Source organism: Opitutia bacterium ISCC 52 (assembly GCA_014529675.2).
In the GTDB taxonomy this organism is placed as follows: domain Bacteria; phylum Verrucomicrobiota; class Verrucomicrobiia; order Opitutales; family UBA2995; genus UBA2995.
Genome location: CP076040.1, coordinates 2,191,515 through 2,249,185, shown reverse-complemented (window position 1 = coordinate 2,249,185; position 57,671 = coordinate 2,191,515). Strand labels below are relative to the sequence as shown.

The 57,671-nt window shown below is 48.8% G+C and carries 44 protein-coding genes and 2 pseudogenes (1 of these 46 only partly in view); 31 read left to right on the top strand and 15 right to left on the bottom strand.

Annotation, left to right across the window (positions count from 1 at the left end; all coding sequences use genetic code 11):
• Window positions 1-282: 282 nt before the first annotated feature.
• Window positions 283-1,365 (top strand): LOG family protein, encoded by a 1,083-nt coding sequence (locus tag GA003_09530; protein ID QXD30167.1) that lies wholly within the window; start codon window positions 283-285, stop codon window positions 1,363-1,365.
• A 60-nt stretch (window positions 1,366-1,425) separates the two neighbouring features.
• On the opposite strand, the gene GA003_09525 is transcribed toward GA003_09530, so the two are convergent.
• From GA003_09525 to GA003_09515, 3 genes and pseudogenes are all read right to left on the bottom strand, one after another.
• Entirely contained in the window at window positions 1,426-2,358 is a 933-nt protein-coding gene (locus GA003_09525) for a hypothetical protein (protein QXD30166.1), read from the bottom strand.
• A gap of 138 nt (window positions 2,359-2,496) precedes the next feature.
• Window positions 2,497-3,432: an amidohydrolase gene (locus GA003_09520; protein ID QXD30165.1), complete on the bottom strand. Its 936-nt coding sequence runs from the start codon at window positions 3,430-3,432 to the stop codon at window positions 2,497-2,499.
• Window positions 3,429-4,665, bottom strand: a pseudogene (locus GA003_09515) (alpha-hydroxy-acid oxidizing protein). Before GA003_09515 ends, GA003_09520 begins: the two are co-directional and overlap by 4 nt.
• A gap of 108 nt (window positions 4,666-4,773) precedes the next feature.
• On the opposite strand from GA003_09515, the gene GA003_09510 reads away from it, so the two are divergent.
• The 6 genes from GA003_09510 to GA003_09485 all read left to right on the top strand — a co-directional run bounded on the left by GA003_09510 (window position 4,774) and on the right by GA003_09485 (window position 10,545).
• Window positions 4,774-5,808: a DUF1080 domain-containing protein gene (locus GA003_09510; GenBank protein ID QXD30164.1), complete on the top strand. Its 1,035-nt coding sequence runs from the start codon at window positions 4,774-4,776 to the stop codon at window positions 5,806-5,808.
• A 47-nt stretch (window positions 5,809-5,855) separates the two neighbouring features.
• On the top strand, window positions 5,856-6,686 hold the full coding sequence (locus GA003_09505; GenBank protein QXD30163.1) for an alpha/beta hydrolase: 831 nt from the start codon (window positions 5,856-5,858) through the stop codon (window positions 6,684-6,686).
• Window positions 6,687-6,959: 273 nt separating this feature from the next.
• On the top strand, window positions 6,960-8,021 hold the full coding sequence (locus GA003_09500; protein QXD30162.1) for a hypothetical protein: 1,062 nt from the start codon (window positions 6,960-6,962) through the stop codon (window positions 8,019-8,021).
• Window positions 8,022-8,058: 37 nt separating this feature from the next.
• Window positions 8,059-9,324 carry a sulfatase-like hydrolase/transferase gene (locus tag GA003_09495; GenBank protein QXD30161.1) on the top strand — a complete coding sequence of 422 codons (1,266 nt, stop codon included), beginning with the start codon at window positions 8,059-8,061 and terminating at the stop codon, window positions 9,322-9,324.
• A 115-nt stretch (window positions 9,325-9,439) separates the two neighbouring features.
• A complete protein-coding gene (locus tag GA003_09490) occupies window positions 9,440-9,913 on the top strand; it encodes a hypothetical protein (protein QXD30160.1) in 474 nt (157 codons plus the stop codon).
• Window positions 9,880-10,545 (top strand): DUF1549 domain-containing protein, encoded by a 666-nt coding sequence (locus GA003_09485; GenBank protein ID QXD30159.1) that lies wholly within the window; start codon window positions 9,880-9,882, stop codon window positions 10,543-10,545. Before GA003_09490 ends, GA003_09485 begins: the two co-directional genes overlap by 34 nt.
• On the opposite strand, the gene GA003_09480 is transcribed toward GA003_09485, so the two are convergent.
• Window positions 10,471-10,860, bottom strand: coding sequence for a RidA family protein (locus GA003_09480; protein ID QXD30158.1), 390 nt, complete (start codon window positions 10,858-10,860; stop codon window positions 10,471-10,473). The genes GA003_09485 and GA003_09480 overlap by 75 nt on opposite strands.
• A gap of 126 nt (window positions 10,861-10,986) precedes the next feature.
• Here GA003_09480 and GA003_09475 point away from each other — a divergent pair, with 126 nt between their 5' ends.
• On the top strand, window positions 10,987-11,787 hold the full coding sequence (locus tag GA003_09475) for a creatininase family protein (protein QXD30157.1): 801 nt from the start codon (window positions 10,987-10,989) through the stop codon (window positions 11,785-11,787).
• Window positions 11,788-11,790: 3 nt separating this feature from the next.
• On the opposite strand, the gene GA003_09470 is transcribed toward GA003_09475, so the two are convergent.
• The 6 genes from GA003_09470 to GA003_09445 form a co-directional block, all read right to left on the bottom strand.
• A complete protein-coding gene (locus tag GA003_09470) occupies window positions 11,791-12,774 on the bottom strand; it encodes an ABC transporter substrate-binding protein (protein ID QXD30156.1) in 984 nt (327 codons plus the stop codon).
• Window positions 12,775-12,845: 71 nt separating this feature from the next.
• Window positions 12,846-15,404, bottom strand: coding sequence for a hypothetical protein (locus tag GA003_09465; protein QXD30155.1), 2,559 nt, complete (start codon window positions 15,402-15,404; stop codon window positions 12,846-12,848).
• Between the two features lie 224 nt (window positions 15,405-15,628).
• The gene (locus GA003_09460; GenBank protein QXD30154.1) at window positions 15,629-17,395 is read right to left on the bottom strand and encodes an ABC transporter substrate-binding protein; all 1,767 of its coding nucleotides are present in this window, start codon (window positions 17,393-17,395) and stop codon (window positions 15,629-15,631) included.
• Window positions 17,392-18,231, bottom strand: coding sequence for an ABC transporter permease subunit (locus GA003_09455; protein QXD30153.1), 840 nt, complete (start codon window positions 18,229-18,231; stop codon window positions 17,392-17,394). Before GA003_09455 ends, GA003_09460 begins: the two co-directional genes overlap by 4 nt.
• Window positions 18,228-19,001, bottom strand: coding sequence for an ABC transporter ATP-binding protein (locus GA003_09450; GenBank protein ID QXD30152.1), 774 nt, complete (start codon window positions 18,999-19,001; stop codon window positions 18,228-18,230). The genes GA003_09455 and GA003_09450 overlap by 4 nt, the downstream gene beginning before the upstream one ends.
• 6 nt (window positions 19,002-19,007) lie before the next feature.
• Window positions 19,008-20,414: an FAD-binding oxidoreductase gene (locus GA003_09445; GenBank protein ID QXD30151.1), complete on the bottom strand. Its 1,407-nt coding sequence runs from the start codon at window positions 20,412-20,414 to the stop codon at window positions 19,008-19,010.
• A 268-nt stretch (window positions 20,415-20,682) separates the two neighbouring features.
• Here GA003_09445 and GA003_09440 point away from each other — a divergent pair, with 268 nt between their 5' ends.
• The 3 genes from GA003_09440 to GA003_09430 all read left to right on the top strand — a co-directional run bounded on the left by GA003_09440 (window position 20,683) and on the right by GA003_09430 (window position 23,773).
• Window positions 20,683-21,963 carry a cytosine deaminase gene (locus GA003_09440; GenBank protein ID QXD30150.1) on the top strand — a complete coding sequence of 427 codons (1,281 nt, stop codon included), beginning with the start codon at window positions 20,683-20,685 and terminating at the stop codon, window positions 21,961-21,963.
• Between the two features lie 80 nt (window positions 21,964-22,043).
• Complete coding sequence (locus tag GA003_09435; GenBank protein QXD30149.1) at window positions 22,044-22,544, top strand: DUF2165 domain-containing protein; 501 nt, start codon at window positions 22,044-22,046, stop codon at window positions 22,542-22,544.
• Window positions 22,545-22,552: 8 nt separating this feature from the next.
• Window positions 22,553-23,773: an amidohydrolase family protein gene (locus GA003_09430; protein QXD30148.1), complete on the top strand. Its 1,221-nt coding sequence runs from the start codon at window positions 22,553-22,555 to the stop codon at window positions 23,771-23,773.
• A 14-nt stretch (window positions 23,774-23,787) separates the two neighbouring features.
• Here GA003_09430 and GA003_09425 read toward each other — a convergent pair whose 3' ends face one another.
• Window positions 23,788-24,606 (bottom strand): cytochrome c, encoded by an 819-nt coding sequence (locus tag GA003_09425; GenBank protein ID QXD30147.1) that lies wholly within the window; start codon window positions 24,604-24,606, stop codon window positions 23,788-23,790.
• Between the two features lie 74 nt (window positions 24,607-24,680).
• On the opposite strand from GA003_09425, the gene GA003_09420 reads away from it, so the two are divergent.
• The 3 genes from GA003_09420 to GA003_09410 all read left to right on the top strand — a co-directional run bounded on the left by GA003_09420 (window position 24,681) and on the right by GA003_09410 (window position 27,192).
• Window positions 24,681-25,277, top strand: coding sequence for a creatininase family protein (locus GA003_09420; protein QXD30146.1), 597 nt, complete (start codon window positions 24,681-24,683; stop codon window positions 25,275-25,277).
• Window positions 25,278-25,315: 38 nt separating this feature from the next.
• Entirely contained in the window at window positions 25,316-26,056 is a 741-nt protein-coding gene (locus GA003_09415) for a creatininase family protein (GenBank protein ID QXD30145.1), read from the top strand.
• A 71-nt stretch (window positions 26,057-26,127) separates the two neighbouring features.
• Window positions 26,128-27,192 carry a 3-deoxy-7-phosphoheptulonate synthase gene (locus tag GA003_09410; protein ID QXD30144.1) on the top strand — a complete coding sequence of 355 codons (1,065 nt, stop codon included), beginning with the start codon at window positions 26,128-26,130 and terminating at the stop codon, window positions 27,190-27,192.
• 16 nt (window positions 27,193-27,208) lie between these two features.
• Here the strand turns inward: GA003_09410 and GA003_09405 are convergent, their stop codons facing one another.
• Window positions 27,209-28,873 carry a S8 family serine peptidase gene (locus GA003_09405; GenBank protein QXD30143.1) on the bottom strand — a complete coding sequence of 555 codons (1,665 nt, stop codon included), beginning with the start codon at window positions 28,871-28,873 and terminating at the stop codon, window positions 27,209-27,211.
• Window positions 28,874-29,174: 301 nt separating this feature from the next.
• On the opposite strand from GA003_09405, the gene GA003_09400 reads away from it, so the two are divergent.
• The 5 genes from GA003_09400 to GA003_09380 all read left to right on the top strand — a co-directional run bounded on the left by GA003_09400 (window position 29,175) and on the right by GA003_09380 (window position 36,869).
• Window positions 29,175-29,954, top strand: a complete 780-nt coding sequence (locus tag GA003_09400; protein ID QXD30142.1) for an AraC family transcriptional regulator — start codon at window positions 29,175-29,177, stop codon at window positions 29,952-29,954.
• Between the two features lie 108 nt (window positions 29,955-30,062).
• On the top strand, window positions 30,063-33,188 hold the full coding sequence (locus GA003_09395; GenBank protein ID QXD30396.1) for a DUF1553 domain-containing protein: 3,126 nt from the start codon (window positions 30,063-30,065) through the stop codon (window positions 33,186-33,188).
• Window positions 33,189-33,196: 8 nt separating this feature from the next.
• Complete coding sequence (locus tag GA003_09390) at window positions 33,197-34,648, top strand: DUF1501 domain-containing protein (protein QXD30141.1); 1,452 nt, start codon at window positions 33,197-33,199, stop codon at window positions 34,646-34,648.
• 52 nt (window positions 34,649-34,700) lie between these two features.
• Window positions 34,701-35,327, top strand: a complete 627-nt coding sequence (locus tag GA003_09385; protein ID QXD30140.1) for an acyl carrier protein phosphodiesterase — start codon at window positions 34,701-34,703, stop codon at window positions 35,325-35,327.
• 9 nt (window positions 35,328-35,336) lie between these two features.
• Window positions 35,337-36,869: an acyl--CoA ligase gene (locus tag GA003_09380; protein QXD30139.1), complete on the top strand. Its 1,533-nt coding sequence runs from the start codon at window positions 35,337-35,339 to the stop codon at window positions 36,867-36,869.
• 119 nt (window positions 36,870-36,988) lie between these two features.
• Here GA003_09380 and GA003_09375 read toward each other — a convergent pair whose 3' ends face one another.
• Complete coding sequence (locus GA003_09375; GenBank protein ID QXD30138.1) at window positions 36,989-37,369, bottom strand: DoxX family protein; 381 nt, start codon at window positions 37,367-37,369, stop codon at window positions 36,989-36,991.
• Between the two features lie 73 nt (window positions 37,370-37,442).
• Here GA003_09375 and msrB point away from each other — a divergent pair, with 73 nt between their 5' ends.
• The 4 genes from msrB to GA003_09355 all read left to right on the top strand — a co-directional run bounded on the left by msrB (window position 37,443) and on the right by GA003_09355 (window position 43,022).
• Window positions 37,443-38,066, top strand: a complete 624-nt coding sequence (msrB, locus tag GA003_09370; protein ID QXD30137.1) for a peptide-methionine (R)-S-oxide reductase MsrB — start codon at window positions 37,443-37,445, stop codon at window positions 38,064-38,066.
• 352 nt (window positions 38,067-38,418) lie between these two features.
• Window positions 38,419-39,933, top strand: a complete 1,515-nt coding sequence (locus tag GA003_09365; protein ID QXD30136.1) for a sulfatase-like hydrolase/transferase — start codon at window positions 38,419-38,421, stop codon at window positions 39,931-39,933.
• A 185-nt stretch (window positions 39,934-40,118) separates the two neighbouring features.
• Entirely contained in the window at window positions 40,119-41,750 is a 1,632-nt protein-coding gene (locus GA003_09360; GenBank protein QXD30135.1) for a PQQ-binding-like beta-propeller repeat protein, read from the top strand.
• A 252-nt stretch (window positions 41,751-42,002) separates the two neighbouring features.
• The gene (locus GA003_09355) at window positions 42,003-43,022 is read left to right on the top strand and encodes a hypothetical protein (GenBank protein ID QXD30134.1); all 1,020 of its coding nucleotides are present in this window, start codon (window positions 42,003-42,005) and stop codon (window positions 43,020-43,022) included.
• A gap of 115 nt (window positions 43,023-43,137) precedes the next feature.
• Here the strand turns inward: GA003_09355 and GA003_09350 are convergent, their stop codons facing one another.
• Both GA003_09350 and GA003_09345 read right to left on the bottom strand, forming a co-directional pair.
• On the bottom strand, window positions 43,138-44,649 hold the full coding sequence (locus GA003_09350) for a PmoA family protein (GenBank protein ID QXD30133.1): 1,512 nt from the start codon (window positions 44,647-44,649) through the stop codon (window positions 43,138-43,140).
• Window positions 44,650-44,667: 18 nt separating this feature from the next.
• Window positions 44,668-45,483 carry a sugar phosphate isomerase/epimerase gene (locus GA003_09345; protein ID QXD30132.1) on the bottom strand — a complete coding sequence of 272 codons (816 nt, stop codon included), beginning with the start codon at window positions 45,481-45,483 and terminating at the stop codon, window positions 44,668-44,670.
• A gap of 287 nt (window positions 45,484-45,770) precedes the next feature.
• Between GA003_09345 and GA003_09340 the strand changes: the two genes are divergently transcribed.
• The 8 genes and pseudogenes from GA003_09340 to GA003_09305 form a co-directional block, all read left to right on the top strand.
• A complete protein-coding gene (locus GA003_09340; GenBank protein ID QXD30131.1) occupies window positions 45,771-49,106 on the top strand; it encodes a hypothetical protein in 3,336 nt (1,111 codons plus the stop codon).
• A 399-nt stretch (window positions 49,107-49,505) separates the two neighbouring features.
• Window positions 49,506-49,730: pseudogene (locus GA003_09335) on the top strand (DUF3303 domain-containing protein).
• 11 nt (window positions 49,731-49,741) lie between these two features.
• Entirely contained in the window at window positions 49,742-50,644 is a 903-nt protein-coding gene (locus GA003_09330; GenBank protein QXD30130.1) for a dihydrodipicolinate synthase family protein, read from the top strand.
• Window positions 50,641-51,807 carry an exo-alpha-sialidase gene (locus tag GA003_09325; GenBank protein QXD30129.1) on the top strand — a complete coding sequence of 389 codons (1,167 nt, stop codon included), beginning with the start codon at window positions 50,641-50,643 and terminating at the stop codon, window positions 51,805-51,807. Before GA003_09330 ends, GA003_09325 begins: the two co-directional genes overlap by 4 nt.
• A gap of 125 nt (window positions 51,808-51,932) precedes the next feature.
• Window positions 51,933-53,819 carry a VCBS repeat-containing protein gene (locus GA003_09320; GenBank protein ID QXD30395.1) on the top strand — a complete coding sequence of 629 codons (1,887 nt, stop codon included), beginning with the start codon at window positions 51,933-51,935 and terminating at the stop codon, window positions 53,817-53,819.
• The gene (locus GA003_09315; protein ID QXD30128.1) at window positions 53,816-55,294 is read left to right on the top strand and encodes a sulfatase; all 1,479 of its coding nucleotides are present in this window, start codon (window positions 53,816-53,818) and stop codon (window positions 55,292-55,294) included. Before GA003_09320 ends, GA003_09315 begins: the two co-directional genes overlap by 4 nt.
• A gap of 17 nt (window positions 55,295-55,311) precedes the next feature.
• A complete protein-coding gene (locus tag GA003_09310) occupies window positions 55,312-56,760 on the top strand; it encodes a sulfatase (GenBank protein QXD30127.1) in 1,449 nt (482 codons plus the stop codon).
• Window positions 56,753-57,671, top strand: the 5' portion of a protein-coding gene (locus tag GA003_09305) for an arylsulfatase (protein QXD30126.1). It continues 479 nt past the right edge of the window; the window shows 919 of its 1,398 coding nt (coding positions 1-919); it begins with the start codon at window positions 56,753-56,755; the stop codon falls past the right edge of the window. Before GA003_09310 ends, GA003_09305 begins: the two co-directional genes overlap by 8 nt.

Here is a 57,671-nt window from a genome sequence, read left to right as displayed (position 1 = left end):
AGGTATCAGCGCGATTGAGATATGTTGGGAATGAAATCATTTATTAATAGACGATCAGAAATCCACCTTGGCTCACTTTTTGCTCTTCCTCATGCCAAACACTATAACTTAAGTTCGCCGGATTGCCAGCAGGTTGCCGATTTTGATTCACAAAATGAAGCTATATGGCTCTTTACTTTCTTGAAACTGAGCTGAGTTGCTTGTGAGTGGGTTTCAACCTTGCTCATGACATCTCAACGCTGAGAATATGATCCTTTCAATTTCTTAAGAACCATTCACTAAATGCCATTTGTTAGACTTTCAGGAACTGTCAGCGGTGCCGATGATCCGAATCGGGAGACTCGGGCTCGCATGCTGTATCAGCTATTTGCGAATGGTTGGGATATCTATAATTCCAATGGCGATCAGCGGATCTCGCTATCCAATATCGAGAAGAAGGTGGAGGAATCGGATGCATTTGTCTTTATGCCGGGTGCCTCGATTGAGGATTTGTTCAAAGCCCTTTCCATTTTTGTTGGCTACCAGACGATGGATGAGAATCTGTTGGGGAAGCCGGCGGTCATTTTGAATTCAGATGGTTCTTGGGATGGCCTTTATAAGTTGCTTGATGATCTTCAGTCGTTTGGAGCTATTCATCAAAACGTCCGCGAATTTTTATTGGAATCAAACGATCCAGAAGAAGTGCTGGATGATCTTGAAAAAGTAAGGCGCGATGGGGTTCCTGACGCGGGTCGTGAGAAAATCACCGAGAACAAAAGTGACTCATTTGAAACCCCTGAGCCTGAAGGTCATAGGGGCAATGTGTGTGTCTTTTGTTCTGCCAGCTTGAAAGATCAAGAGTATTTGGATGCTGGGTACAAGATGGGGCAATTGCTTGCCGAGAGCAATCTGGGCTGTGTTTCTGGAGCCGGCACAACCGGAATTATGGGAGCAGTCGTCAAAGGCTCAGTCGAAGCAGGTGGTTGGACTGGGGGTTCTAATGTTCCTCACATCATTGAGTTGGAAGGTTTGCCTGAGGGACTTTCCAGTTTCTGGCTTCGTCCGGATATCTATACGCGGATGGAAGCGATGATTGAGCGTTCCGATGCTTTCGTTATTTTGCCTGGAGGCGCTGGCTCAGTGCAAGAAATGCTGGCTTTGCTGATCTTCAAGCAAATGGACGATAAATTGCTTCGGGGAAAACCTATTATCATATATAACCGACCTGTTAATGGCGCTCAGAGTGGATTCTGGGATGAGTTGATCCAGCTTCTTCACCCTTGGGCTGGCGATGGGTTATTCAAGGTCATTAATGACCTAGATGAGATTGTTCGGCATTTAACTGCCCAGTTAGGCGAAAGAAAGAATCCCGCTACAGAGGTTTGATTCTTCTATTTGGCTAAGGAAATGTTGTGTTTGTAAAACGGAGACGATCATCGAAAGTCTCTACCTGAGTTTTTCGAATTCCTGATAGCCTTCCCAGGCAATACGTTGAAGGTCGGCGCGGTCTCTGTCTGAGAAGACTTTGGTGATGGGTAATCCATCGCGGTCCTTCGTTCTATCGCCTTCGAGGAAACGGATATCAGTGACCTGAGATACGGGTAGCCCTTGAGGCGTTTTATCAAAGATGGCTGCGTAAAGTGTGCAGGCGCTGGTATAGGAAAGCGTCTGGTTCAGGTGCGGATCATTGATAAAACGTAAAGGTAAGCCGGGACGTTGACTTTGTATGCGATGAGCTATCAAAGCCATAGGAGCTGCATCGGCTCCTATTTTATTAGCCAGCCTGGCTATCGATTGAGTTTTCTTTAGAATGGGTGCCTTGTCTGGGGTAGCGGTTATTGCTTCCGCATTCTGTGTTGTAGGTGTAGTTACATAAAGGATGACTCTCGCTCCCTGCTCATTGGCAAGCTTCGCATATCTAGGTGCGTATTGCATGTAGGGTGAGTCATCTCCTTTCAGATCATCACGGTAGGATTGTAGCACAATGATATCCCATTTCTCCCGACTCGGAGGAAAGTTCTTTAATAGTGCTGTCTGTCGTTTAAGGCCTGCCGGTGCATAACGGTCCTTAGGATCGTTAACTGCTTTCTGGAGTTGGTCTACCGTTGATTGAATTTCCTCCTTGGTCACCTTGTGCTGATTAACAATATGTTGCGTGCCCAATCGCCAATGATCTCGTAACGTGCGACCTCCATAAATCACTGATGTAGTCTTGAAGTTCAGACCCGGATTTCCCGCTTCGGCCATCTCCTTTACGACGTCTGCCAGGTTGTGCCGTGCAGTGTAGCTGTTGCCGATGAAGAGCACGTTGAGTTGCTCGGCCTTGGATTGAAAAGGAAGGAGAAGGAACAGACTGAGAAGGTAGAGTGACTTTTTCATAGAGTATTTTTTAACCGCTTACAACTTCGCCAAGTAGGCTTCGATGGACAAGCAAGTACGCTTAATAAAGCAGCGTTGTAATTTTAAGCGTTAAATTAGCGTGATTGAGCGGTTTAAGCGAAGCGCAAATGTATTTCTTCAATTGAGTGGTCCAAACCAAAGCCCATACGCCGTCTCCCCCAGGATTGCTTTCTTCGACGTTTCATCGAGCCCAAGCTCATGGGTAAAGATCTTCAGGTGCTGGGCATAGCTGACCGCAGGTTGGAAGAGCGCTGTTGGAAAGTGACTTCCCCAGACGCAACGCTGCGGGGTAAATGCATCAATCAAGGTTTTGCAGGTATCGTGCATATCGCTGCAGGGGTAGGGCTCTTTCGTTCCAAGAGGGATCAAAGTCAGCTTGGCATACACGTTTGGCAACCTGGCTAAATCAAGGCACGCTCTCAAGGTGACGTCGTAAGTGTCTCCCAGTCTGAGTCCCAAACAATGATCCAGCACGACGGGCAGTTTTAGGTGACGTTTTGCCAAGGCTTTTATCTCTTCGTGCTTATCGTGCTTGGTTTGGGGGTTGATGACGATGCCCAGTCGTTCCGCAGTGGACCACAGCTTCTTCACACCGGGATCATCGAAGCTACCGCTTTTTGCCGGCACACTCCGCATGCCACGTACCTGGTATTGAGAAACATAATACTCCAGCATTTCAGGACTATAGGGATTGTCTGGGTCAAGGGTCACGATACCGGCAATAAAGTCCGAATTGTCGCGAGTCGTGTCCGCGGTAAATCGATTGTCCCATTGATAGTAAGAGCTCGGTTGAACGACCGTCACATGACTCACGCCATTGGCTTTCATCTCACGATTCAAGTGAGCTAAGGTGCCGTGGCCTTCAGGCGGACGGTTCGGATTCTCCCGCGGCGGATACTTACTTTCATATTCACCGTAAAGGTGCGCATGGCAATCAACTATGAGGTCGGGTTTTTTGTTATCAGCAAGCAAACGTGTCGAGGTAGACAGTGCCACCGCAGCGAGGCTGGTTGATTGAATGAATCGTCTGCGATTGAAAATCGGGTTATTCATCGGTTCAGGAGAGATGATCCAATACTGGACCGACCAATATCATCCAGACTCAAGGCTCCAGTAGACATCATGGCCAATCGCAATTCCAGTTTTAGCAGTTTCAGAACCCGCTCTACGCCCTCCTGGCCGAACGCTGCCAAACCCCACAGGTAGGTGCGACCAATCCCTACGGTGCTTGCACCTAAGGCAAGGGTCTTATAAATATCGGTACCTCGACGAAAACCGCTGTCGATCATCACGGGAATCTTTCCGTCTATGGCTTTCACCACTTCAGGTAAACTGTCCAAGGTCGCCCAGCCGGTTTCCTGCGCGCGTCCTCCGTGATTGGATACAATAATTCCATCGACTCCGTGTTCTAAGCAGAGCTTGGCATCTTCGTGAGTGACGATCCCTTTGAGCACGATCTTCATCTTCGTTACTTTACGTAACTTGCCGATGATGTCACAGGTCATCTTCGATCGGTATCCACCATCATAGGTATCCAGATTCACATGATCAAACATGGGTCGGTTTTTAAGTCTGTTCTCAGGATCATGGCATTCGAAGCAATTCCTCGTGTCCTTTCGTTCATAGCGAAAGCGCGTCTCGCTGTTTTGCCCTGGAAGATGCTGGTCGACGGTTAGGACCAGGACTGGACTACCTGCAGCTTCGGCTCTGCGAACCATGGACTGTGTGATGTCCCGTCCGTAGGTGTAGAGCTGATACCATACGGGAGCCCCTCGTGCTTTATTGACGTCTTCCACGGAAGAAGTCCCCGCTGTGGATAGTATCTGTAGCTGTTTCTTTTTTTGCCGCTCTGGCCACCGCTATTTCACCTTCCGGATAAAACGCCTTTTGACTGGCTACTGGACAAAGAAAGATGGGGCTTTCCCATTCTGTGCCAAACAAGTTCCGTTTCATGTTTATTTGTGAAACGTCGTTCAGTCTGCGTGGTCGAAGATGATACTTTTTAAAAGCAGCTCGATTGGCCTTTAAGGTGGCATTATCCTCAACGCCGCTGGCGATATATCCCCAATGTGCAGGAGGTAGTTTGGCTTTTGCTACGGACTCAAAATCAAACACATTGATCGCCTCATCGACTGCCTTGATCAGATGCTGGTCGATATCAACATCGGCTGCCGATTGAGCTAGCAGATCCTTAGGGAATCCAGAGGCAGCTAGGAGAGGGCTTGCAGCAAGGAATTTTAAGAATTCGCGGCGACTAGTTGTGGGATCGATTTTGATGATACTCAATTCTAACTACGGATGAAGGCAGATGAAAGACATTTATTTTTAATCTCACTCTTGCATGTCCTGGGCTAGCGCGCTCAAACTAGGGTGTTAATTTTGATCCATTACCCTATGAAAACAAAATACTCCTTATTCGTTACTCTCGTTGTCCTTTGGTTCGGCACTTCACTAGCATCCATCGCAAATATGGAACCCATCCCGCCATTCATGGGTGATTGGCAAGGTGGCTGGGTGAATGCTCCCTCAAAGGATGGCAATGCCAAGAACAACCCTAATCTGGTAGCCCGTGTGATTGGTCTCGGAAACGATACTTACGAGATCCAAATGCTTGAAGAATTCGACAAGCGCGCGGATTTCAAAGTGAAGACCGAGGCAACTTGGAAGAACGGCAAGATGAAGTTCGCGCAGAATGGCTTTGAGGGAGAAATTACCACAGATACGTTCAAGGGGGTTAAAAAGGGAGGGCAATACGACACCCCGTTCTCTCTGGAGCGTGTGCATCGCGCTTCACCTACCTTGGGTAAGAAGGCACCTGCGAATGCGATTGTTCTTTTTGACGGATCAAATCTTGATGCCTGGCAACGGGATAAAGGGGAAGCGCCTACTTGGTTGATCAAGAACGGATACTTCGAGGTATTGCCTAAAAAAGAGAATAATGGTGAGGGTGGATCCATTCGCACCCGCCAAAGTTTTGGTGATGTGAAAGTGCACCTTGAGTTTCGTTTGCCTTATGAGCCGGAGCATCGCGGCCAGAAACGAGCCAACAGTGGATTCTTTGTTCCTGGTGGGTACGAAGTGCAGATTCTGGACAGCTATGGCCTCGGCGGCATGTGGAACGAATGTGGAGCACTCTACAAACAATCACCTCCCAAGGTGAACATGTGCTGGGCCCCTGGCGTGTGGCAGACGTTCGATGTGGAATTCAAGCGGCTCCGTCGTGACTCGGATGGCAACAAAGTAGATGACGCTGTATTCACGGTCTGGCACAACGGCGTGAAGATTCACGACAATTTCCATATCCAAGGAACCACCTCCAATACTCAAAAAGGCCGTGGCATGGCAGAAGCAGGACAGAATGGCGGACTCTCTTTGCAAGATCACAGCAATAAGATTCAGTTCAGAAATATCTGGGTCGTTGAGAAATGACCCATGCATTTCCGCGATTGTGAAGGCGATTGAAACTATGGGAGTAGATGGAGGCTAGCTCAGGGGCATTGAGAGGCTTGGAGCTTGGTTCTCTAAGTCTGGATGGATTTGAGTATGCCTACTCGGTCGGACCAAACAATGGACCACCGCTTGTATTGATGCATGGCCTGTCAGGTAACCAGCGGACGTGGAAGCCGGTGCTGCCTTATCTAACCGATCATTATCAGGTTTATGCCATCGATCAACGTGGGCATGGATTGTCTGGGCACCCTGGAGCTTATGATATTGGTTTAATGACTGAGGATGCGGTTCGATTTATCGAAACGGTGGTTCAGGAAAAAGCCTTCCTGGTCGGTCACTCTATGGGTGCACGCATCGCTTTGTGTTTGGCTGCTGATCGTGGTGATCTGTTGAAAGCGCTTGTCTTGGAAGATCCGCCTCTAGGCTTTGGACCTGCCATTGAGGGACTGAGGGATGTGTTCGAGTTTTGGTTGAACGTGTGCCGCAAAGGGTTGTCTGAGTCGGCTATGGCAAAAGAGATTCTGGAATTCAATGGGGATGGTGATGAAGACCAGGCGGCTTATAAGGCGCAGACTTTGCACCAACTGGATCCGGAAGTGCTCGAATTGGCTTTGCAAAAGCGATTGTGGCCGGGAACTGGCTTTGAAGCGAAGTTTGCAAAGGTTACTTGTCCAGCACTTCTAATGCAATCGGACACGGCCTGTGGTGGAGTTATGGACGAAGACCTGAGCACTTTTTCCGAGCTGCAAGCCGATAACTGGACATGGAAACGTTTTGAAGGTGTAGGGCATAGTATTCACTACGAAATAACTGAGGCATTTTGTGAGTTGGTTGCGAGGTTTTGTAAAGATAAGTGAATTTTAAGAAAGGAATTAACCACTACCAATTGATGATCACAAGAACCCAATGAACACTTCACGAATGAAATGAGAAGGCCTGACAATAGACACGAATACAATGATGGCAGATTTTCAGTCGGATTCACCATTTATTCGTGTACATTGGTGCCCATTTGTGACTAACTTTTTAAAGAGAGAGATATTAGGATTCTGGCTCTGGTGCATCTTTCCTGATACCTATACCCTAAATTTAGGCTCGATCTATGGCCTTGAATTTGAGGCTATAGGAGTATGAAGCTTTTTCTTCTCTTCTCCATCTTCTCTGTATCGGCCTTAACTTTGTCTGCCCGGACGGTGTGGACCGACAAAGGCGTAACCGTGGATCCCTTCAGCGTCGTGTTCGACAAGGAGGGGAGTATGCTAGCCGTGGAATACGTGCGCTCCAATCGCCTGATCAAGGTAGATGAATATGGCCGATCATCGGTGGTTGCCGGTGTGCAATCGACCACCTCTCCCAAGGCGGGAGATCAAGGAGCGAATGATGGCTCTGATCCTTTGAAGGCAAACTTCAATGGGATGCACGATCTGGTGCTTGGAAAGGATGGGAGTATTTATTTAGCGGATACATTCAATGCTCGTGTTAGAAAAATCGACGCTAAGACAGGAAAGATTTCAACCATCATAGGTACTGGTGTTTCAGGGTTTTCGGGAGATGGTGGCCCCGGGAATAAGGCGCAAGTCGCACAAGTACATTCGCCCTGTTTTAATTCAGATTATTCTGTCTTGTATTTTAACGACCTTCCCAATCGACGTATCCGGAAGATGGATATGAAAACCGGAATCATTTCAACGGTAGCCGGCAATGGCGTAAAAGGCGTTCCTGAGGATGACTCTATCGCAACAGAAGCTCCGCTCTTAGATCCACGAGCCGTGCTCTTGGATGAAGACGACAATCTTTACATTTGCTCACGTGGTGGGCACGCACTCCGAGTCGTCGGAAAAGATGGCCGGATTCGAACCGTGATTAATATCGCAGGTACTAAAGGCTATTCGGGAGACGGAGGTCCTGCTATCCACGCGACCATGGATGGTCCAAAACACCTGGCTCTCGATCCGAAAGGGCGTATTTTAATCACTGATACAGAGAATCATGTGATTCGACGTTACGATCCCAAGGCGGGGACCATTGAGTTGGTTGCAGGCGTTCCGCAGGTGAAGGGTCCGGCAACTTCGAGCAATCCGTTAGAAATTGAGCTTGATCGCCCTCATGGCTCACGCGTGCATGAAGGATGGCTGTATATCGCCGACAGTAACAACGATCGCATTATCTGGTTTCCCTATGCTGAAAACTGATTCTTAGGCTAAGTCTGTGGAAAGGCGTCCCAGTTTTTTGTTTTTTATCCCTGATCAATTTCGAGTCGATTGGATGGGTTGTGCGTCCGACCTGCCGGTCAATACGCCAAACATTGATCGACTTGCAGCTGAGGGCACTCGTTTTACACGGGCCATCACACCGTCGCCACTGTGCTCTCCAGCCAGAGCTTGCTTGGCTACTGGCATGGATTTCAAAAATTGTGGCGCGCCAACGATCTATGACAACTTGCCGCTTAATCGGAGAACCTATTATCAATCGCTTCGGGATTCGGGTTACCATGTTGCTGGTGTTGGGAAATTTGATCTACACAAGGCGGATCTCGATTGGGGAGTGGATGGATCGATGTTGTTGGATGAATACGGTTTTAGCGAAGGCAACGACAGTGAGGGGAAGGGTGATGCCATTTGGTCCTATCGAAAAGAGGGAGTCATAAAAGGCCCCTACATAAAATACCTGAGTGATCATGGGCTTTTGGATAAGCACCTATCCATGTACGAGCATAGCACTGGGAATCTTTTATTCGAGGCAGTGACCGAGCTACCTGATGAGGCTTACTGTGATAACTGGATTGCTCAGAATGGCTTGGATAGGCTCCAAGAGTTTTCGAAGGAGCAACCGTGGCACCTGGTAGTTAATTTCGCCGGACCTCACGATCCCTACGATGTGACTACTACGATGCGAGAGCAGTGGCAGGACGTCGACTTTCCATCGCCTGTGGACAATGATCAGGACGATCCAGAACTTATTCTGCTACGCCAACAGAATTACGCTGCCATGATCGAGAACATCGATTCTCAGATCGGGCGTTATTTAGATCTCCTTGAAGAACGAGGTGAACTTGAAAACACCGTTATTATTTTCTCCAGTGACCATGGAGAAATGCTGGGGGATCATAATCGTTGGCAAAAATCGATTTGGTATGGAGGCTCGGTCGATGTGCCACTGGTGGTCAGTGGGGCAGGTGTCGGGTGTCAGGTGTCAGGAGCGCTTGTAAGTTTTCACGATATAGGTGCCACTATCCTGGATATGGCAGGTGCTGAACCTTTACCGAAATCTGATGCCTCATCTTTCGCGCCTGTACTTTGTGGAAAATCCCAAATTCACCGACGCGTGAACAAAAGCGCCTTGAATGATTGGAAACTAATCTCAGACGGACGATTCAAACTGGTGCTCAAGGAAGGTGAGGACCCCTTGTTATTTGATCTTAAAACGGATCCCAACGAAACCAACAACCTCGCTTCTGAGTTTCCCTGCAAAGTGGTACAACTACAGAGCCTATGAATGGTTGGCCTATTAGCCGTACGGTTTAATAAGAAACTGATATGGTAATTGTTTTTAGAATTTGCCGAACTGGATAGCGGTTATTTTATGGGACTCATCCTTTTTGAAGTATCCCATGTCATACGTCCACAAAACGCCCCTATGCCTGCTGACGATAGTTGTATCCATTTTGGCTACACCAAGACGGTTGCTCGCAGAGGTTTTCTTCAATCGAGACATCAGGCCCATTATGTCGGACACCTGTTTTCAATGCCATGGTCCAGATGCGGCGGCTCGTGAAGCGGATCTGCGCTTGGACGTTCGGGATGAAGCTATAGCGGGGCGTGATGGCGAACCGGCCATCATTCCAGGGAATCCGGAAGACAGCCTCATGATGTGGATGATCAACGCGGAGAATGAAGAAGATATCATGCCACCGACCAATCATCCGCGTGTTTTGACGGCTGAAGAAAAGCAACTCTTTAACGACTGGATATTGGAGGGCGCTGAATACGAGGAGCACTGGGCCTATGTGTCTCCTGTTAAAAGAAAACTGCCGGAAGTGACCAACGGGGATTGGGTAAAAATGAAATCGATCACTTTGTATTAGCCTCTTTGGAGGGAGATGAGATCAATCCTTCGCCTTTAGCAGAAAAGGAAACCTTGATCCGAAGAATTTCTTTGGATCTCACAGGATTTCCTCCTACTCCGGAAGAGGTGGATGCCTTTGTTGCGGATGAGTCGCCAGATGCATTGGAAAAGGTGATCGACCGATTGTTAGCTTCACCACGCTATGGCGAACGTATGGCTTGGGACTGGTTGGATGCGGCTCGCTATGCTGACAGTAATGGCTATCAAAACGATCCGGAACGAGGCATGTGGCCTTGGCGTGATTGGGTCATTCAGGCGTTCAATAACAACATGCCCTACGATCAATTTTCGATCGAACAGATCGCAGGAGACCTGTTGCCCAATCCTACTCAAGAGCAGAAATTGGCTACGGCGTTTCTCCGCAATCACATGATTTATGGCGAGGGTGGGCGACTGCCCGAAGAAAACCGAATCGAGTACCTATTCGACCAGGCCGAAACGGTTGGAACCGTTTGGATGGGTGTCACCATGAACTGTGCGCGCTGCCTCTTGAAGTGGGCGGACCCTAGGCCTTGTTCACGAATCTGCCGCAGCGATCACCTCTATCTCGACGGTAAATGCTTCGCGGGCAAACCCAGACACGATCATTAAGGTCGATGCGGGAGCCGGTTGAGAGAATAATTCGTCCCTTACTTTCATGTACGGTTGAAGATGTTCTCGACCAGTGACGTAGGCATTGATGCGAACCAGGTTGTTCAAGCTCATACCGGCGGATTCAAGGATCGAACCGATATTCTTAAAAATCAGACCTGCCTGCGACTCGGTGTCTTCAGGGATGGGCTCGGTCAAAGAAACGCTGAGTTGTCCAGATACGAACAACAATCGTGCGTTTGCCGGTACCTCAACGCCGTGGCTATAAGTGGCGAATGGGGGAGGGATCTCTTCGGGAGTGATATATTTAAACATAGTTTTGTCGCTGGTCATCCTAGCATTGAGGATGCCAAAACGGATTTGCTCGGCAAGGGCATTGGTTCAATTGGAGAAGTTTGTTTGAAGCTGGTCTATCGGTACGAAAATAGCTGAACTCATCTTATGGCTGTTCAACGTTTTCTTTCTCACATGACCTGGCCGGAGGTTAAAGCTCTGGATAAATCAAAAGCCGTGGCTGTCCTTCCCGTCGGTGCGACCGAGCAACACGGTCATCATTTGCCGACTTATACGGATACGATCATTAGTTCAGGCGTGCTTGAACGTGCCATGGATCGATTGCCTGAGGATGTACCAGCCTATCGTCTATCGCCGATTACGATCAGCAAGAGTAACGAGCATCGTGGTTTTCCAGGTACCATCTGGATCGGAGCCAAGACGCTTTATGACGTGCTCTTCGATATTGGCCGGAGTGTCCACGAGTCAGGCTTTCGCAAACTCTGTTTCTTCAATGGGCATGGAGGGAATATTGGCATCCTGCATGCGGTCACTCGCGACATCCGTGACGAGTTCGGCATGACTACCTTTTTTGGATCTGCTGGAACTTACCTTGATGAAACGGCGTTGCCGGAGGGAGTTGATCCGAGAGAAAAGCAATTTGGTATTCACGCCAATTTCACCGAAACGGCACTGATCAAAGCCTTGACTCCTGACTTGGTTAAGGAAGACAAAGCGAAGCCTTGTTTTCCTGATTATCCGGAGACAGGAATTGGTTTGGTTGGCAAAGGTTATGCGCAATGGAAAACCAAAGACTGGTCTGCTACGGGCGTGTTTGGCGATCCCACTCATGTGACGGATGACATCGCGGCCGACTACCTTGAGCGCTCAGTGCAGGGAACTATGAAGTTCCTGAAAGAAATGGTTGAGTATGAATACGCCCGGCCGCCGATTGAAGACGGGCTCTAAGCTTTATGGGACGTATTTGTCAGTCATGACTTGTTCGACCGTCAAGGAAACTTCATTTATGATTTTCAGATCCGTTAGCTGATCGAGTTGGGTTTGGTAGCGATCTCTTGAAATGGTGAGGTAATCGGTGTCGTCCGTTTTGTGTAGCTCGGCGTCGATGATCATCGCGCGTGAAAAATCAAGGAATTCAGGCGACGCTTTCGAGTTGATCGCCAGCATGATGTCGTGCGCTGGCTGAGGATCCACTTCGATGTAATAACTGTAGCCTCGTTTTAATGCCCGAATAAAAGCCTTCAATTCTTCAGGATAAGAGTAGGCAAATGCTTTATTGGAAAAGAGGGTCGTGTAAGCATCGAAGCCGGTATCCCAGGCGTAGAGAAACTTCAGGTTTATGCCTTGTTGTTTTACGAAAAAAGGCTCTGCGATGCAGAATCCTTGTTGCACAAAGTTCTTGTCGGTCATTAGGCGCCCTAATTCAAAATTCTGGGGTACAATATCGAATTCAATGTCGTACTTCTTTTTCAAATACGGAATGAAAGCCCATTCCGGTCTAACCATGACCGTCATGCTTTGGAGGTCTTTCCAATCTTCGACTGGACAGTCCTCTTGCATCATTAGGACACTGGGATCGTTTTGAAAAACGGAGGCGACATTGACCACCGGAGCACCGCCCTCAATGGCCAGGATCACGTTGGTGCTGTCCGCCTGGCCCAGATGAGCCTGTCCGGTCGCGACCTTATTGATGGAAAGTGAATTGGGTCCTCCTTGAACCAAGGTTACGTTCAGGCCTTCCTCAACGAAATACCCCATGGCCTCAGCTGTATAAAATGCACCATGTTCGGGTTCTGCAACCCAGTCCAACTGAACCCGCACATTAAAGCGTCCATCTTTGGTCGATTCGTCGGCACCGCCCCCGCATCCTGAGAAACTAAGACCTGATACGAGGATTGCCCATAGAGTGAGTAGTGGAGTGGAGCTTGCGTTCATGGTGTTTAAAAAGCAAAGGGCATGTCGGACTATTTCCGGCATGCCCTTTGGTCAAACCGACAAGAAATTTATCAGAAGGGTACGGTCACAGTCATGCGGGCCTGGACTTCGTCCGGTGCTTTACTTAGAGCTGTGTTGGCTGCAAAGATCGGATCTGCTCCGATGAAGTAGTCTTCACCGGTGATGTTCTCGAGGCTGAGCATCGCTTTCCAGCTTCCAGCATCGTACCAGATGTTTGAATTGATGACGACCGAGGAAGGAACCAGGATAAAGCGGTCCATGCTGGCCCAGAATTTGTCACTGTAAACTCCTCCGACTGAAAGGCCGAATCCGTTCTCGAAGCTAGAAGAGACAAACAGCTTGGCAGTCGTCTCAGGTGCTCCCGGCATAATCAAATCAGGGTTGTTGGATGGAGCGCCTCCTTCAGGAGTAAATCCACCAAACGCATCGGTGAACTGGTGCAATAAAGAGCCCCCTTCAAGTGCAAGCCCGATCTCGTCGTTCAGTGCACCCGTTGGGTCAGCGAGATTCCAAGGCATTGAACGGAAGCCGAGAGGGGCCGTACGTATTGTTTCCCGATCACCATAGCTGGCAATTATTGTTACGTTCTCAGAGACGGCGATGGTGGCTTCGAATTCAATACCTTCGGATTCGTAAGGATCAGAGGTATTGGTTCTATCATTAAAGGCAGCTTGCTCCCATTCATACCAGGCAACACTTGCGTAGAATCGGCCATCGAAAGCAGACGTTTTTATACCCACTTCTGTGAGCTCGGAATCCCCGAAGTTTCCTGTGCTTAATACGGCACCCCCTTGGGTCGGAGCATAGGTAGATGCTTCTTGGTAGGCGCCATAGATGCTGGCATTTTCGCCCAGCTTGATGGTTGGGTTGATACTGAAGTTAAAAAAGGAATCATCGTCCTCGGTTACATTCTGTGCGATATCTGTGGGGCCTTCAGGCACCTTGGCTTTGATGTCGACGGTGTCGTAACGAGCACTGGCGATAATCGAGAAGACTTCATTCATGTCAAACAATGCGGAGAGAAATGCTCCATGCTGCTCAAGGTCCGATTCAACGGCGTGACCTCCTGGGCCACCGGCCCCAAATCCGCCACCCCAGTAGTTGTTGTTAGTAGATGGATCAAACTGAGCACCAGAAAGAAAAACGCTATTTTGACTAATCTCATCGCGGGAAATATCGCGACGTGAGAATGGTTCTGCCCAGAAGTCCTGCAGCTGAGTCGCCTCAGTTTTCCTAACTTGTACCCCGTAATCCAATACGACCGTGCTTGAATCACTGGGCTCCAGGGTGGTGGTCAGTGAGAAACGATCGTCGATCACTGTCTGGTCCATGCGAAATGCGTATTGGTAGGAAGAAAGCTTATCGGTCGTGATGTCTTCAATAAACAGTTTGTTTGTCATGACCGTGCTGTCGCTGAAGAAGTGCTCCAGATCGGCGAATATCATTAAGTCTTCTGAATCAGCGAAGTCTCTCGGGTCGGCGAGGATTTGCTTGCCGCTGATTTTTTCTGTGAACACGGGGCCACCTGCCAGGAAGTAATCTGGTGTATATAGATAGCCGGAAGTGGTTTGTGCTATGTCAGCTGGCAAACCATCGTAAATTGCGGCACGCACTGCAGGATCGCTCAGGTCTTTGAGTGCAGACATTTGGTCGGTAGAAAGGCTGGCGCCATCCACGACAGATGCAGGCACAACCAGAGCACGGAAATCGGCACTGTAGCTGAGCAGGTTTCTATCGGCAAATCCGCCGTTTTCTGTGCGTACGAGGCTGAGTGGTTCACCGATTACATATTGACCGGTATCAACCAGATTCTGAGTAGGACGATTCCAGGCAGCATTTTCGTTTGATTTGAATTCGTAATACTCAGCACCAGCGAAGAGGTAGGTTTCTTCGGAGAGTTTCATTTTGATGGATGCGTAAACCGAGTTGAAATCGTTTCCTACATTATTGTACCAGGTATCCGCGTTTTGAGAAGTAATGGAAACGCGGTAAGCAGCGGGTTTGCTTCCTGCGAGGAATGGACCTCCCTTGTCGACCTGGATATTGTAATGGTTGTTGGATCCAAACTCGAATTTGAATTCACCTCTGGATTCATCGAAAAATGGAGATTTAGGGAGCATGTTCACGTAACCGCCGACATGGCTGGGAATGAACTGTGCAGGTGCAGGGCCTTTGACGACCTCCATTGCTTCAAGAGCTCCGAAGGAGGTTGGCATTTCGTTTCGTTGGAAGGCACGAAGCATACCGTTAAAGTAGATGCCACCTTGCCACCCGCGAAGAACCGGTTGTCCGGCGATGCCATAGAAATTGTATCGCTCGGTACCGGCACCGATATTTTGTAGATCATTAAAGTCTTCGATCTGGAATTGCTCCATCGTTTCTGGCGAGAGAACCAGGACTGATCGAGGAATATCCAAGAGTTCCATATCGGCAAAAAAGGCGGAACCCACACTCCGGTCAGTTGGAATTAGTGAGTCAGATAATTCCTGGCTTACTTCTTCGGTTATGAATTCATCCAATTCCAGGATAGGGCCATCCACGTCGTCCTGAGCTGAAAGCCAGGTGGAGGCTCCCAGGATGTAGATAAGAGCAGCTTGTCGCAGTTTCATTTTCATTTCTTCTGATAGTGTTTTGTATTCAAACAAAGAACTTTATTGTTAACAAGTTAGCATGTTATGTGCCAAATGTAATAAACCTTGAAGGTTAACTTGATGTTTAGAGTGGTCCAAAACGATCCATGTATTTGATTAATAAATACGATAAATATAATTCATGATTCTGCCCTAGGGAGGATCCTGTTGTGTTGAGCTAAAGCTCAAGAGTGATTCGACAACTAGTTGATTGCCAAAGTCTTCAGGAAATCGATCAGACTAACAATATGCTCCTCCTGGTAATGTGCGTAGCTTGGCATCTTTTCGGCCAGAGGATTCGTCTCTTTCGGCGAAATAAGCATCTTTCTGAAATAATCTTCCGCGTTTATGGCAAAGGCTGCCAACATAGGCATGGTTCTGGATGAAACTGAACCTCCAAGCAGTCCGTTTCCCGTTTGGTGGCAACTGGCACAGCTGTTCGCAAAAATCAATTGGCCCTTTTCAGCTGATTCGCCTAGTTCACTGCTCCCCAGACCTGAGAAGGCCAGCTCTTTTGTCACGGCATGTATTTTGGAGACTCCCCAGGGATTTTTGTGAGGCGGATCGAGCAGTCCTTCGGTCGACTCAATATTGAGAACATGCGGCCCCCACTCAGGGTGATCAATGGAATCAAGCCAATCTACGATTGATTGACCATCGATGGTCAGAATGAAATACGGTTTAACGGTGTTGAGTATATCAGGCGTAAAATTGGATTGGTATTTATCCCCGTAATTGGTGATCCAGAATGTGAGCTCGGGGTCGGAAACGAATGTTTCTATAAAGTCTGCGAGATACACGATTTGCATATCGTAATGCTCATCGGCAGTTTCGAAGAACTTACGGCGAGCTTCAACGGCTATCTCTGCCATCTGTGCAGGCTTGATGACTTGTTGGCTCTGTTGGATGCCGTTGCTGGTATGCAGGACGAGGTTGGGCCAATGCTGAGGTTTTATATAGCTCGGTGTTGCCTGGCTGAGATCGATGGTGCCTTCGATAAGAACGTCTTCCACTTTAACTTCAGACTCCAGCATTTCGATCTCTGTTAATTGTTCGATCTGCTTCTGTATTCGCTCGGTGGTTACTAGGCCTGTCTTTTCGCCGTTTTCCGGACGACCGGAAACCAGTTTGTTTTCGATCATGGAGTTGGCCACGTAATCCATTAACTCCGGAGTTTGTTGAGGATTGTTGGCGGAAATCATGGCATTTGCGTCGGTACGATCACCCGTCAGGTAGTCATTCCAGCCCCGAATGGAGGCTTCGGTAAATGCTTTAATAATATCAGGCTTGGCGCGGGCGAATCCGCGTGAGGTGAACCAAACACGATAGGGAGAAAATCCGGAATCGGAGAGGAGTAGGGTGCCTGCGTCAGCGCCTTCCTTTTCGACGTAGTAAGGCTCGTTGGTTATAAAGCACTGCTGTATGAAATTTTTATCTGCAAGAAATCGGTTCATGCCATAGTCTAGTGGCATGATGTTTACGTCGATATCATAGGTTTGCTCCATGATGCGAATGAAAGCGGAGCCGGGATTTGCCATGATGGTTTTACCATCTAAATCCTCAAATTTTGTGATGCCCGATTCTTTGTGGAAGAGGACAGCTTGCGGATCGTGCTGCATAAGGGCGCCCGCGATTGCGACAGGAACTTGTCTAGAGGTAGCGATGATAACTTCGTCGCTTCTCCCGATGGCAAAGTCTGCTACTCCTTGTGCTACTTTTTGGACTGGCAATGCGTTTGGGCCGCCAGGAATGATTTCCACATCCAATCCCACCTCTTCATAGTATCCTTGGGCCAAGGCCTGGTAGAATCCACCGTGCTCCGGTTGAGCGTACCAGTCAGTTTGCAGAACAATCTTTGTCAGACCGTTCTCTGACTCTTGAGATGAATTACCTCCGCCACAGGCGACGAGCAGGATACTCAGAATGGTCAGGGTGATAGAAAGGAAGCAGGTGCGAAGCGAAGCGATCATTTTTGTTTGTGGATCATGGAATCGTGCCAGTTTCTCAAGGCAAGCCAATGAATGAGATTAACCGAGCCAACAAATACGAAACCCATGGTACAGGCGATGGTTGCCGTAGCGAAAAGGGCAGGAATCTTCACATTGGAATTGTAGACGATGGTCATGAATCCGAGACCGGCCCCACCACTCGCCGAGGTGCCTACAAAAATGTCTCCCGTGATAGCTCCGATGGGCGCCAAAGTGCCGGCAATCTTCATTCCGGTTAGAAAGTAAGGCATGGAAAAGGGGACCCGAAGTAGAAATATCTCCTGAACCTTGCTGGCATTGCACACCGTGAACAGATCGAGTAAATTTCTGTCGGTCGAAATGAGACCTTGGGTGGAGTTGGCCACAATTGGGAAGAACCCAATCAGGAACGTAACCAGTGTAATCGCGCTTCTCCCTTCCTTTAACCAGATCGCAATGATGGGTGCCAGGATAACGACCGGGGTCATTTGCAGAACCAGAACCCAGGGGTAAGTGGCATGTTTGACCAGCGATGACGCTGCAAAAATCATAGCGATAATATACCCGATTGTGATGGCGGCTACGAAGCCGATCGCAGCCGATACGAAAGTGTTCTTGGCTGCCGTGATCAGGTCGGCTCTCTCATCCACCATGGCCTGCCATATTTCGGTGGGATAGGGCATTTGAATGCGACGGATGGCTTCAGCATCCTCCTTGGTGTAGCCCTCCGTCTTCATATTGCTATCTACAATCAGTGATCCAATGGTGTACCACAGTGTGATGATGACGATCGTTGAAAGGATCGGCATCAGAAAAGGGCTGTATTTCTTAAAATTCATGCTTCTTCCTCCACAGATCGTAGTGCGTGGGTCGCTTTAGCGAGTAGTTGCAGGTATTCGGGTTGCTCACGCAGCTCCGCTGTTCGAGGAAAATCAAAGGGTACTTCGATGATTTCAGCAATGCGACCCGGGTTGGCTGACAAGACGACGATGCGAGTGGATAGAAAAACCGCTTCTGCCACTGAGTGCGTCACGAAGAACGCTGTGAATGGATCTTCATCCCGGATCTGCAACAAATCTTCGTTCAAGCGATCTCGAGTCATTTCATCGAGTGCGCCGAAGGGCTCATCTAAAAGCAGGATACTGGGTGAGACGGTCAGGGCTCTGGCGATGGAGACGCGCATTCGCATGCCACCCGATAGTTGCCAGGGAAATTGGCGAGTCGCGTCTTTTAAACCGACCAACTCTATCATTTTATTGGCTTTCCTTGCACGGCGCTCCTTTGAGTCGCCACTGATTCGAAGCGGCAATTCCACATTGTTCTGCACGCGGAGCCAGGGCAGCAAATTTGCATCCTGGAAAATGAAAAAGGTTTCTTCCCGTGCTTCCTTGGGCTGCATCCCATCGATGCTTATAGTACCTGAGGCATGCGGGGTGAGTCCACTGATGGTCTTTAGGATGGTAGATTTGCCGCAGCCACTGGGGCCAACCAGGCTGATGAATTCTCCTTTCTCAACCTGAAGGTCGAGATCCTCGAGTACCAGCGGGCCGTTGCCGTAGCGTTGGCAGAGTTTATCAAATACGACAATCGGTGGCTGTGGTTCCGACATGTAGTGTTAGGCTGTTTGAGCGAAAGGGTTTTTCGGGTAGGTTTTCATCTTTCCCGGATTCAGCAGAGTTAAGGGATCCATCTTGTCCTTGAATGCCCGCTTTTCTTCGATGTCCGGATGCATCCCGCCTTCTTCCAAAACGTAGGTATGTGGGTTGGCAATAAAAACCCCTATTTCTTCGCAGTAATCCATGATCTCCTGGAGACGCTCGTCGCTCTTGTAAAGTACCAGTGGTATCCCTCCGACGAGGACATTTTCACCGGTAAGGGGTCGGTGGATTTCCTGGTTCATTTTGGAATTACCGGCGGTCCATTCAATGTGCATGAGGATCTCGCCGGGAAACTTTTCCCAGAGCATTTCCATCTTTGCTTTGTAGTCAGTGCCAAAGCCTGCCTGGAGGTAAGTGATGGTGGGGTCTGCTCGCAGCGCCCACAAGGTGGTATGGTTCCATGTATAATCGGTAATATATGGTGGTCGCGGTGGATCGGCGAGTGGACGGTCGTAGGCCAAACGCAATCCGGCAGCCTCAGCGAGCGCTTTCGCCTCATCGCTTTGGTCCGTTGAGATCAGGATGAAGGTGACATGCTCTTCCTCTTCAAAATGCTTAACCAAGCCTTTGAAGTATTGAGGAATAGGGTTTTCAAAGCCGGTGATCAGTCGACGTTTGAAATGATCCTGACGAGCAAAGTCGTCCGTCCAGTCGAAAATGGTATTCCAGTCCTTGTGGCAAAATATCAGTTGCTGGTAATCGACCTTGGGCGCGAGTCGCATTTCTATCTCCACCATGATTCCATTGGTGCCATAAGTGTGGAGGGCTTTGATCGCATCCGGACCCTCTAGCTTCACTAGCTGGGGCTCTTCTTCTGCGCTAAGAATGGTCACGGATTTTACATTGTCTCCCTGGACAATGCCTCCCCAGGTAATGGAACCGACTCCACCTGATCCTCCGCAAAAGAAACCTCCCAGGGTGCTTTTGACGAACGTGGATGGCATGCAGCGCAACTCATAACCTACTTCTCTAGCCTTGGTTTCAATTGTCACCAGCCGGGCACCGGGTTCCGCACGGACCACACCATCGTCCAAAGAAATGATTCGATCCAGGGCGGACAGATCGATGACCACGCCACCGTGGAGCGGTACGCACTGACCGTAGTTTCCAGTTCCTCCTCCTCGGATAGTTATTGGGAGTCGATTACGGCAGCATATAGCCACCGTGGCCTTCAGCTCTTCCAAATCCTGCGGTATAACGGCCACTCCAGCCTTCTTGTCCTCCAGGAGAGGTTTAAGGATCGGAGAATACCAATAGAAATCCTTCGAAAGCTTATCAACTTTTTCGGGCTCAGTTTCTATGTAATCGACTCCGCAAATGTCTTTAAATGCTTCAATGATTTCATCGGAAATTTCTATTACCATGATCAGCTATCAGCATTTTCACTGCCAATTTGTACCTTACTATTTTTGAAGTTACTAAATGGCACTCTACGTGCTTAATTGAATAGAAAGCCCTTTCTAAATTTCTCAAAATAACCATTCATCCCCTTATTCCGCTTGCTTCAGACTCGAATTAAGTTTCTGACCCGTAAACGAAACACTTTAGGATTAGTCCTTGCTAACGATTATGTCATTCACCCAACAGCGCATCATTCTGATGTGTGAGCGAAAAATGGACAGCACTTGATCGATGACTGACTCGATAAAGAGCATTTCTGCACGAGTTCCTCGGCGACTGTTGGACAGTGGTTATACTGGGGAAGCAGACTGGGAAGGTTTGACGGATTGTGTCGTGCGAATTGAAAACGGACTGGTGCGTTCCGTGGAAGCAGGCCAGGGGCAAGCTGACTTGGAATTGAATCATACGATTCTGCTACCTGGCTTTCTCGATGCGCATACCCACTTGGATAAAGCACACAGCTGGGAAAGAGCGCCCAATAAATCGGGCACCTTCAATGAAGCATTGCACAACATTGAGGCAGATAAAGTGAATTGGACAGCTGATGATGTTTACCGTCGGGCTTCCTATGCGCTTCGATGTGCTTATGCTTATGGCACGGTTGCGCTCCGCAGTCATGTAGATACAGGGCTGCCATGGGCGCGGCGAAGCTACGAGGCATTGAGTCGATTACGCGAGGAATGGGCGGGACGTCTGGAGCTTCAACTGGTGAGTCTGGCTTCGATACCGGAGTATAGTGAATCTTCTGGAGACACCCTGGCTGATCTGCCTGTGGAGTTTGGCGCCATTGCGCTTGGAGGCATGCCGCTCATGAATCCTGACCTTGACGCTCAACTGGACCGATTGATGGCACTAGCGGTTGAAAGGTCAGTAGGACTGGATTTACACGTTGATGAAAACAACGGGGAAGATACCTATGTGTTGGAAGCGGTTGCTCGTGCGGTTTTGCGTAATGAATTTCCAAATACGGTGGTTTGTGGGCACTGCTGCAGTCTCTCGGTCAAGCCTTTGAAAGAACAACTGGAGATTCTGGAACTAGTGAAGGAGTCGGGCATTAAAGTGGTTTCACTGCCCATGTGTAATCTTTATCTGCAGGATCGCAGGGTAGAGGAGGATGACATTCAAACTCCCTACTGGCGCGGTATCACTTTAGCGCATGAGTTTATGAATCGGGGTGTGCCATTCGCCTGCGCGAGCGACAACGTCAGGGATTCATTTTATGCCTATGGAGACTTGGACATGTTAGAGGTCTACCGCGAATCCCTGCGGATCGGTCATTTGGATCGACGTTTGCAGGAATCGATTGAGGTGGTTACCCGTGCTCCAGCTGATCTGATGGGATTATCTGAGTCTGGTTATGGCCAGATCGTCCCTGGTGCTCCAGCAGCCTTTTCGATTTTCCATACCTCGACCATGAGTCAATTACTGAGTAGGCCGCTGGTTAGACGGCAACTGTTTCGGGATTCGAAACTGGAGGAAATGAACATACCCGACTATTCCGAAGTCATTTAAAGGGCTGTCTTATTTGTGCTTTGCACTCAGCAATGTGATGCAGGGTATGAAGTTGGCCAGGGAATTGCTTAGGGGACTGTATGGTTCTTCGATATTGCAAAATCGCCTTGGCCTTTGCGTCGTTTCTTTTCCTTTTTCTGGTCGTATTCAATAACCTGACCGATTACGGTTCGAATTACGCCTTTGTAGAGAACGTCCTCGGGATGAAGGACACGTTCGAAGGGAATAAGGGGCAGTGGCGAGCGATCAACTCGCCAGTTATCTATCACCTTCTTTATGCGTCCATCATTCTTTGGGAATCGGCAGCGATGGTGCTTTTGGCTATGGGCACTTGGAAGTTGTGGTGCAGCCGTGTCGCCGGAGCCAAAGATTTTAACCTGGCCAAGAATCTGGTATTTGCCGGACTCACCTTGAGTATGCTGCAGTGGTACATTGCCTTTTTGTCTGTGGGCGCCGAATGGTTTCTAATGTGGCAATCAAAAACCTTCAACGGCCAGGGTGCGGCCCATAGGATGTTTGTCATCATGGGAATATCGCTCATTTTTATTGCTATGAAGGACGACAAGTTGGGCGATAGCTAGTAATAGCGATGGAATTTAAAAATTGCATGGTCCTCTGGGGGCCTGATCTGGAGCCTTTTCTTTGCGATCGTTTCAAAGTAAGCGGTGATACGATCGAGGCTATTGATCGACGTGAACCCTATAACCGTATCAAGGGGGACGGGCTGGTCATCATCCCGGGGCTTTACAATTCACACACCCATATGGGTGACTCCTGCTTACTCGATGGCACCACCGGTTTGACTCTAGAGGAAGGATTCTTCCGTCCCGATGGTTATAAGTACAAAGAGCTAGCGAAGCTCAGTCCGGAAGAGCAGTTGCCTCGTATCGCCACCCAACTCGCATTTATGGTACGCACCGGGACCATCGGCCACCTGGACTTTCGTGAGGAAGGGGTGAAGGGAGCGGAGATACTCAAAGCAGCTTCCGAGCAAGTGGGTCTCGATTCCGTCATCCTCTCGCAGTTCGAAACTTCGCCTTTTGATGCGGCAACGCTGTTGGAAAACAAGGCTGAATTGAGTGACGCTTACAAAACCGAGCTGGATGCAATGCTCAAAGTTGCTCATGGATTCAGCGAGAGCACTATGAATGACATGACCGATCCGGCCTGGGAGTATGTCAAAGCGCGCACGAAGGAGCTGGGTAAATTTCGCGCGATTCATTGTTTGGAAAATTGGGGCTACCGCGACTTGAGTTTTAAAATGGTATTTCGTGGGGACCTTATTCGGGCCATTGAACTGTACGAACCCAACATTGTGGTTCACATGACGGTTTCCGAAGACGATGAGCAGCAAATGTTAGTCGATGCAGGTATCACTGGTGTCTTAAATCCGCGGGCCAATGCCAACCTTGGCTTGCCGTTACCACCTATTAGAAGCCTCCTCGATAAAGGTGCCAACTTGCTTCTCGGCACCGACAACGCGATGCTCAATAATTCAAACATGCTAGCCGAATTGGATTTTACCTACAAGGTAGCCAAAAGCCAATACGGAGATGCGGTTAGACCCGATCCGCGGGATATCTTGAAGCTGGCGACGGTCAATATGGGAAAAGCTTTTGGGGGTGACCGCCATGGCTATCTCGAAGAAGGCCTGCCCGCTGATTTTGTTGTGCTCGATTTTTCGAAAACGCGTTTGCGCCATACCCACCATTTGCTGGCCAGCATCGTCACTCGACTGGGTGCAGAGGATGTATTGGGCACTTTTCTCAAAGGCCGTGCTCTATACAAAAAACCTTACACGGGTATTTGAAGATAAGATACCTGCTATTTCACCGTCGACTTCAGGAACGCAATCAGATCTTTCACATTATCTTCCGACCAATGGGCATAGCTGGGCATGCTCTGGGCCAGGGGATTTGTCTTTTGAGGATCCGTCATCATTCCTCGAAAGTAGGGTTCGTTGCTGACAGCGAAGATGGCTAGCAGGTTTAAGGGTCGCGTAGATTTCTTCCCTCCGACGATCCCGTTCAGGGTATCGTGACAACTTACACAACTGTCCAGGTATAGATCAAGGCCACGCCCTGCCGATTCGTTCATTTCGTGATCCGCCCAGCCAGCGAGGGCCTTTGGTCGGCTTACGACAACCAGCTCCGCGAGTCCCCATGGATTTTTATGTGAAGGATCAAGAAAACCTTCGGCATTCTCAATGTTGATGATGTTGGGCCCCCATTGCGGATGACCGATTTTGGACAGCCATTCATTTAAGGCTTGGCCTTCGACTTCCAGCACAAAGTAGGGACGAGCATGTTCAATATCTTCAAGGGTGAATATGGATTGATACTTGTCGGAGCAATTTGCCAGAAGAAGGTCGTTGTCACCTATGGGTTGAAACTTATCTAAAACGTCTTTCAGGTATACGATAGTAGTTTCTTTTTCTTCTCCATTGGCTTCGAAGCTTAACCGTTTCGTCGACTTAGGAAGATTGGCGATTTGGTCACTGCTGATTTCGTTGCTGATCTTTCCTGTATTTTCCACGACCGTCATTGTGAGTGTGGAGCTCAAAGGAGCTTTGAGTTTGCCGCAGCCGCTTAGAAAGATCGCTATTATAGATGTTGCGGTGAAGGCAAGGATGTTGACACGCATGTATGAGAGAATGCTACAAACTAGGACATTGTCGAGAATCTCCATTCATGCTAGCGATAGGATGTTAAATAATTATGTCGCAGTTATGTAATGCATTTCAGGATACATTCTGGCCTCGATTGAAGTGGCCCGACTTTGCTTCTATACCCGAAAAGGATAAGGTGGAGGTTATCTTGCCCATTATTGGTTTCTCAGATTTGGGAGACGGTTTGCCATTGGATCAGGAAGAGCAGGTGTCGATGAGCATGCTTATGCATGCCAGTCAGTCGTTGCATTCGACCATGCCCCACTTGATTCTTCCTCCTCAACGATATGTGACCGGCTCTATTCAATCTTCGTTTTTCACGATGGAGCCTGATGAGGTGTATGAGGCCATCGCTGAAATAGTACTGAGTATAAAGGCGAGTGGGTTTCGCAAAGTGGTCTTTTACAACTCAAGTCCCTGGAACGAGGATCTGCTCGATGCCACGGCTCGTGACCTGCGTATAGAGCTGGGGATGCAGACCTTTTGCATTCATCTTTCAGGGCTCGGTATAGATCTTTCAGTTCAACAAGTGGATGGTTTTCTGGAGCAAGGTGCAAAACGGCTTGCTTCGTTGTTGATAGAAGTGGGGGCCAAACCCGCTTTGGCCAATGACGGAAAAATTCCGCAGCAGAAAGGAGATGCTTAATGAGTTATCCAAGCTTTCGAAATCGCTACCTGCCGGCTATGAGTCGGTCTCAAATTGAAACGCTACCCAAGAAGGAGTCCATTCCGGTTATCATTGGTACGGGTTCTATTGAGCAACACGGACCTCATTTGCCTGTTGCCGTTGATACTCTCTTGGCCGAAACCTTTCTTGAAAGATCCTTTGCCTTACTTCCGGACGAGATTCAACTACTGGTCGGCCCAACCATTACCTTTGGAAAAAGCAACGAACACTCTGGCTTTCCTGGAACCATCGCCATTTCTAAAAAAACCTTACGGCTTCAGCTCTTTGCCATTGCACGGCAACTCTCCTCCTGGGGTTTCAAAGTCCTTCGCGTCGCCAACTTTCACGGCGGAAACAGCTCTGTCATCGACTACACGCTTCGTGAAATCAGCGAAACACTGGACATGTCCGCCGAACGTCTTCAGCCCAAATTCGAAATGGATCTCTCTGAACAGGAAGCAACCTACGGCTTCCATGCCGGCGAAGTCGAAACATCCTGGCTCCTCGATATATGGCCTGAGTCAGTCGATATGTCTAAAGCCGTATGCGAATACCCGGCCCACATTGATGATTCCGGGGAACTTCTTCCGGAAGACGCCCCGGCTACCTTCGCTTGGGTCTCCAGTGATGTGTCCAAATCAGGTGTCATGGGCGACGCCACCCAAGGAACAGCTGAGAAAGGGAAGCATTGGATGGAGGTTTGTTGTAAAGCTTTTGCCGTTGAGTTGGAGAAACAGTGTAAGTGCGTAAACAGATAGGCGGCGTTTACGGCCTGAAGAAACTCAATTTTAGCGTTTGAAATCGTGGTAGGTCCCGTTCCAATGGGAACATGATTTTTAATGTCGACGATACACGCATTGCCGAAATGAGGCCGCTCCTGCCTCCGGCTATTCTAATTGAAGATGTTCCATTGTCTGAGGCGGTCAGTGCCCAGGTGGCAGCTTCGCGTGAAACTATCTCACGTGTTTTTGCAGGGGAAGATGATCGCCTGGTCGTGGTAACCGGGCCTTGCTCCATTCACGATGTGGATGCCGCCATTGAGTATGCCGAACGATTGAAGCCCATCGCGGAGAAGCTGGGTGATTTCTTGATCGTTGTTATGCGCGTCTATTTTGAAAAGCCCAGAACGGTAGTCGGTTGGAAGGGACTGATTAATGATCCTTTCATCGACAATAGCTTCCAGATCAACAAGGGCCTGCGCATGGCCCGGGGACTATTGCTCAAGATCGCCGAAATGGGGCTTCCCTGCGGTACCGAATTTCTCGATACGATTACGCCACAGTTTATCGCTGACCTCATTGCCTGGGGAGCGATTGGAGCCAGAACCACCGAAAGTCAGATTCACCGCGAGCTTGCTTCCGGGCTCTCTATGCCAGTGGGCTTTAAGAATGGCTCGTCCGGCAATGTAAAGATTGCAGTCGATGCCATTCGTTCTGCTGCCGAGGAACACTGGTTCGATTCGGTGACCAAGCAAGGGGTGGCTGCCATTTTTCAAACCACGGGCAATCCCGACTGCCATCTCATTCTTCGTGGCGGCTCAAATACGGGGCCCAATTACGATGCAGAATCAGTTGCTCAAGCGATTGCGTTGTTGAAGGGCTCCGACACCAATCCGCGGTTGATGATTGATTGCAGCCATGCCAACAGCGCAAAGGATCACAAGAAACAGGTTCCAGTCGCTTCAGATGTGGCTAAGCAGATCGCCGACGGTAATAATAATATTTGTGGCGTCATGCTCGAAAGCCATCTCAAGGACGGTGCCCAGAAATATGTCCCCGGACAGGCCGAATACGGGCTGAGTATCACCGACGCCTGTATATCCTTTGAGGATACTATTCCGGTATTGCAAGAACTTGTTGCAGCCGTTCAGAAGCGTCGCGACGGAGGAGCATAGATCTCTTAGAAAATCACTACTCTTGCAAGATTCGGTAAAAGCGACGAGCTAGGTTGTTGAAGCGGGTATCGAGATGGCTGGTCGAATCAGCCGTTGCAATCAGACCCGAGATCAAATCCTGCCATTCTAGATCGTTGATCTCATTCATGTATTCAATTTTATAGGACAAGCTGGGAACAGTGGTAAAGGTAAGCTCGGGGTCGTCGCCAGCGAGTTTGATTTCAAAATAGATGACGTGGTCCACAGTAGCCAAGGGCGCTTGTACGGCTGCATAGGTATCGACCTTGCCGTAACCCCAGGTGACGTTGGGGACATCGCCAGCGAATTGATCCGCACGAGCTGTGTTGCGGAGGATGTCGTGGATCTGGATCTGATCGAGTTCAGGATTGGCCTGAAGCATGAGGGCGACAATGCCGGTCACCTGAGGTGCCGCTGCGCTCACGGCGTTTGCCTTGCCATAAAAGCCTTCGCCTTCCTGGTTTTTGTTAAAGTCGAAGGTGGCCCAGTAGGAGTCGGGCGCGTAGACGGTTATTACAAAATCGCCAGGTACTGCTACATCGACACCCATGCGTCCATCAAAGGTAGGGCCAATGCTGCTGCCTGCCCAGATGTCGCCCACAACGCCGATGCTGTCAGAATCGGATCGGGCAACGCCGTTGAGGTCAGTCCAGTTTTTCTGGAGGACATAGTTGGTAGGAGAGATATTGTTAAAAGCACTGGCGGCATCCCAGATATTACTCTCAACCAGAAACGTTTTAAACGCATTGGGTGGATTCTGAGCGTAGTTAGAAAAGTTCAAACTGCCCTGAAAGCTGACCGGAGAGACAGCTCCGGACGGGCGCGTAAGCTCGATGGTGTAGGTGCCGTTGCCGTCAAACAGTTGAAAGAAGATTTCTCGTTTCTGGCTCGTGGATAAAGAGAAGTCCACATCGCGACCGTTGTGGTAGTAATTGAAGATATTGCCAACGTTGAGTTGGGTGTCTCGTTCTCCTTCGCCACCCACAGACGGGTACGGGCCATAACTGTTTCCAGCCGGATCCTTGACAACCACATCGATCCCAGCCTCTCCAGCTCCTATGGTAGGATACCAAAGATCGACGGTTAGAGTGCCTGCCTGTGTCTTTTCAACTTCCATTGAGACGGTTCCACCCACTTCGATGGTTCCTGCTGCATGGTTAAATCCTCCGCCTTCATCGCCCGGGCCATTCAGGAAGGCAATACCTGGAATGCCGCTACCGACCGTACTATCAATTTTACGACTGAACTGACTGCTGCCATCCGTAGGGCCTCCGTTGCTTCCAATATTGGGAAGCATGACAACCGGCATACCCAGTTCAGTGGCCTTCTCTACAATGAAGTCGATGCCCTTGGTCACGAAATTGACGTTGTAGAAACCTGTTTCTGCTGGTTGATCCCCATGGGCGGGGGCTCCATCTGAAGTAATCTTAACCGCGATGATGGAAGCGCCCGGAGCCATGCCGCGGAACTTACCACCTGAGTTGCGCCCATTGCCGGCGGCTATCCCAGTGGTGGTTGACCCATGGCCCACCGCATCGCGATGACCCAACTCGGTGTTGTTGATCAGTGCATCATTAATCTGCGCCTCGGTGTAGACGATACCGTTCACCTGGTTCTCCGTAAAATCGAGAATGTTTTTGATTCTCGTCGTTCCGAAAGTCATTGTTCTTCCAATCAATACCACGATCAAGGATGGCAACGATCACGCCCTCACCATCAATTCCTAGTACATTGTGCACCTCTTCTATGCAAGTTTCGACGCGGGCCTTGTCGAGGACATGTACAAGAGGAGGGCTTAATAAGGTTAGAGAAATAAGAAAGAATAAAATACGTGAAGTCTGCACAATCCTAGGATTAGTAAGCTTGGTAGGGTTGGTCAATCCTGTGATTATTTCATATTTTAATTTAAGCACTGATACACGTTTTTACTTGATTCATTTCTGATTCAGTAGGTCGCTCTTTCTTTGGGAACGCCGTTAAGTAATACTAGTTTAAAGGGTGTTACTGGGTATCAATTCCAGGAAGCATTTTTCGAAAAACATCCGTTTGCACGAAACCTGTTTGAGTTGTTCGAGTATCACCCAACGGCTTATTTTCATGCCAAGGACACGGAGCATCGATTCGTGGGCCTAAATCAACTGCTTTGCCGTGAGGTGTTTGGTTGTGACTTGGCTGAGGCGGTTCTGGGACATACGGATGCGGAGTTTCAACCGCCTCATTTGGCGGAGGCCTATCATGCGGAGGATCGGCGAGTGATGGAGGGCGGGAAGATCATTCCTAATGAAATCTGGCTAGTTCCTCATGTGAATAGCTCGCCCAAATGGTATTGCTCGACGAAAACACCCTTGGTTGGAGCTAAGAACGAGGTGATTGGCACTGTAGGAATCATGTATCCGGTTGAAACCTCGGCCGACCGGGAATCGGTGTTCAGGGAGCTAACTCCTGTTATCAGCTACCTGGAGGAGCATTTCACAGAGGACGTATCGATGAAAGACATGGCGGGGTTAACTGGGCTTTCCAGTACACAGTTCAATTTGCGGTTTCGCCAACTGCTTCGAATGACTCCAACCGCCTACTTGATGACCTTGCGCATTGATCTGGCTCAGCAACTGCTTACGGGAACCGACCAGAATATATCTGAGATCGGGATAGCAGTTGGTTTTTACGATCAAAGCCAGTTCACGAAGATCTTTAAAAAGCATGCCGGAATAACTCCCAAAGCCTATCGGCAGCGAATTCGTTGATGCGTCAAAAACTACCAAAAATTAAATAGAGAATACTATACCAATTTAAAGATATCTCTATAATATGAACCCTTTATGTCTTCCCGTCTTAGTTTTTCTACCCTGGTAATGGGCTTATTTGCCTGGAGCGCTTCCCAAGCAAATGAAGAGGTGTCGTTTAATTATGATATTCGGCCGATCATGTCGGATACTTGCTATCTCTGTCATGGTCCTGATGAAACGACACGTGAGGCAGGCCTTCGCCTAGACCTTCGCGAGGAGGCGATTTCTGATCGTGATGGGGAAGCTGCCATCATCCCGGGTAATGCGGAAGACAGTTTGATCATGTGGATGATCACTGCGGACGATGACGAAGACATCATGCCGCCGCCTTCGCATCCACGTGCACTGACTGAAGTGGAAAAAGACTTATTTCGCCGATGGATTGATCAAGGTGCCAAATACGAAAAGCACTGGTCCTTTATTCCACCTGAAGCAGATGTGCCGAGTGAGCTGGTCGATAGGGATTGGGTGAAGAATCCTATCGATGCCTTTGTGTTGAAGCGATTGGAGGATGAAGGCTTGTCCCATGCATCAGAAGCGGACAAGACGACTTTGATCCGTCGGGTGACCTTTGACCTTACTGGACTACCGCCAACCCTGGAAGAGATTGATGCTTTTCTGGCCGATAAAAGACCGGACGCCTACGAGCAGCTTGTAGATGGATTACTTGAGCGCGTCTCTCATGCTGAGCGGCTGACCAACGAGTGGATGGATGTGTCCCGCTTTTCAGACTCCCACGGTTATAGTCAGGACTTTATTCGCGATATGTCTCCTTACCGGGATTGGGTTATCGAGGCGTTCCATGAGAATATGCCATTTGATGAGTTTGTTGAATGGCAACTAGCCGGCGACTTATTACCCAATGCCAGCCAAACACAAAAACTGGCTACTGCCTTTCTCCGGCTTCATCCTCAAAACACAGAAGGGGGAATCGTAAATGAAGAATTCAAGGTCGAGTATGCAGCAGAACGAGTGCAAACGATCGGTGCGGCTTTTATGGGTATGACCCTGGAGTGCTCTCGTTGCCATGATCATAAATACGATCCGATATCCCAAAAGAATTTCTATGAGCTGTTTAGTTTCTTTAATAATGTCGATGATTCGGGACAGATAAGTTTCGAGTCTAGTGACATGCCGGTTCCAACCATGCTGCTTCCAACGCAGGAAGAAACATCAAAGCTGGCTAATCTGGATCTGCAGATCAAAGAGCAGGAAGTTCGTGTAGCCTCCATCCTCAAGCAGGCTGAAAAAGACTATGAATCCTGGAAAACGCGATTGGGTGACCGTTCTACAGATTTGGCAGCCGAGGATGCTCTGGTGGCTCATTTTCCTCTCGGTTCAGATGATAGCACCGCATCCATATCCAATGATGTAGATCCTGAAGGCAGTGGATCGGTCTTGTTTGGAGCCCAGGCCAATATCAAGGTAGGACCCGAGTTTGTATTTGAAGAAAGCCCTAAGGGGGTTGGGGTAAAGGTAAATGGGGATGACGCACTTTACTTTCCGAGCGTGAACTTCTTTCGGAGGGCGACTCCTTTTACGGTTAGTGTGGAGGCAAATATCCCGGATGCCGTAAAGGAAGGTTCGCTCTTTCACTTTAATAAAGCAGGAATCCTCTATAACTACAAAGGCTGGGAAGTATCTTTGCAGAACGGCTATTGGGATGTGCGCATGGCGCACACCTTTCCCTACAATTCAATTCAGCTAATCAGTGAATCACCGGTCATGAAAGATTCATGGCAGACGGTCGTTCTTGCATACGATGGGTCTTCGAAGGCATCCGGATTAAAACTCTATGCGGATGGAGAGCCTGTCGCCATGCGCGTTGAGCGCGATAATCTTTATAAGAACATATTGTCCAACAAACCAGGGGTTCAAAAAGAAATTGGACTCAAGTTGGGAGCACGTTGGCGCAGTAAGGGAGTTCCGGGTACGGTGATTGATGAAGTTTATGTCTATGATCGACGCTTATCAGATCTGGAGATTAAGTATCTCGCAGGCGAGAAAACGGAAGCCGAAAACTTTGAGTTTTATCTTGGGCGTCACCACGATTCGTACCGGGGCGCTTTGGCTGATCTCGCTCAGCTTCGTGGACAACGAAATGATCTAAATGAACACGTCCGTGAGGTCATGGTGATGGCCGAACGTTCGGAACCCGTTCAGGCTTACGTGCTAACACGCGGGGCTTATGACGCAAAAGCAGAACCAGTTTCAACGCAAACGCCAGAAGCAATTTTGCCTTTCAAAACTGTGTGGCCGAACGATCGGCTTGGTCTAGCCAAGTGGCTGACCGATAATAAGAATCCGTTAACTGCCCGAGTGACGATCAATCGCTACTGGCAAATGATATTCGCTCGAGGTCTGGTTGGGACACCAGAAGACTTTGGGAATCAAGGGCAGTTGCCATCTCATCCGGAACTCCTCGATTGGTTGGCCCGGGAATTCATGAATTCTGGATGGGATGTGAGAGCCATGATAAAGTTGATGGTGACATCCGCCAGCTACAAACAAGATTCAAGAGCGAATGCAGATCTCCTTGAGCTGGACCCAGAAAACTTACTTTTGGCTCGTGGGCCTGTAGTGCGTCTGTCGGCGGAGATGATTCGCGACAACGCGCTCGCAGTGAGCGGGTTGTTGGTCGACAAGATAGGTGGTCCCTCGGTTTACCCTTACCAGCCAGAGGGTCTTTGGAGCATGAATAAGGGCACCTATGTATCCGGCAAGGGTGAAGATCTGTACCGAAGAAGCTTGTACACGATTTGGAAACGAACGGTGCCACCCCCGACCATGAAGAATTTTGATGCGCCCAGTCGTAGTTACTGTGTCGTACAACGACAGAATACATCCTCTCCTTTGCAGGCGCTTTCATTGATGAACGATCCTCAGTTCGTCGAAGCATCACGCGCACTGGCCGAACGCGTTATGAAGGCGAGTTCTTCGGTTGATCACCGCTTGCAGTTAACCTACCGACTGTTGACTTCTCGTAATCCTTCGAGTCGTGAGATGTTTTTGATTAAGGACATGTACTTAAAATTGGTTCAATCGTATGAAAAAGAAAGTGCCCGGGCCGATGAATTTTTTTCAGTTGGAGAGTTTGTGCCGGATGAAACGTTGGATAAAAACCAGTTAGCTGCTCACGCCCTTACCGCTACCATGATTATGAACCTCGATGCTTCTGTTGTAATCCGATGAACGATCCCATGAACGATTTTCCAGAAAAACTAAATTACCTCAATCGACGTCAGTTCTTAACTCGTTCCTCGCTCAGCCTGGGTGCCGCCGCGTTGTCAATGATGGGGAATCCTGGGCGATTACTAGCTAACAATCCAAGTGCGGGGCATGGAGGAATATTGGGTAAGCCGCACTTCCCGGCAAAGGCTAAACGAGTCATCTATCTATTTCAGAGTGGGGGACCCTCGCAATTCGAGCTTTGGGATAACAAAACCATGCTCGACCAGATGCATGGCCAGGAGTTACCTGATTCCGTCCGGCAGGGGCAAAGGCTCACTGGTATGAGTTCGAATCAGTCGTCCTTTCCGCTCACGCGAAGCATCTACGATTTTAAGCAATATGGTGAGAGTGGTACTTGGGTAAGTGAGCTGATGCCTCATACCGCCAAGATTGCCGATGAGTTATGCTTCATTCATTCCTTGCATACCGAGGCCATCAATCACGATCCCGCGATTACTTTTTTCCAAACAGGACATCAACTAGCAGGTCGTCCAAGTATCGGAGCCTGGCTGGATTATGGACTCGGTACCGATAATCAGGATCTTCCTTCTTTTGTAGTAATGGTTTCAAAGAATGCGGGCGGACAGCCTCTCTACGCTAAACTGTGGGGGAATGGCTTTTTGTCTTCGAAGCACCAGGGAGTTCAATTTCGAGCAGGAGCAGAACCGGTATTGTATTTAAATCCTCCTCCTGGATTGGATGATCATGATCGAGGGCAGATTATTGACTACATGAAACAGCTGAATGAGTTGCAGCATGATTCCTGGGGAGATCCCGAGATTCACTCACGCATTGCCCAATATGAAATGGCCTACCGAATGCAAATGTCGGTTCCTGAAGTCACTGATGCGTCGGATGAGTCGGAATCGACTTTTGAGCTCTATGGTGAAGATGCCCGTGATCCAGGAACCTATGCAGCCAATTGTTTGATGGCTCGTCGGCTTATCGAAAAAGACGTGAAATTTGTTCAGCTGTATCACCAGGGTTGGGATCAACACAGCAATCTTCCAAATGGCATTAAGAGCCAAGCGAAGAAAACGGACCAGGCTTCTGCGGCGTTAATAACGGATCTGAAACAGCGAGGTCTTCTCGATGATACCTTAGTGATATGGGGTGGCGAATTCGGCAGAACCAATTACTCACAAGGCAAGCTCACGGCCGACAACTATGGTCGGGATCACCATCCTCGTTGCTTTACCATGTGGATGGCAGGCGCAGGGGTTAAGCCAGGATATCACTACGGCCAAACAGATGAGTTTGGTTACAATATCACTGAGAACCCGGTCCATGTGCACGACTTTCAAGCTACGCTCATGCATCTACTTGGCATCGATCACAAGCGCCTCACTTACAAACACCAAGGCCGCCGTTATCGTCTCACGGATGTTCACGGGCACGTAGTGAAGGATATACTGTCCTAATCGTCTGAGCTTGTATTAAAAGCCTCATCATTGTTAGAGCTTCTGGCCTTTTATGAATTGGCTCGCTCACGTATTTCTTTCTGAGCCTTCGATACACGAGCAGTTGGGGAATCTTTTAACGGATCCGCTGAAAGGAAAGTCGTGGGATGGAATGAATGTCGAAACCAGATTTGGTATGGCAGTGCATCTCCAGATTGACGGGTTTACAGATAGCCACGAAATCTTCTTAGGTAGTTGCCAACGCCTGGGAAATGGGGGCCGATTGAGGAGTGTGGTCGCGGACTTGGTGTATGATCATATGCTGACGTGCAATTGGCATTATTTTTCTGATGAGCCATTAATTGAGTTCTTAAATCGGTTTTACCAAAGAACCGAGGAAGTGATTGAACCATATCCGGACAAAGCACAGGAATTCATAAGTGCCATCATTAAAAGTCATCGGCTCGGGCGCTATGGAACACTGGCATGTGTCGAGGATTCTATGACATGGATCGACAAACGCCTTTCAGATCGGGTAATTGCGAGGGAAAGGACCCAAGACTATATGGATAAAATTGAAAACGAGTATGCCGGATTACGCGCAGATTTTATGGAATTTTTTCCGAAACTGCAGAGCCATGTTTATCCGATTCAAAAACAACGAAGAGATACGCTTGAATCCGGCATTCAATTTGCTTAACTCCATACTATGAATTTTGAGACCTTCAATGATATGTTGCGTCGCACGGCGATGCGTCTTCCTGATAAGACCTTTCTACATTGGATCGATAAGGATCGATCGTTAACTTATGCCGAGACGGTTGCGGATGCAGAAAAAGTAGCGGGAGCGTTATGGGGACTCGGAATTCGAAAGGGCGATCGTGTCGGGATATTTGCCCACAATGGCCTCGACTATATTTTGGCGATGTTTGGTGCCTGGCGGATTGGAGCGATCAGTTGTCACATCAATGTGCTGCAAGCGGAAGACGTAGCTTACTTTGCTAAGAACGCTACGCCGAAGGTTTTGATCTATACGCATGATATGTTTCCGATTATTGATAAGAATCGGGCCGATATGCCTAGCATTGAACATTATCTTTGTATGGATGGTGAGCAGGAGGGTGCCAAGGACTGGAATGCGGTCGTGGCTGCAGCGGGTGAAGCACCCGAAGTGGAAGTGAGCGCTGATGATGGAGCGCACTTGTCCTATACCTCAGGATCTTCCGGGGTGCCCAAGGGGGCGTTGTTACCGCATGGTGCGCCCACACGCGCTTCAAATTGTATCGCAGAGCGATTGCAGATCACGAGTGCCGACGTTACTCTGGGGGCGACGTCTCCAGCTAGTTCATACGGGTTGGTCGTCAATTGGCTTCCAGCTATTCACCGGGGAGCTAAGGTTGGACTCATGTCACGCTGGAATATTGAAAAGGCTTATGATCATATGGAGTCAGCAGGCGTTACCTTGTTTCCTGCCAATCCACTTTTATTTGATGAGCTGCTTCAGGAATGTCGTAAACGAGGTAGCAAACCTTCAGCGCTGCGCGCCTGTCCATCAGGTGGCGCCCCCGTGCCTCCGGAATTGAAGCAAGCCTTCCAGGATGAGCTGGGAATCTTTCTCGTGGAGAGCTATGGTCAGAGTGAGTTGGGCGGCTTCGTGGGGCTCGGATATCCCAAGATTGAAACCGGCGAACAGTTTACCGCGATCGGACCTCCTTTGCCCGACAAGGAAGTACGAATCATGGACGAAAACGATCAGGAAGTACCCAATGGTGAACCCGGTGAAATGTGTCTTCGTGGCGGATTCATGATTGGCTATTGGGGCATGCCCGAAAAAACAGAAGAAGCGCTTCGGAATGGTTGGCTTCACACCGGGGACATGGGGCGCATGGATGACCAGGGTTACGTCCACATGCTGGGTCGATGGAGTGAACGTATTGTCTCCAATGGCACCGTGATTTTTCCGCGGGCCATGGAAGAGGCATTATTTAGTCATCCGGCTGTTCAATTTGCCTGCGTCATAGGAACGGCCGATGCAGCGGCTGGTGAACTTCCTAAGGCGATCGTTGCTTTGAATGCGGGACATTCTGCAACTGAAGATGAATTGCTGGCTCATGCTCAAAGTATATTAGGAGCTGAAAAGAGCCCTGTTTCTTGCGAAATAATTGACGAGATGCCGATGACCCCCACTGGCAAAATAGGGCGTGTTCAGCTTCAGGCTAGAGAGAAAGAATTGGATGGATAAGCTACATTCCACGCTTTAGCTAAAAATACCGCTTTAAAGGTCTTTGTGCACTTTGTGCTTTCTGTGGTTTCGCACCCTCTTTGTTTCAAAACACAGGCAAGGATGCCTGTGCTACTCTATCATACCTCAAATGCGGATCTATGCTTCGGCTTCAGGATTTTGTCGAAGACGAAGGAAGTTCCCAGTAAGAACAATCCCAGAAAAGCCAGCATTCCTGCTCCATCGCCATTTACCAGGTGGGCCATAAATGCCAGGAGGAGATTAAAGAATACGCCTGCATAGGCTAGCTTTTTCAGGAACTTCACTTTGTTCGATACAATGGCGATAACAGCTAGGATTTTCGCTAATGCCAGGGGGTAAATGATATGGGATGGATACCCGAGCTGCTTAAAGGCAACGACTACATCGGCATGGTTAAAGATATACATGCTGGCGGAGAACAGTAGCAGAAGGGAAAGCAATACGGTAGAAAACCAGTAAATCAGCTTGGGAAGTTGCATAGAAGAAACCCAAAATAGAAAAGCCGTCTGCCAATTCAATCTCCTTTACCACTATTTCTTAAAATAAGTCGGAATGGCTGAACTTTATTCGTATGTGTTTGTCGCTTATGAGTTGAAATATTCTCCTAAATGGAGCGTCATACTCACAGTTGTTATGAAAGAGACATTCAAGAAATCCTCATTGTGTTTGTTGGCTATCGTCCTAATCTTTGGAGCTTATAGCCTGATGCCAGCCTCCGATAAAAAAGAACCGGTCGATCCTGAGAAGGCAAAACGACTCAAGGAGCTGACTCCTATGCAGTATCGGGTCACTCAGGAAGAGGGCACGGAGCCACCTTTTAGGAATGAATACTGGGATAACAAAAAAGCGGGCATTTATGTGGATATCGTTTCCGGAGAACCGCTGTTTAGCTCTAAGGATAAATATAAGTCCGGCACAGGTTGGCCCAGTTTTACAAAACCCCTTGAGTCTAGCAATATTGTGGAGAAAACAGATTACCATATCGGCTATGCCAGAACTGAAGTTCGCTCTAAAGGGGCTGATTCTCATCTAGGACATGTGTTTCCTGACGGACCGAAACCAACGGGACTTCGCTACTGCATGAATTCTGCTTCCATGAAATTTATCCCAGTCGCCAAACTCGAAGAGGAAGGGTATAGGAAGTATTTGGATCTGTTTTCCGAGGTGAAGAAGTAGAGTAGAACAGGCGTCTCGCTGTGCCGTGTCATACCTGCCAGGCTCTTGGCTAGGGGATCACATTAAAATACTTGAATTCCATGTAGAATGGGAGCTTGCTCCCGAATCCATTAGGCGAGGATATACTGGATCGGGAGCTACCGATGAACGAAGTGAAGACACCTCAACAAGCGAGGCGAAGAATAACAGCTCCACTCCTACAGTTTAGCTAGGAAAGCCATCGGTGATAGTGGAATTCGTGAAAACTGCCATGCTTCGCTTATTTGTGTATAGGGCGCATCAAGATGCCTGTACTACACTATATTTTTGATTAGCCTTATCCGATCATCATCGGTATCCAGTTGAGGTAATTATGAATACCCTAGTTACTTCATTGAAATCTTTGCTTCTGGGGCTGTGTCTGGCGCAGGTAGTTTCAGCGGCCGATAAGCCTAACATTCTCTATATCTTTACGGATGATCAGTCCGATAGGACGGTAAGTTCCTACGAACGATCTTTGCCTTGGGTAAGTACCCCAAACATTGATCAATTGGCTGCTACAGGCGTTCGCTTTAAAAGTGCTTACACCGGAAGTTGGTGCATGCCTTCGCGTGCTACCTTTCTTACGGGTCATCTACAGTATGGTGTAGAGTCGATGAGTATGGAGGGCCAATATCCAAGTAGCAGTTACGATCCTGAACAATGTCCTTTTTGGATGAGAAATTTTAAAGAGGCCGGTTACACGACGGCGCAAATCGGGAAATGGCATACCGGTGTGGATGCTGGGTTTGGGCGTGATTGGGATTTTCAAATTGTATGGAACCGACCCGCTCACCCGGGTAATTCAGGGGCTTACTACTATGATCAGATACTTTCGTTTAACGGCGGTGAGTCAGTGATGACTCCAGGCTACACGACCGATAATTATACAAAATGGGCGGTTGAATACCTTGAGGGAAAGGGGAGAGACCCGGAGAAGCCCTGGCTACTGTGGCTCTGTTATGGTGCTACTCATGGTCCTTTTACGCCTGCTGACCGCCACAAGGATACGATTCCTGAGGATACGGTTGTTCCAAAGCCAGTAGATCTTTGGCCTCCCCGTCCTGGAAAACCCGAGTATGTGAAAATTCGAGCTGGGTATAGAAGAGGCGAAAATGGCACAGCGTATGTGCAAAACCGCCCTGGTAATGGCTGGGAGCATCAGGAAGGAGTCATTACCTATCAGGAAACCGCGCAAGGCTTGGATGAGTCGGTAGGCACCTTGGTGGAAACGCTCAAAGTGACCGGTCAGTTAGAAAACACCCTGATCATTTACACCTCAGACCAAGGTTTTGCCTGGGGGCAGCACGGTTTCCAGCACAAGGTGGCTCCTTACGATGCCAATATCGCAAGTCCATTTATAGTGAGCTATCCAGGCGTTGTTCCGGAAGGAAAGGTCAGCTCAACTCCGATCGGAGGGCATGACTTAGTTCCCACTTTATTTCACTATGCAGGCGTTGATTTACCCTGGAAAATGCATGGTAGAAATCTTGCTCCACTATTGGAGAACCCTGAGGAGCCAAGTGATCACTCGGTCCTGCTTGCTTTTACCGGACGAACTTATGGCTCCGATACAGCAACGCTTCCCAAGGGTGTTGACTCCCATGCAGATATGCCTTGGTGGGTTTCCTATCGGGTTCATGAATACAAATATATCATGAACTTGATCGAAGGAGAAGTAGAGGAGCTCTACAACCTGGAGAGGGATTCCGACGAATTACACAACCTGGCGTTGGATCCTAACCATGCGGATTTGTTGGTGGAAATGCGAAAAGCCGCCATAGCTGAGATGCGAAGGACTGACTGCCCGTTTGTGGATCGACTACCAGTTTTTGCAACAAATCGTTAGAGATTTAGTTTTTCAGGGCATCTAATTAACTTTCTGAGAACGATTTCATGCGGGGGTAAAATGGTCCAATAATTCTTGAAGCCGCCGTTTCGGACAGCAATAGGTATAACCCACAAAATAGTTGAAACCTTTCTAGGGTTTCTGGACGTTAGAGATAAAAACACCTGTTAACTCGCAACAGTATTATGAAAACTTCTCGATCGTTATTGGTTCTGTCTTCCCTTGTACTCACAATTCCTTTCGGCACATTACTGGCTGATGGGCACAAAAACTGGCCTACCTGGCGTCCAACATCTGGAACCGGTGTAGCTGAGCATGCCACTCCGCCCATTGAGTGGGGTGATGAAAAGAACATAAAATGGAAGGCCGAAGTTGGTGGAGCGGGTTATTCCACTCCTATCATTTGGGAAGATAAAATATTTCTACTATCCGCCGTCCCGGTTGGAGAAGCTCCTCAAGCACCCGCAGCTCAACAACGGCAACGTCCAGGTGGTAATGCGAATGCCGCAGGAGGCCCTGGAGGTCGACAAAGAGGTGGTGGTGGTCAAGGTGGTCCTGGCGGACAGGCTAGGGGGCCTGGTGGGCAAGGAGGTCCACCCGCTGAACTCTTGGCTCAATTTGATAAGGATGGAGACGGCGAACTGAACGATGAGGAACGCAACGCACTGAGAGCTGAAATGCGCTCTCGTCGTGGTGGAGGCCAAGGTGGTCCAGGAGCTCAAGCGCAAGGACCTGGCGGACGGCAGCAAGGCCAAGGCGGTGCTGGTGGCGGTCGTCAAAGAGGAGGACGAGGAGGCGCTGGCGGTGGCCAAGTGCTCCAAATGCAGCAGTTTAAGGTCATCGCATTGGACCGAAATTCTGGAGAAATCATTTGGGAAAAAATTGCTCGAGAAGAAATGCCTCATGAAGGGCATCATCCGAGTCACGGTTATGCAGATGCATCCCCAGTGACCGACGGAAAACACCTATGGGCGTCTTTTGGCTCACGTGGAATTTATTCTTATGACCTGGATGGAAATCTCATTTGGGAAAAAGATTTGGGTGATATGAGAACGCGGGTTGGCTTTGGCGAAGGAGCGTCTCCAGCGATTGCAGGAGACAACCTGATCGTACTTTGGGACAATGAAGATCAATCTTACATCGTTGCCCTCAATAAAATGACCGGCAAGGAAGTCTGGCGACAAGATCGTGACGAACGGACTTCCTGGACAACCCCTTTTATTTTAGAGCAAAACGGCAAACTTCAGGTCATTGTTGCCGGCACTAATGCAACCCGTACTTACGATGCTGAAACAGGCGATATTATTTGGGAAGCGAGTGGGCTGACTTCGAATGTGATCCCAATGCCTGTGGTTGGGCATGGCAATGTGTACGTGACTAGCGGATACAAGGGTAACTCAGTTCAGGCCATCAAGCTGTCTTCAAGGGGAGATGTGACTGACACCGACGATGTGGTTTGGAAAGTAAGAGAAAGCGGTTCCTATGTCGCTTCACCTGTGCTTTCCGGTGAGCGACTGTATGTTACGAAGAGCTATGACAATATTTTGTCCTGCATGAATGCATTAACCGGCGAGTATCATTTTCAAGATGAGCGGCTTCAGGCCCTCAGAGGGATATACGCGTCTCCTCTTGCCGCAAATGGATTCCTCTATGTGGCAGGACGAGAAGGCACAACTTTGGTTCTTAAAGATTCTGACGAACTTGAAATCATCGCCACCAATAAACTGGATGATAAGATCGATGCTTCACCGGTTGCTCTCGGTGGCGACTTGTTTATTCGTGGCCACAAGTACCTCTATTGTATTAGCGAGGGTTGATGTGTCCTTGTATTATTGCCAACCATAACCCTTGCCTGTGCATGGGTATGGTCAATGAGGGTGGCTTTCCCAGCTATTTGATTGAGGTCAGAGTCTAAGGAGCATTATCGACTTTAATTGAGTCGTTCGTTCCACTTATCTGCTATCCAATAGAAATCATTTTGTATGGTTTATCTAGTGTGATCAGGAAGCAGCCTCTACCTTAGCTGACAGATGATTTTAAAACGAAAAATCGTATTCCTTTTTCAAATCATGGCTACGGTTAGTTCCTTGGCTCACGATCACCCAGAGTCTCATATACCGGTAGAAGCATATCATACGCCAAAGGAAGCCCTGGTTATTGGCTCTGGGGATTTTAGCTATCGTTCGGTTCCTGGATGGGCGGAACAGAATGCGGGCGTATTTAAATTGGGTCATTGCCACGCGATTATGGAGGATGGGTATGGTCGCATTTTATTACTCAATGCCGGTGGAGATCATTGCATGTATGTCTTAAACCAAGAAGGCGTGCTCGTGGATGCTTGGGGAAGTTTTGCTCCCAATGCACACGGTATGTCCATTATTGAGGAGAAGGGAGTGCAATACCTCTTCATTACCGACAATGGAAAGAATGGGAAAGTCTTCAAAACCACGATGGATGGTTATGTGCTTAAAGCATTTGGATGTCCCATGGAATCGGGTCTGTATGAGAGCCCTGATGAGTTTCGTCCCTCCAAGACCTTACACCTGCCCAATGGAGATTTCTTTATCATCGATGGTTACGGAAAGGACTATGTGCACCGATTCAATGCAGCTGGTGAGTATCAGTCTTCCTTTGGTGGATCGATTGGAGAAGGTGAAGGAACATTAGCTCACTGGGGGCCCCACGGAGGTGGAATCGATTTCTCTAGTCCCGAAAACCTTGAAATTGTTCTGGCGTTGAGTGATCAAAATAAACTCAAGCGTTTTACCACTGAAGGTGAATGGAAGGAAACCATCATGCTGCCCGGCGGAAATCCTCGCGATATCGTATTTCACGATAAGCATATCTTCATCCCACATCTTGGAGATCGTTGGCCAAATGATCGGAACGCAGCAGGTTACATCTCGGTTCTAGATCGAATTTTTACGGTGGTTGCCAATCTCGGAAGAACCACTCCTGATTACCGTGCTGGAAATTTGGATACTATGGCCACTCGATCCACTTGTTTCACCATCCTCACGGAATTGGTTTCGACCGTGACGGAAATCTCTATGTGGCACAGTTCGCCTCCAACGGCACTTGGCCATTGAAGTTTGAGCGGGTGAGAGAATAACGCAAATGCAGCGCGCCATCTAATCACGCCATATCCCTCGGATCTGACGGTGATAGCACTCTTCGCTCTAGGCTTTAAACTCTTTGCTGTTCCTAGAGCTCCCGAACCATGATATTTCGGTATTGCAAACCCATCTCGCGCTTCGGGTGGACTTGGATACCGATAGGGCCTTCCGGTTTGATGGTCTCTGATTCGTAGGTCATGACTTTCTTGCCATTGAGGTAAGTCGTGTAGGTGTTCCCTTTTACGCGCACCTTGAGCCGGTTCCAGTTTTCCATATCGAAGACCTCTTGGGCTTTCGTGTTTTGGATGGGATACCCTTTACCCGGAATGTAGGGCAGGGCGGTCATGTCGCGCTTCAGACTGCCAGATTCACCAATTTGGATTTGTTCCTTGGTATCGCGTAGGAAGATGCCGGTATCAATGCGACCTTCGCCAAACTTGAAGTCAGCTTGGAACATAAAATCTTTGTATGACTTCTTCGTCTGCAGAATATCACCCTTCTGTTCAGGATCGTTCTTGGCGTGAAGAATACCATCCTTCGCTTCCCAGCAAACTTCGTTATTGCTCTTCCATCCGGTGAGGCTCTTCCCATTAAAGAGATTCGTATACTTGTATTTGCCGGCGTATTCTTCCCAGGCGCCTTCAATATCTGCAGACTTGTGGTCGCCTTTGTGGAATAAGAAACGGTGTTTGAGGCGGATATATTCATCACCACTTAAAGTGATGGTGCCATTTCCTTCGCTACCGACAGACTTCGTGCCAAAGGCATTAGCTGTGAGTAGTCCGTAAGTCCTGGCGTGCCAGAATGTCGGATACCGGAAGCTGGCTGGATGATTCATGAAAGCGATACCAACTTTTTGTCCATCAATGGTTCCATTGTAGTCACACCAATTTGCCTGTTTGCCCCAGCTGTCGATATTGGTGTCACCTTCGGAATTGATTAGTAATCCACCTTGTTTCGCGTCAACTGATATGGCGTGAGGCACTCGAATGGAAAGACCCGCGTCTTTTTGATCGGCCAGATGTGTCAGGACGTGAGGAGGTGCCATGAGTTTGATGTCTACATCAATGATACGGGAATCATCATCCGGCGCACGGAAGGTGTAAGTTCTCTCGTCTTTCATGATCCAGTTACCGTCGTAATCGGTATAGTCATTCGTTACGCCCATCACTGCGTGATCACTCGCCACCTTGAGTGATTTGTAACCGCTGTGAACCGTGTAGCCCATTACTGACAAAATCTTCTCCGCTTCTTCTGGAGGTTTTCCTTCGATCTTTTTTTCGAGACTCTTACGTTCCAGCCAGGTGTTGTAGCCGTTGTTTTTATGGTGCCCGAAATTGATACCTCGGTGGTGTGGATGATCCTGACGTTCGCCTTCAACATCTTTCATCGGATAGTGCCGTGTCATGTGAGCACCCGTCGGCCCGATGATGGGGTAGAAATAGGGTTTATTTGCCTGATCGGTGACGTATCGAGTAAAGAGCTCGCCGTTCAGTTTAACGGTTACGCCGCTATCGTCGGTTTCAAATTCAAAGCTGGCAGCCTGAATGTTATTAGTTAGCAGGCCAATGGAGGCTAGGAGTAGTAATACTGTTTTCATAGGGTAGGGTGATAAATTTTAAGAGCCGAAATATTGCTTTAGGTTTCGCATGCTGACTTCAGCAATATGATCAGGAGAAGGATCGTATTTGAAAACTTCTACAGAGATCCAGCCTTGATACTCAGTTTCTCGTAAGGCTTCGACTATGGGGCCATATTCCGTGTCGCCCATGCCTGGCCCATAGAGATTGGGGTCGTTAGCGTGAAAATGGGCAGTCCAGTCTTTGGATGCTCGAATTACATCTCCTATGGATGATTCCTCAGAACTCATCGCCTTTACATCCAAATGAAGCTGACAAGCGGGACTATTAACAGCCTGGCATAAACGGATTGTTTCAGCCGTCGTATTTAGAAAATTGGTTTCTGTGGGTCCCAGTGGCTCCATGGCTATGGTGACGCCCAGGTCCTCGCAGTGCCTGGAGGCCACTTGCAGGAGACCAACAGCTCGCTCAAAAGCTTCTTTGTAATCCCAATCAGATTCCAGGCTGCGTTGTTGTGGGCTTCCCCACACCATGACTTTTCCTCCCATGGCACAACAAAGGTCGGCTAATTGCCTTGCTCGATCAGCAGTCGCCTGCTGGACGGCAGGATCAGGTGAGGTCAGGTGGAAACCTTCCGTTTTGGCCAGGAGCCAATGGAGGCCAACTACTTCGACGCCCTGGTCGCGCACTTGATCCCCTAGGGAGCTGGCCTCAACGAGGTTGATTTCAGGGACATCCTTATCCAGGGTGAACGGCGCTATCTCTAGCCCATCATAGCCGTGGCGCGCGGCGGCTGCAGCAGATTCAGCAAGTGGGATTTCACCAAAGGTTTCGTTACAAATTGCAAATTTCATGGGATGTCAGATGAGAACAATAGTTAACCTAAAGTAACAATCATGAAGTCATGTTTTTAAAGGAAAATATACGGGGCGAGGGACGCAGTGCAAGGGGCGAGGGGCTGACTTGCATTAATTAATAAGGTCGAGTCCTCGCACCCTAAATGAGCAGTTTTCATCAGATAATACGTTTTTGCGGGATATGGCTTCCCGCGTCCCTTACTCTTCGCCCCACACCCTGTAATCTAAGTTTGCCAAACGGAAACTAGAAAACAAACTTCCGAATTCTACGACTGTCTATACCCATGAAACGACTACCCCGGAAATCGATATTACTATCATTTTGTCTCGCTGGAGGCCTCCTATTAGTTCCATTAAGCTTATTATTTATTCAACCAGAGGCTGAAGCGGTTGTGGTTGAAGAAATAAAGGTTGAAGGAGGCAAACAACCCGCGCAGGCCAAAAAAGTTAAAGACGCCAAGAATACACAGACAGGGAATCCAGAGCCAGAAATGGATCCAGATCTGGCTCAATATGGCATCTATGCCAACGAAGCTCCGGTGGCAATCATTGCCCATCCTGTTCCAACCGAGCTTCCTCTGAATCTTAAAAAACGGGATCGCATCGCGTTTGTAGGAAATACCTTGCTCGATCGCGCGCAGCATTTTGGTCATATCGAAGCCAATATCCAGTTGGCTCATCCGGAGCGTGAATTAGTCGTCCGTAATTTTGCCTGGTCAGCGGATGAGGTCGACCTACAGCCGCGTCCTGCCAACTTTGCAACTATCGAGCAGCACTTAACTCGTGAGCAGGTCGACGTGGTGTTTGCTGCCTTTGGATTTAATGAATCCTTTGATGGCTTGGAAGTCATTGATGCGTTTAAGGAACGTTTGGCCAAAGCCGTTTTGGACTTAAAAGCTAAGGCCTACAATAATGTGAATGCACCCCAGCTCATTCTAATATCACCGATTGCGAATGAAAACACAGCCAAGGTGCCTGCCGCGGATCTCAATAATGAACGTTTGGCTGCTTACACGGAAGCGATGGCTGAAGTGGCGGCGCGGATGCAAGTGGGTTTTGCCAATGTGTTTGATGCGACCAAGTCGGCTATGGCTAGTAATGGCGACCTGACCATCAATGGGGTTCATTTAAATGACGCCGGTTACAAAGTATTTGCTGATGCTTTGTTTCAAACGGTATTTGGAAAGGCTGCTCCCGCACGAAACGAAGAGCTTCTCGCTACTATCATTGATAAGAACAACCAATACTTTCGGCGCTACCGTCCGTTGAATACATACTACTACACCGGTTCCAGAAATAAGAGTTACGGCTACCTGGATTTCCTTCCCGCTATGAGGAATCTCGAAATTATGACCACCAATCGTGACAGGCGAATCTGGGCCATTGCGCAGGGCCAAAACTTTGGTGACCAACCTGTCGATGATTCCAATGTGCCAGAGCTCGATGAGGTGCGCGAATCACGTGGGGCCAACGAATGGATGTCGCCCGCCGATGAATTGGCGGCCTTTAGGGTGGATCCGCGCTTCGAAGTGAATCTGTTTGCCAGTGAAGAAGAGTTTCCTGAAATCGCCTGTCCTATCACTATGCGTTGGGATGCCAAAGGGCGGCTCTGGGTGAGCACCTCTGTGACCTATCCTCACGTCTATCCTGGGCAGGAGCCGCGCGATAAGATCGTTATCCTTGAAGATACCGATTTGGATGGTAAAGCCGACAAATCAACCGTGTGGGCGGACGACCTGAATATCCCGCTTTCCTACGAACTTTATAAGGACGGTATCATCGTTTCCGAAGAACCTCATCTGAGTTACATCTATGATAGCGATGGCGATGGTAAGGCTGATTCGCGCGAATACCTTTACACCGGATTTGGTTGCGAAGATTCACACCACGCCTTGCACGACTTTGTCTGGTCGCCTGATGGGGATTTACTCTTTCGAGAATCCATTTTCCATAACTCTCAAGTGGAAACCCCTTATGGCCCAATCCGTGCCAAAAACTCAGCCTGGTTTAAATACTCTCCAAAGAACGAAGCTTTGATCACCTTCGGCAGTTATCCCAATACCAATCCGTGGGGAGTGACCTACGATGACTGGGGATACCATGTGGCCAGTCACCCTATTTTCGCCAGTGCGTTCCATGCGACCAATCCGGCCTTCCCGGATCAGCACCCGAAGGCTTCTGGCATACCCGCCTACTCGGGAGTCTGCGGTCATGAATTTGTCGATTACCCTATGTGGCCTGATGAGCTGCAGGGTGGATTCATCAAAGTGCGTTACAAGCCTACCAACCGTGTAGAGATTCACAAGTGGGTAGAGAAAGACGATCACTTTAAAGAGGAGTATGTGAGTGACCTCATATTTTCAGAGAACTTAAGTTTTATTCCTGTCGACCTTAAGTATGGTCCACGCGGAGCCATGTATGTGTGCGACTGGTACAACCCAGTCAAGGGACACGCTCAGTACTCATTGCGCGATCCCCGTCGCGATCGAAAGAGTGGCCGTATCTGGCGCATCGTTCCGAAAGGAGTTGAATTGCAGGATCCGCCAAAGATTGCCGATGCATCCTTGGGGCAATTGCTCGATAATTTAAAGCGTGATGAATACCGCTACCGTTATTGGACCAAACGTGAGTTGAGGGACTCCCATGATGCGGCTGCAGTTGAAAAAGCACTCGATAAGTGGGTGGCTCAACTTGATTCAAATGATGATCGCTTCCGCCACCATCAGGTGGAAGCCATGTGGGTCTACCGTAGTATTGGAGTCAGTCGTCCGAGACTGATTGAAGAGTTACTCAATTGCGATAATCACCACGCCCGAGCAGCCGCAACCAGGCAACTGCGACACACGGTGGGTGCAGAGGGGCTTCCCGCAATCGCAAATTTGGCTAACAACGGTTTCTCCTTGGCCACAGCGACAAGACTGCTCAAAGACCGTGTAAACGATCCTAATGGCATTGTCCGCATGGAGGCAGTCAATGCGGCCAGTTACCTGGGAACGGAGGAAGCGCTGAATGCAGTGACCGATATTTTTCAATATCCCATGCAGGAACACCTCAGGTTTGCCATCCGCTGTGCTATCGGGGCCGAATCCCTTGCGCGTCATTGGCAGGGAAATAAACCCGCCATCGGTAAACCTGCTGCCAAGACCTTGAGCGATTTCTATGAGAATTGGGATAAGGGGAATGAGACGAAAGATATCTTATTGGAAGGTGGGGCCAGTGCGTCAGGATTCGATCGTCAAAAGAATCTATTTACGATTGAGGTATCAACCATTCCGGAACGTATGCTCTTTACGGTGGATAAGTTCACTGTAAAGGCCGGTCAGCCCATACGCTTGCTGTTCACCAATCCCGATGCGACTCAGCACAACTGGGTTCTTATTCAACCCGGTACGAACGAATCAGTTGGGATGGCAGCCAATGAAATGGCCAAAGATCCCAGTGGATTAGAAAAGCAATTTATCCCCGAGCATTCAGGGATTATACAATACACCAACATGATCGAAGCCGATGGAGCACAGGTCTTACGATTCTACGCACCGGATAAACCCGGTGTTTACCCTTACATCTGCACCTTTCCCGGGCACTGGTTTATGATGAAAGGGGAGATGGTCGTAGAATAATTAGCGTTCCCTAACGTATGAGCGCATACAGAGTGTTATTACTTTTTCTTTTATTGGCTGCTTGAAGGTGTGACCTCAATTATTTGTCGGTGTGCACTCACCCTCGGGCCGACATGCCGGATGTTCCTTCCTCCTAGTCGCGGTTATGCGCAGAAGTGCGCGCCCTTACCATTCGTCAGTCAATGCCGACATCAGGACTCCGTATGAACCACTAATTAACAAGGCACGTCGAAGGTATGCGAAAATACATGGTCATCGAACGCTTCAAGGACGAGGGTTGTATGGACTCCTTTTACCTTTTGTAGGAGGTAGCTTGCTGCCGATTTTACGTCGTTGGACTTTCGATTCGGCGGCGAGCTACCTCCTACATTGTTAAAACCAGAACTTAAGAAACAATACATGGTGATCGAACGCTTTAAGGCCGGTTGCTATGAGCAGATTTACGATCGCTTGGATCAGAAGGGGCGCATGTTTCCTGAAGGGCTCATCTTTATAAATTCCTGGGTGAATAAGGATTAGGGTGTTTGTTACCAATTAATGGAGGCAGACGATGAGGAACTGTTTGCTAGTTGGACAAAACAGTGGGAAGATCTGGTCGAATTTGAAGTCATACCCATCGACTGATTACTGACCTTATGTCATTTCAAGGAATCATCCCACCGCTCATTACTCCGCTTAAAGACCCGGATACTTTAGATGTGGAAGGACTGGAGCGACTGCTCGAGCATATGATTTCTGGTGGGGTGCATGGTATCTTTGCATTGGGCACGACGGGAGAGGGGCCTTGTCTTAGCTACAAACTGAGAATTCAAGTTATTCTGGAAGTGTGCCGTATCGTAAAGCAACGCATCCCGGTGCTTGTTGCGGTGACTGATACGGCTATGGAAGAGTCGGCGAGATTAGCCCAAGTGGCTGCTGAAGCAGGAGTTGATTCGGTGGTGCTAACAACGCCCTATTATTTCCCGGCAGGGCAAACGGAGCTCACCCAGTATGTGGAACACATTCTGCCCAAGTTGCCATTGCCGGTTATGCTCTACAATATTCCGTCCCTGACCAAGGTCTGGTTTGAGATCGATACTTTGAGTCAGCTATCCTCTCATGATCAAATTCTCGGTGTAAAAGATAGCAGCGGTGACCTGGATTATTTTGCCAAGTTGGTAGAACTCAAATCGGCACGCCCTGACTGGTCCTTGCTGGTCGGTCCTGAAGCTAAGATGATCGACTCGGTTCGTCTGGGTGGATCAGGTGGAGTCAATGGCGGGGCTAATATTTACCCACGGCTATTCGTTGAAGCCTACCAGGCTGCTGTATCAGGTGATGCGGTACGTGCTTCAGATCTCCAAAAAAAGATTGAGGACTTTGGCCAAATCTATGAAATTGGTCAGTATGCCTCGCGGGTTATCAAAGTAACCAAATGTGCTGCTTCCATCCTTGGACTCTGTGATGACTGTATGGCGGAACCGTTTAATAAATTTTACCCTGAGGATCGTGCTAAAGTAGAAACGATTCTCAAAACTCTAAATCTTAATACCCTATGAAATTGATTGCTCTTAGAAAGTGGATCATTTGTGAGCTCACCTTGATATTAGCTTTTGGCCTCCTCGTTTTTGTGTCAGACGTTTTGGGAGTCATGGACCAGAGTCATCTGCCTCCTTTGGCCAAAGAAGGAAAAGGTGGCTTGGTTTCCGGAGAACTCATATTCTCAATTGAGGACAAGCCGACCAAGGAATGTCATGCATCGACCATTGTTGAAACGGATAGTGGGCTGGTCGCCGCCTGGTTTGCTGGCACGCGTGAACGGGATCCTGATGTGGGGATTTGGGTATCACGACTGGTGAATGGAAGATGGAGCGAACCCACAGAAGTTGTGAATGGTGTTCAATCCATGAACTTACGCTATCCTTGTTGGAACCCCGTTTTGTTTCAGCCCGAAAATGGACCTTTGATGTTGTTCTATAAAGTCGGCCCGAATCCACGCGAATGGTGGGGAATGTTAACCACGTCAGAAGACGATGGTAAAACCTGGTCCTGGCCAACCAAGCTAGGGGAACACTGGGCAGTTGGACATTTACTCGGCCCGGTGAAAAACAAACCGATCCAATTGGAAGACGGATCCATTCTTTGCCCTACCAGCACCGAAGTTGAATTGACCGACGATGATACACGTTGGCGGGTGCACTTCGAAGTGACGTCTGACCTGGGAAAAACCTGGGATGTGATTGGCCCAATCCATGATGGCATCGAGTTTGATTCCATCCAGCCAAGTATACTTACCTATTCCAACGGTGACATGCAGGTTCTTTGCCGTAGCATGCAGCAGGTCGTCTCCCAAAGCTGGTCATCAGATGGTGGGAGAAGCTGGAGTCTTATGGCTGCCACTGAACTACCCAATCCAAGCGCTGGAACCGATGCCGTTACGTTAGCAGATGGACGCCAGCTATTGGTTTACAATCACACGACCCGAAAAACCAAAATTCCCAGTCGAAAAATTCTGAATGTAGCACTGTCCGACGATGGCCATGAGTGGGAAGTCGCCTTGACCCTGGAACATGAATCAAATCCTCGCCCAGCAGACGGTCGCCATTGGGGCGAGTATTCTTATCCCGCGGTTATTCAGGGGAGCGACGGTTTAGTGCACATCACTTACACCTATAATCGGGAGTCTGTTAAGCACGTTGTGCTGAATCCTAGCGAATTATGAAATGGGGGTCCTCAACTGCAGGAGGTAGCTTGCTGCCGAACCAACGATCTATGACATTCCATTCGGCAGCAAGCTACCTCCTACAGTTGAGCAGATGGCTTCGTCGGACTATATTTCTATTCTGGATGGCAATGGGCATCCTTGGTGCATCCGCAGAACTCCAACGTCTTCAATACAACAACCCCGGCCAGGTCGTCGATCTCGGTGTCGGTCTCTGGGCCTGGCCGATGCCGATGGATTTTGATCAGGATGGCGACTTCGACTTGGTGGTCGTTTGTCCGGACAAGCCGTTTAACGGGACCTATTTCTTTGAGAACAAACAAGGCAATGTAAAGATGCCTGTATTTGAGCCACCGATACGTATCAGTAAGGGGGATCATAATGTTCAGGTTTCTTATGTGGATGGAGAGGTTCGGGTTCTCTCACCGGGTGTTGAGCACACAGAGTTTTTAGAGAAAGGCATTGATTCCGGTGTTTCACTCGGGGTGACCCAAGAAGAGGTTTATCAATCCACCGGCAATACGCGCGCCAAGCAATGGAAGTATGTCGACTACGATGGAGACGGCCTACTAGATCTGGTCGTAGGCGTGGGCGATTGGGCTGACTACGGTTGGGATGACGCCTATAATGACCAGGGAGTTTGGACGAATGGCCCGTTGCGTGGTTTTGTTTTTTGGCTGAAAAATCAGGGCACGAATGAGATGCCTCAGTACGCTAAGTCAAAACAGATCATGGCAGGTGACAAGCCTACGGAAGTCTTTGGCTGGCCATCACCCAACTTTGCCGACTTTGACAGGGATGGTGATCTGGATCTACTCTGCGGCGAATTCCGGGATTCGTTTACTTATTTTGAAAATACCGGCACACGGACTGAACCTGTTTACGCACCTGGACAAACGCTCATGCACGGAGACGAGCCGCTTACGATGGAGTTGCAGATGATTGTTCCGGTGGCTTTCGATTGGGACCGAGATGGCGATTTGGATCTCATTTGTGGAGATGAGGATGGCCGTGTTGCTCTCCTTGAGAGCAAGGGCACGACTTGGCAGGGAACTCCCATTTTTGAGAAGCCAATCTATTTTCAACAAAAAGCAAAGGATGTGAAATTCGGAGCATTAGCCACTCCCTATGGTGTCGATTGGGATCAGGATGGGGATGAAGACATCATTTGTGGAAACACAGCAGGCTATATCGGCTTCTTCGAAAATCTTGGCGGAGGTGAGCACCCGAAATGGGATAAGGTTAAATTACTCAAAGCGAGAGGCCATACTATCCGTATCCAGGCTGGACGGAATGGTTCGATTCAAGGGCCTGCAGAGGCCAAGTGGGGTTACACCACACAAACGGTTGCTGATTGGGACAATGACGGCTTGTTGGATATCGTGGTAAACTCCATCTGGGGAAAAATTATTTGGTATCAAAATATTGGAATACCCGGAAAACCCTTACTGGATGATGCACGACCGATCACGGTTGAGTGGCCAGGTAAAACTCCCAAACCAGCCTGGAACTGGTGGGACCCGGTAGGAGATGAATTGATTACCCAATGGCGAACGACTCCAGTTGCTGTGGATTGGAATCAAGACGGTCTTATGGATCTGGTCATGTTGGACCATGAAGGTGAACTAGCGTTTTTCGAACGAGCTTTGAAAAAGGATCAACTCGTGTTGCTTCCAGGAAAGCGAATTTTTGTAGATGAAAAGGGTGAGTCTCTCGGCTTGATTCGAGGACCGGCAGGAAAAAGTGGTCGGAGAAAACTGGAGGTAGGTGATTGGGACGGAGATGGTCGGCTGGATATTTTGTTCAACGGTGAGAATTCCGACTTTTATCGAAACATGGGCGAACGAAACGGCAAAGTCGTTCTACAGAATATGGGTACGATGGATGAACGAAAAGTCTCCGGACATACTTCAAGTCCTACCCTGGTTGATTGGGATGGAAACGGCATTCCCGATTTATTGATCGGTTCTGAGGATGGACGTTTGTACTATAAACAGAATCCGAGGGGATGATTTGCTATTTGAGAAATGTAGGAGGGGCTTTATGCCCCGATCGCTTTATAGGCTACCGAAAATCGGGGCATAAAGCCCCTCCTACAGTTTTCGCATTCGCGTTCCTTCTTTTATTTCAAATTACGACTCACGCCCGACCCAACGTGCTCTTTATCGCTGTCGATGACTTACGAGTAGAACTGGGGTGTTACGGAAGCGAGCATGTAATTTCACCCAATATAGATAAACTGGCAGAGCAGGGGACTTTGTTCGAGCGCGCCTATTGTCAGCAAACCGTGTGTAATCCTTCACGGGCCTCTTTATTAACTGGATTGCGACCAGATACATTAAGGGTTTGGGATCTGTTTACTCATTTTAGGCAGAACGTGCCAGATGTGGTTACGCTCCCACAGTTGTTTAAGCAAAACGGGTATCACTCCCAATGCGTGGGTAAGATCTTTCATAATTATCGTCAGGACGATTGGAAAGGGGATCGAGTCTCGTGGAGTGAACCAGAATTCCTTCATTATGGTTCGCATGGACATGATGATGCTCAGCTGGATGGAGATCTGCCTCCGAATCTGGTTTCCGGAGCTGGAGGAACCGAATGCCGAGATGTTCCCGATGATGCTTACTATGATGGCCGAGTGGCGAATAAAGCGGTGGAGGCGTTGGGAATACTCAGCAAAAAGGATCAACCCTTCTTTCTCGCTGTTGGTTTCTGGAAACCACATACACCTTTCAATGCACCTAAAAAGTATTGGGATTGGTATGATAGAGAATCGGTTCCTGTGCCTGAACATTTGGAGCCTCCAAAGGGTATTCCTGAAATAGCTCTCACCAGCTCGCGTTATAATGGCCGTTCGAAACCGGATGAGCTTCGTGAAATGCATCACGGCCACTTGGCTGCGATCAGTTATTTGGATACGCAAGTGGGTAAGGTCCTAAGCGAACTTGATCGGCTCGGATTAAAGGACGACACGATTATTGTTTATTGGTCGGATCACGGACTTCATTTGGGAGAGCATGGGTTGACTCGGAAAACGACCGCCTTCGAGCTCGATGCGGCGGTTCCTATGATGATCGTCACTTCAGAACATAAGGCTGGGCAAAGGACCGATTCCCTGGTCGAGCTACTAGATCTGTACCCAACGTTGATAGAGCTCTGCGGAATAAAAGCTCCGAAGAATCTGCAAGGCAAATCCCTGGTTCATTTGCTAGAAAATCCGAAGGAAGATCATAAACCAGCTGTATTAACTCAGACGCCGCGCCCTAACTATCCAAAAGGCAAATTGCCGGAAGTGATGGGCTATTCCATGCGCACCGATCGATTTCGTTATACCGAGTGGCGAGATTTCAAAACAGGTCATGTGCAAGCTCGTGAGCTTTACGACCACGAGAAGGATCCGCTGGAGACGATGAATGTTGTAGCTCGAGAAGGTTATAAGAAATGGTTGCCAGAACTAGAAAGGCAATTGGAAGAGTTGGTGAAATGAGGAGGAGTGCTAATATTTTGGGTAGGGCTACCGAGGCGAATACCGACACATCTACCAGCGAAGCGCAGAATAACAGAGCTTCCTGCTCTGCTGCTGCAGTTGTTCAAGGAAAACACAGGCAAGATGCCTGTGCTACTCTATTTCCAGTCCTCCTCTTCGCTCTCTGCTCCTCAATCTTTGCTGCTGCTCCTCCCAACATCATCTTCATCATGGCCGATGATTTGGGCTATGGTGATCTTGGGTGTTATGGTAGTACCCAAAATAATACGCCCAATATAGATAGCTTGGCTGCCCAAGGTTTACGGTTTACAGATTTTCACTCGTCAGGCCCCATGTGTTCGCCCACGCGGGCAGGGACACTTACCGGAGTTTATCAGCAGCGTTTCGGTCCTAACTTTTACGGGGCTATATCGGGGGTGGACGATTACCATACCGGCTTACCTCTCGAAGCGATAACGATTGCAGAAGTCTTGAAAAATAAAGGCTATTCCACAGGTTGCTTTGGGAAATGGCATTTGGGTTTTCAGCCGCCCTTTTTTCCAACCAAGCAGGGGTTTGATGAATTTCGTGGTCTCGGTTCGGGGGATGGCGATTTCTTTACCCATGTCGATCGCAGTGGTCGTCCCGATTGGTGGAAGAACGATGAATTAATTCCCGAGGAAGGGTACACAAGCGATTTAATTACCAAGCACAGCGTTGATTTCACCAGACGTCACAAGGAGCAGCCTTTCTTCCTGTACGTTCCTCACTTGGGAATCCATTTTCCCTGGCAGGGACCTGAAGATCCGCCCCATCGACAGGCGGGAACGGCTTACCATCAAGACAAGTGGGGCGTTATTCCAGATCGTTCCAATGTTCATCCTCATGTGAAGGCGATGATCGAGTCCGTGGACCGGAGTGTAGGACGTATTTTGGCCACCCTGAAAGAGGAAGGGCTGCTTGAGAATACGCTGGTTATTTTTACTTCGGACAATGGTGGCTACATCAGATACAGTGGTGGATTTGAAAATATATCCAGCAACGGACCCTTGCGTGGACAAAAGACCCAAGTCTACGAAGGAGGGCATCGAGTGCCGACCATCGTTTCCTGGCCTGGAAAAATAAAATCGCGTGTGACGGATCAAACCAGTATTTCCATTGATTGGTTTCCGACCTTTGCCAACATGGCGGGAATCTTACTCGATGAGATGCCGATGGATGGATTGGACCTATCTCCGTTACTGTTGGATCGAAATCCACTACCTGAAAGGAATTTCTATTGGAGAATTCGCGGCAATTGGGCCGTAAGAAGTGGCCCCTGGAAATTGACCTATGCCAATGGAGAATCGGGTTTGTTCAATCTGGATACGGATATCGGAGACACGATTGATCTTTCCAATAAATACCCAGAGAAAGTTAAATTACTTCAGTCCGCCTACAATCGATGGAACGCTGACGTGAACTCCAGCGCTAAGATCTATGATTAGGTATCTTAAGTTATTTTTGTTCACCTCCGTCCTATGGACTCTGGCCTCTAGCTTTGTTGCTTTCGGCCAACCCAACATCATCTTCATTATGGCCGATGATCTTGGCTATGGTGACCTTGGCTGCTATGGACAAGAGAGGATACAAACACCCAACATCGATGCTCTCGCCAGTGAGGGTATGCGTTTTATTCAGGCGTATGCGGGAGGACCTGTTTGCACAGCATCACGAAGCGTATTAATGACCGGTCTTCACAACGGACATACACCAGCTCGAGATAATGTACCCCATTACGACTATTATCTGGAACCGGAAGACATCACTCTTGCGGAAGTGCTTAAGGACGCTGGCTATGTTACCGGTGGCGTGGGAAAATGGAGCTTAGGTGATCCGGGGACCGTTGGCGATGCAACTAGTCAAGGATTCGACATGTGGTTTGGTTACCAGAATCAGGACCATGCGCATTTTTATTTTCCAGAGTATTTGGATGATAGTAAATCTCCGACTGGCCGTATTCAATATCCAGGGAACAGTAAATCCAGGCGAGTATACAGTCATGATGCATTAACGGGGCGCGCATTGAAATTTATCACCGAAAATGCAGGGCAGCCTTTTTTCTTATACGCGGCTTATACGGTTCCGCACTTTTCCAGTCCAATCGAAGACGAAGACCGTTTAGCTGTTCCCGACCTTGGTCCTTATAAAGACAAAAACTGGAGCCTGGCAGCCAAGAAATACGCCTCCATGGTCAGTCGGTTGGATTACGATGTCGGGAGGATCGTTCACATGATTGATAGTGTACGGTTGTCGGACAATACCCTGATCATCTTTACGAGTGACCAAGGTCCTTTGGGAAGTGGGCCCTATGAAGAACTTAATAGTAATGGCTCGTTGCGCGGCTCAAAACGAACTC

Coding starts and splice junctions, on each gene's coding strand:
- GA003_09530 (QXD30167.1), top strand. CDS start 283: ATGCCATTTGTTAGACTTTCAGGAACTGTCAGCGGTGCCGATGATCCG.
- GA003_09525 (QXD30166.1), bottom strand. CDS start 2,358: ATGAAAAAGTCACTCTACCTTCTCAGTCTGTTCCTTCTCCTTCCTTTT.
- GA003_09520 (QXD30165.1), bottom strand. CDS start 3,432: ATGAATAACCCGATTTTCAATCGCAGACGATTCATTCAATCAACCAGC.
- GA003_09510 (QXD30164.1), top strand. CDS start 4,774: ATGAAAACAAAATACTCCTTATTCGTTACTCTCGTTGTCCTTTGGTTC.
- GA003_09505 (QXD30163.1), top strand. CDS start 5,856: ATGGAGGCTAGCTCAGGGGCATTGAGAGGCTTGGAGCTTGGTTCTCTA.
- GA003_09500 (QXD30162.1), top strand. CDS start 6,960: ATGAAGCTTTTTCTTCTCTTCTCCATCTTCTCTGTATCGGCCTTAACT.
- GA003_09490 (QXD30160.1), top strand. CDS start 9,440: ATGTCATACGTCCACAAAACGCCCCTATGCCTGCTGACGATAGTTGTA.
- GA003_09480 (QXD30158.1), bottom strand. CDS start 10,860: ATGTTTAAATATATCACTCCCGAAGAGATCCCTCCCCCATTCGCCACT.
- GA003_09475 (QXD30157.1), top strand. CDS start 10,987: ATGGCTGTTCAACGTTTTCTTTCTCACATGACCTGGCCGGAGGTTAAA.
- GA003_09470 (QXD30156.1), bottom strand. CDS start 12,774: ATGAACGCAAGCTCCACTCCACTACTCACTCTATGGGCAATCCTCGTA.
- GA003_09465 (QXD30155.1), bottom strand. CDS start 15,404: ATGAAACTGCGACAAGCTGCTCTTATCTACATCCTGGGAGCCTCCACC.
- GA003_09460 (QXD30154.1), bottom strand. CDS start 17,395: ATGATCGCTTCGCTTCGCACCTGCTTCCTTTCTATCACCCTGACCATT.
- GA003_09455 (QXD30153.1), bottom strand. CDS start 18,231: ATGAATTTTAAGAAATACAGCCCTTTTCTGATGCCGATCCTTTCAACG.
- GA003_09450 (QXD30152.1), bottom strand. CDS start 19,001: ATGTCGGAACCACAGCCACCGATTGTCGTATTTGATAAACTCTGCCAA.
- GA003_09445 (QXD30151.1), bottom strand. CDS start 20,414: ATGGTAATAGAAATTTCCGATGAAATCATTGAAGCATTTAAAGACATT.
- GA003_09440 (QXD30150.1), top strand. CDS start 20,683: ATGACTGACTCGATAAAGAGCATTTCTGCACGAGTTCCTCGGCGACTG.
- GA003_09435 (QXD30149.1), top strand. CDS start 22,044: ATGGTTCTTCGATATTGCAAAATCGCCTTGGCCTTTGCGTCGTTTCTT.
- GA003_09430 (QXD30148.1), top strand. CDS start 22,553: ATGGAATTTAAAAATTGCATGGTCCTCTGGGGGCCTGATCTGGAGCCT.
- GA003_09425 (QXD30147.1), bottom strand. CDS start 24,606: ATGCGTGTCAACATCCTTGCCTTCACCGCAACATCTATAATAGCGATC.
- GA003_09420 (QXD30146.1), top strand. CDS start 24,681: ATGTCGCAGTTATGTAATGCATTTCAGGATACATTCTGGCCTCGATTG.
- GA003_09415 (QXD30145.1), top strand. CDS start 25,316: ATGAGTCGGTCTCAAATTGAAACGCTACCCAAGAAGGAGTCCATTCCG.
- GA003_09410 (QXD30144.1), top strand. CDS start 26,128: ATGATTTTTAATGTCGACGATACACGCATTGCCGAAATGAGGCCGCTC.
- GA003_09405 (QXD30143.1), bottom strand. CDS start 28,873: ATGACTTTCGGAACGACGAGAATCAAAAACATTCTCGATTTTACGGAG.
- GA003_09395 (QXD30396.1), top strand. CDS start 30,063: ATGGGCTTATTTGCCTGGAGCGCTTCCCAAGCAAATGAAGAGGTGTCG.
- GA003_09390 (QXD30141.1), top strand. CDS start 33,197: ATGAACGATTTTCCAGAAAAACTAAATTACCTCAATCGACGTCAGTTC.
- GA003_09385 (QXD30140.1), top strand. CDS start 34,701: ATGAATTGGCTCGCTCACGTATTTCTTTCTGAGCCTTCGATACACGAG.
- GA003_09380 (QXD30139.1), top strand. CDS start 35,337: ATGAATTTTGAGACCTTCAATGATATGTTGCGTCGCACGGCGATGCGT.
- GA003_09375 (QXD30138.1), bottom strand. CDS start 37,369: ATGCAACTTCCCAAGCTGATTTACTGGTTTTCTACCGTATTGCTTTCC.
- msrB (QXD30137.1), top strand. CDS start 37,443: ATGGCTGAACTTTATTCGTATGTGTTTGTCGCTTATGAGTTGAAATAT.
- GA003_09365 (QXD30136.1), top strand. CDS start 38,419: ATGAATACCCTAGTTACTTCATTGAAATCTTTGCTTCTGGGGCTGTGT.
- GA003_09360 (QXD30135.1), top strand. CDS start 40,119: ATGAAAACTTCTCGATCGTTATTGGTTCTGTCTTCCCTTGTACTCACA.
- GA003_09355 (QXD30134.1), top strand. CDS start 42,003: ATGGCTACGGTTAGTTCCTTGGCTCACGATCACCCAGAGTCTCATATA.
- GA003_09350 (QXD30133.1), bottom strand. CDS start 44,649: ATGAAAACAGTATTACTACTCCTAGCCTCCATTGGCCTGCTAACTAAT.
- GA003_09345 (QXD30132.1), bottom strand. CDS start 45,483: ATGAAATTTGCAATTTGTAACGAAACCTTTGGTGAAATCCCACTTGCT.
- GA003_09340 (QXD30131.1), top strand. CDS start 45,771: ATGAAACGACTACCCCGGAAATCGATATTACTATCATTTTGTCTCGCT.
- GA003_09330 (QXD30130.1), top strand. CDS start 49,742: ATGTCATTTCAAGGAATCATCCCACCGCTCATTACTCCGCTTAAAGAC.
- GA003_09325 (QXD30129.1), top strand. CDS start 50,641: ATGAAATTGATTGCTCTTAGAAAGTGGATCATTTGTGAGCTCACCTTG.
- GA003_09320 (QXD30395.1), top strand. CDS start 51,933: ATGGCAATGGGCATCCTTGGTGCATCCGCAGAACTCCAACGTCTTCAA.
- GA003_09315 (QXD30128.1), top strand. CDS start 53,816: ATGATTTGCTATTTGAGAAATGTAGGAGGGGCTTTATGCCCCGATCGC.